Below are 57671 nucleotides of genomic sequence, written 5' to 3'. Positions count from 1 at the left end.
GTCTGCAGGTCCGGGTCCTCCTTGATCCGGTCCAGGAGCGCGGAGCGGGCGGCACGCGCGGTGGACGGGTCGGCGAGGATCGCGGCGCGCAGCGCGGTCGGGTTCTCCGCGACCTCCAGGGCCTTCGTGGGCCGGATGCCCTCGGCCTCGGCGGCCTCGGCGATGGCGGCGCCGCGCTCGGAGGTGGCGCTGCTGCGGGAGACGTAGTAGCTCAACCACACCTCGGAGTCCGGGAGTTCGACCTCCTGGCCCGGGGTCAGTGCCTCGAAGTGCGGGACCAGACCGTCGTCGGCCGCCCGGTCCCAGGCCTTGTAGTAGCGCATGACCCGCTCCGGGGAGCAGCCGGCCAGCTCGGCGAACTCCTTCGCCGACACCTTCGGCGTCTCCTCCGCGCCCTGTCCGCCCGGCCGCACACTGCGGGCCACCATCAGACCGAACGTCCAGCTCCCGGTCCGCACATAGGCGCCGAACTCACGGGCGTCCCGCGCCACCAGGTCGGACAGAGGAGCCGGGGACTCGGTGGACGTCTCGGACGGGTCGATCGCTAGGGTCACGGAGGACACTCCTGAAGGCTGCCGGACTGCGTATGTACAGAACGGCAGCCTATATCGACCCATTGGCCGGGGTTTGCCACACCGTCGAAGATCGGCCGAGTGCGTCGCGCAGCGCCGGCGACACCGTCTGCCGGGACCGGCCCAGGCACTCCGGCCGGGACCCGCGCGGAAAACGGCTCGGCCCCACTACACCCGGAACGTGGCCAGGAACGTCTTCATCGCCAGCTGGTCGGCGGCGTCGTCCCAGGCGGCGGCGGGTGTCGTGATGCGCAGCGAGAAACTGCGGCCGCCGCCGAGCAGGAAGCCGCGGCCGAAGGTGTGCACCCGGTCGGCGCCGGTTCCGGACAGCCACTCCATGTCGGCCCCCTTGTAGCCCTGGTAGGTGGTGGCCTTGATCTGCCCGACCCGCTGGTAGCCGGGCAGCTTCTCCAGCTGCGGCTCCACGTCGTCCCGCCAGACGGCGACCGGATCGGGCCCCGCCTGGGTGCTGTAGGTGATCGCCAGGGTCCGCAGGTCGTCGCCGCCCGGACCGAACGTGATCCGGTAGGCGTCGCCCGCCCGCGAGGTGTCCAGCCGCTTCCAGCCCGTCGGGAGCGCCACGGAGAACCCCTCCGGGGCGGTGTACCGGTGGAAACCGGCGGGGAGGGCGCCGGCCGTGGCCGTGGCCGACGCGGAGGGCGACGAGCTGGGACCCGGCGATGCCGACGTCCCGGACGGGGACGGGGCCGCGCCCGACGTACCGCCCTTGCCGTCCGTGCTGTTGCCCGGGTCCGTGGCCGGTGCCGAGGCGGCCGGCGCCGACCCCGCCGTGTCGCCGCCCGGCAGCCCCTGGGTCGCGGCCAGCACCGCGACCGACACGGTCACCACGGCCAGCGCCGTCCCGCCGATCATGGTCGTCCGGCTCCACCCCGACGACCGGGCCGCCACATAGGCACCGCGCAGCCGGGACACGGGGGCCGGCTGCACCGTGGCGTCCGGGTCGTCCTCCAGGACACGTGTCAGCGCATCGCGCACCAACGGCCGGCTCAGCCGTTCCCGGGAGTTCTTCCGCAGCAGCCCCTGCACCACCTGGGTCAGCGGCCCGGCGCGCAGCGGGGTGCGCAACGGCAGCCGGTCCACGCCCTTCAGCGTGGCGTCGGCCTTGCCCCGGTCCCGGAACGGCGGCCGGCCCTCGACCATCGTGTAGAGAATCGCGCCGAGCGCCCACAGATCGGCCGACGGCCCGATGCGCTCGTCCCGGGCCTGCTCCGGGGACGCGTACGACGGCGCGGTGACCCGGGGGGCCAGGGTGGCGCCCGCGAGACCGAACCCGGTGATCACGACCGGGCCCTTGTCCCGGACGAAGATCTGGCCGGGGCTGAGCTCGCCGTGCGTGTAACCGTCGCCGTGCGCGGCCTCCAGCACGTCGAGCACCTCAAGGCCGATCCGGGCGGCCCGGATGTAGTTGAACGTGCTCTGGTGGGCGAGGAGTTCACTGAGCGGGGTGCCGTCGATCAGCTCCGTGACCGTCCACAGCGCGCCCGCCTCCTCGAAGGCGTCGATCACCATCGCGACCCGGCCGGGGCGCAGCGCGCTCATGACCTCGGAGGAGCGCAGGATGCGCGCGGTGGTCCGGCGCACGATGTCGTCGGTGAGGGCGCCGGGCAGCACGATCTGGGTCACCAGGCGCGGTCGCTCGGCCTGTATGTCCTCCGCGTACCAGCTGATGCGGTTCGGCTCGCGGTCGGCGACTTCGAGGAGCCGATACCTTCCGGCGACCAACTCTTGTGCGGAGACATGCGCCTTGACCATCGTCATCCCTCGCTGAAACCCCTGCCTCGTCTTGACCAGAGGTACGCGGGGCGAACCCGGGTTTGTTCAAAGAATCTGCAACTCCGGGCCCCTTCTTGCCTTTTATTCAACCGGCGTCAGTCGCCGTGGACTTGAGGAAAACGGCGAATGACCGGGCTCCGACCTGTGGGTAACCGACGGTAAAAGCCCGGCCGCGGTCCGCTGCTCAGCCCAGCCCGAAGCGCTCCGTCCACTCGGCGATTTCCCGGTGTGTCACATTGCCCCCGCACACCACGAGCCCGATCCGCGCTCCGTCACCGACCCGCTCCAGCACCCGACGGGTGGCGGGCAGCAGACATCCGGCGGCCGGCTCGGTCCACACCTTGGCGTGCTCGGCGAACTCCAGACTGCCCCGCACGGCCTCCCGGTCGGGGACGACGAGGACCTCCTCCACCAGCGCCGACACATGGTCGTAGGTCAGCTGCGACACGGACGGCGCGCTGAGCGTCGTCACGATGGACGACACCGCGACCGGCAGCGGCCCGCCCGCCCCGAGCGCCTCGGACATGGCCTGCGCGCCCTCCGTCTCCACACCCCACACCCGCACGTCCGGGCGCCGGGCGTGCAGGGCCGCCGCGACGCCCGCGATCAGGCCCCCGCCGCCGATACTGACGATCACATCGGTGAGGTCGTCCGCGTCCTCGGCGAACTCCAGGCCCACCGTGCCCTGCCCGGCGATCACGACCGGGTCGTCGAACGGGTGTACCAGGGTGAGCCCTTCGTCCCGCAGCCGCGTCACCAGCTCGAACGCCGAACCCATCCCGTCGGTCAGCCGCACCGACGCCCCGGCCGCCTCGACCAGCCCGATCGACCGGGCGGGCGCCGTACGGGGCATGACCACCGTCGCCTTCACATGGAGGTCCGCGGCCATCACGGCGAGGGCGATGCCGTGATTGCCGCCGCTGACGGCCACCACGCCGGCCGCCCGCTCGGCCTCGCTCAGCGACAGCAGTTTCGCCGTGGCACCACGCGCCTTGAACGAGCCGGTGCGCTGGAGGAGTTCGAGCTTCGCCGTGACCGGGGCGCCGAGCAGCTCCGACAGACCGGGGCTGGGCACGGTGGGCGTGCGTACGACATGTCCGGCGATGAGCCGGGCCGCGGCTTCGATGTCCGAGATGCCGATCAAGGCGGTTCACCCTTCCGGCGCGGGGGCGGGAAGCCGCGCCGTTCGCACCCTCACCCGATACGACGGCCCAGGTCAACCCGGTTTCAGAGATCCCGGCGCACCAGGAAACCGAGCAGGTCACGCAACTCCGCCGATGCCGATGCCGATGCCGATGCCGATGCCGACGCCGGCGGCAGTCCGGCGAGCAGTGCCTCGGCCCGCGCCGTGTGCCGGCGCGCCTCGGCGAGCGCGGCCGTGCGCCCGCCCGCCTCCTCGATCAACGCGGCCGCCTCCGCCGTGCGCCCGGGCGTGTCGAGGAGCTCGGCGAGCCGCGGGCCTGCGGGGGAGCCGAGCGCGGCCAGCACGGGATACGTCTTCTTCCGCTCCCGCAGATCGCCGTGCACGGGCTTGCCGGTGACGGCAGGGTCGCCCCAGATCCCCAGCACGTCGTCGACCAGCTGGAACGCCACACCGAGCTGCCGCCCGGCCCGGTCCAGCGCGTCCACCGTGGTCTCGGACGCCCCGCCGAGCGCGGCCCCCAGCGCGACGGCACACCCCAGCAGCGCGCCCGTCTTGTGCTCGGCCATCACCCGGTACTCCCGAGCCGACACACCGGTCCAGGGCCGCTCCGCGAACAGCAGGTCGTCCGCCTGCCCGCGCACCAGATCCGCCAGCGCGGCCGACAGCAGCCGTACGGCACCCGGCCCGCCCGGGGCGTCGGCCAGGGTCTGGACGGCGAGCGCGAACAGGGCGTCGCCGGCCAGGACCGCCGGTCCGGTGCCGTACGCCCGCCACACCGCGGGGCGGCGGCGCCGGGTGGCGTCGCCGTCCATGATGTCGTCGTGCAGCAGCGAGAAGGCGTGCACCAGCTCCACCGCGACCGCCGCCGGAACCCCGCGTTCCGCGGGCGCGCCGGCCGCCTCGGCGCCGAGCACCGCGAGCGCCTGCCGTACCCCCTTGCCGCCCGGGACGTCGGCGGGGGAGCCGCCGACCTCGCACCAGCCGAAGGAGTACGCGGCCATCTCACCGACCCAGGGGTGCAGCCGCCCCACCGCGGTCTCCAGGGCGGGCCGCACCAGCTTCCGGCAGCGGGCGAGGACGTGCGGGGGAGCGGTGGCGGGCGCGAGCGCGGTCATCGGACGGCCTCCGCCCCGACGCCGAACTCCGCCTGGGCCCGGGTCACCATCTCCCGGGCGTGGCGCAGTCCGGAACGCTCCAGCACGCCCGCGAGGTCGGCCAGTTCGGCCGCCGTCTCGGCGCGGTCCCGGCCCAGGCGGGCCAGCGACTTGGCCAGCCCGAGCCGGGACAGGGCCTCGCCCCGCGGCTCGCTCATGGCCCGGAACTCCGAGAGTGCCGTGTCATACATCGCGCGCGCCTCGGCGTACCGCCCGGCCCGGTAGAGGACGTTGCCGCGCATCTTGTGGTTGTAGGCGAGCGCGCTGGACAGGTTCATCTCCCGGCAGGACGCCTCGGCTTCGGAGAGCAGAGAGAGGGCCCGTCCGGTGTCGCCGTCGCGCACCGACACGATGTCGGCGAGCCCGCGCAGCGCCCAGGCGTGCCCGCGCCGGTCCTCCGCCCGTGCCGCTATCCCCGCCGCCTCCTCGAACAGCGCGTACGCCGTGTCGTACGACCCGGTGTTGCGGTGCATCTGTGCGATGCCCTCCAGCGCCCACACCGTGTGCCGGGCCTCGCCGCGCCGCCGCGCCTCGGCGAGCAACTGCTCGTGCAGCCGCCCCACGGCCTCGTAGTCGCCCTGGATCCGGCCGGTCTCGGCGAGCCCGGCCAGCGAGTAGCCGCGGACGACGATGTCACCGCCCCGGTCGCCGAGTTCGGCCGCCAGCGCCAGCAGCCGCCTGGCGAGCGGGAACGCTCCGCGCTGCCGGGCCAGGGTGCCGCCGCTCCACAGCGCCCACGCCATCGCCCCGGTGTTCCCGGCCGCCCGGGCGGTGCGGTAGCTCGCCTTCCAGGCCCGGTCGGCGTCCTCCACCTGACCCAGCCGCCGGTGTGCCTCGGCGACGGCCAGCCCGCAGCGCGCCTGTTCGTCCCGGCTGCCGGACCGCTCGGCCTCCCGGAGCCGCTCGGTGCCCTCGGCCAGCACGTCGACGAGCGACGAGTTCACGGACAGGGAGGTCAACGCGCCCTGGTACTCCGGGGCGAATGCCTTGCCGTACATACGTGCCTCTCTACGCGCGGCGCGTATACACCTCGTCTATACATGGCATGTATACACGGTGCGTATAGTGCGCCCGAAATATGCCCTGGCCGCGAGGGCCAGGGCTTCGCTGTTGTGAATCAAGACGTGGGTGCGGTCGCCGGGGTTGCCTGCGTGGTGTGGATCACTGGACGGGGCGTCAGTGCTGCTGTGCCTTCTGCGGGGTCAGCTCGCTCGGCCGCACCACCACGAACCCCTCGCCCTGGAGCATCAGTTGGACCGCTTCGCCCGAACCGCCGCGCAGCATCGAGCCGATGGACTGCGAGCGGTGCAGCGAGGTCTGCAGCTGCGCGGTCCAGCCCACCACCGCGTCCGTGTCCACGTACAACGGGGTCTGCGGCGAGACCGGTATCACCAGCGGGTTGCCGTCACAGATCAGCCCGAGCTTGCCGTACCCGGTGAACACGCTGTTGAACAGACCGCCGCCGGCGATGCCGGAGCCCTTCACGGTCTTGATCTCGTACGACAGCGAGGCGTCGAAACACAGGACGTTGCGGCCGTTGACCGTGAACTGGTCGCCGGGCTCGACCTCGACGATGAAACAGTTCTGCGCCTCGTGCGCGAACCAGGCCTCGCCCTGGCCCTGTACGGACATCAGGGGCAGCCCCTCGCCGGTGACCGCGCGCTTGAGCATGCCGCCCACGCCCTGGCCCTTGCGCTCGAACTTCAGACTGCCGCGGTGCGCGATCATCGCGCCCTGACGGGCGTACATCTCGCCGTTCACCGCGTACTTGAGGCACTTCGCGTTCTCGACCGTCATGCCCTGCTCGGTGGACGGCAGCACTATGTGCTGGCTGGAAAAGAGATCACCCTTCATGCCGGGCATGGTGTCCCGGACCGACCCGTTCCGCCAAGATCACGGACGGTACCGGTTCAGGCACCGAACAGCTGGGTCCAGTAGGTACCCGCCCGGCCGCCGCCCGCGAAGCCGATTCCTATGTGGGTGAACTCCGGTTTGAGGATGTTGGCCCGGTGGCCGGGGCTGTTCATCCAGCCGTCCATCACCTCGGCGGCCGAGCGCTGGCCGCAGGCGATGTTCTCGCCGATGGTGCGCCGCCGGGAGCCCGCGGCGGCGGCCCGGTCCCAGGGCTGGGTGCCCTCGGGGGAGGTGTGCGAGTAGAAGTCGCGGGTCGCCATGTCCGTGCTGTACGCCTGCGCGGCCGTCGCCAGCTGCGGATCCACCGTGAGCGGCCGCAGCCCGGCCCGGGTGCGCTCCCCGTTGGTGAGGTCGACGACCTCGGAACGTGTGCGGGCCAGTTCGGCCGGGGTGAGAGGTCTGGCCCACAGCGCGGTCCAGTAGGTGTCCCCGTCCCCCGGCCCGCGGACATGGGCCAGGCCGGCGTGGGTGAAGGCCGGGTCGAGCAGGGTGCGCCGGGCGTCCTCGGTGCGCAGGCAGTAGTCGACGAACTCGGCCGGGGTCCGGGGGCCGGAGACGAGGTGTTCGCCGACCGTGACATACGCGAAACCGGTGGCGCCGATCCGCTGGTGGACGGAGACGCCGTCGAGGCTCTCGGTGGCCAGCCGGCCGGCGTCGGCCATCGCGCCGGCGTGGGCGAGGGCGGCGGAGGTGAGCCGGGCGTCGGGGGCCACCGGTGGACGGCCGGCCTCGGCGCGGGCGGAGTTGACCAGACCCAGCAGGCCGTCCGGATCGGGGAGGGCTGCGGCCGGGGGACGGGGCGGCGCGGTCGCCGAGGGCCGGGGCGGCCCGGCCGCCGTGCGCTGCGCGGGGATGGCCGCGCGGAAACCGGACGGCGGCTGCTGGTCCTCGACGACATCGACCCCGAAGTCCCGGACCAGCCCGGCCAGTCCGTCCGCGTACCCCTGCCCGATCGCGCGCAGCTTCCAGCCGGTGCCCCGGTGGTACAGCTCGGCGAGCAGCAAAAGCGTCTCGGTCTGCGGGCGCGACGGCGCGAAGCGGGCCACCGTACGGCCGAGGCGGTCGGCGACGTGCAGTGCGGCGGCGGGGAGCCGGCCGAGCGGGGTGCCGGGCTCGGCGGCGGTGACCGTGAGGGTGACGCGCTCGGCGCCGGTCCGCAGCAGGGCCGGTTCCACGGTCAGGGTGTCGCCGCGCAGCCGGACGCCGGGCGCGTCCGGCTGGTTGTAGAACACGAAGTCGGCGTCGCCGCCGACCTTGCCGCTCGCGTCGGTGATCAGTGCCGACAGGTCGAAGGGACCGGGCACCCGCAGCGTCAGCGCGCCGCCCGGAAGGGGCAGATTGCCCCCGGCGACCAGCTCGCTCATCGCGCCGCCTCCGCGAGGTCAGGGGCCGAACATCGCGCCCGGTGGGGGAGTCGCCGGTAGAACGTCCGGCCCGGGCCCGAGGTTCCCCCGGCGAGGCGAGCCGTCACTTCGAGGCGTCACTTCGAGGTGCCACTTCGTGGCGTCACCGCGCGGCGCTCCCCCCAGCGCTACTGCTCCCGCGGCGCGGCCGGCGCCACGTCCTCCCGCTCGACCGGCGTGGCCGGGCTCCGTGTCACCGCCCGCTTGCCGCAGAACGCCGACTCCAGCGTGCCCGCCAGCGTGTTGAGCACCGCCGAGTTGTTGGAGGTGTCGGCGAGCGCGGTGAGGCTGCGCCTGCCGTCCTTGGTGGTGAAGGCGTACGTGTAGTAGCCCTGGACGGCGCCGGTGTGGCCGTACACCGAGATTCCGCAGGACAGGTCGCGGCGGCGCAGGCCCAGGCCGTAGGAGGTGGTGGAGTTGACGCGGCTGAAGCGCTCCATGTCGGCCAGAGCCGCGGCGGAGGTCAGCTTTCCGCGGACCAGCGCCGAGTAGAAGGTGTCGAGGTCGCGGGCGGAGGAGATGATCGCGCCCGCGCTCTGCGCCCAGGACACCGTCTGGTCTGTCGCGTCGACCGGCTCGGCGCCCGCCTTGTCGGAGGTGAGGTAGCCGTTGGCGTGCTGCCCGGGGATCTTCGTGTCGGGGTGGACGTAGAAGGTGTCGCTCAGCCGCAGCGGCTGGAAGATGCGGTTCTCGTACTCGGTCTTCACGGTGTGCCCGGTCAGCTTCTCGATGAGCATGCCGGCGACCACGAAGTTGGTGTTGGAGTACGAGTAGGCGGCGCCCGGCGCGTTGGTGCGCGGCTTCGCCAGGGAGAGGTTCACCAGCCGGCGGTAGGTGAAGACCTTGTTCCGCACCGCCTCGAAGCCCGACACGCTGTTCGCGAACATGTCGTTGGTGTAGTCGTACAGACCGCTGCGGTGGCTCAGCACCTGCCGCACAGTGATGCGGTCGTCCGGCAGCAGCCCCGGGAGATAGTGGTCGACCGAGGTGTCCAGGGCGAGCTTGTGCTCGTCCGCCAGCTGCAGCAGGACGACGGCCGAGAAGGTCTTGGTGACACTGCCGACGCGGAACCGGTCGGCGGTCGTGAGGGCGCGTCCGGTGCTCCGGTCGGCGAGGCCGCGCGTGCTCCCGTAGACCTTCGTGCCGTCGTCGATCCGGGCCATCGCGCCGGGTGCGCCCTGCGCCACCACCGAGTCCAGCACCGCGGCCAGCCCCGCGGTGTCGGGAGCCGGCAGGGCAGCCGCCGGCTGCGGCTCCGCTCCCGCCCTCCCGGGCACCGCCTGGGCCGGGACCGCGAGCAGCGACAGCGCCACCGCCCCGAGTACCGCGCTTCTGCCCGCCATTGCCGAGACCACCATCCGGACCCTGCTCCTCTCTGCGCTGTTGCTGATGCGAGATGGGTCACATTCGGTTCAGGGAACCTTCTCGCATCCCGTCACATCTCCACAGTCGACGCACAGTTGGTCATCCCGCGATCACCATGCGGTGCGGTTTCGCAAAGTATTGCCACGAAAAGCAAGAAAAGCGACGAACCGCGCTTTACATGAACATGACTCGTCCGGAAGGGTTGCGGCCCGGGGCCCGACCAGCCCCCTTGGCGCCCGACAGCGCCATGCCGCACGGCGGTCGGTGACCTCGACCGCCGTCCGAACAAAGGAACCCTGATCAGTGCGTAGCGCGCACATACGCAGCGTGGCGGTCGCCGTCGCAGTGGTGGCGGTCGCCACGGGTCTGGCCGATACGGCCCTGGCCGGTCCCACCACGGGGGCACAGCAGACGGCCGCCGCCACAACAGCCGCGCAGGTGGTGCAGGCGGCGCGGGCCGCGGCCTTCGCCCACGCCACGGCCACCGGTGTCGGCGCGGGCGACGAGCTCCAGGCACAGGACGTGATGATCGACCCCGAAGGGGCGCGCCATGTCCGCTTCGTCCGCACCCACCGGGGCATGCCGGTGCTCGGCGGTGACCTCGTCGTCCATCTTTCCCGTCGGTTGGCCTACACCGGTGTCACCCGCGCGGCCGACCACACCGTGAAGCCCGCCGTCACCGAGGCGAAGCTGACGGCCGGGCAGGCCGAGGAGAAGGCCGCCTCGGCCGCCGGCGGCGAGGCCGGCACCGCACAGCTCGTGGTGGACGCCCGCGACGGCGCCGCCGCCCTCGCCTACCAGGTGCCGGTCGACGGCGACAGCGGCTCCAGCACGGTCGTCGTGGACGCGCTCACCGGCAAGGTGCGCAGCAACACGCCGGACAGCGACCAGTTCCTCTCGCCCAAGGTGCTGAAGACCCTCCGCCGACGCGGCGAGACCGTCGACCCGGCCACCGGCATCGGTGCACAGGCCGAAGCCTTCGCCGGCTCGTCCGTCGCCGCCGCCCCGCACTACCCGGTGACCGCGCACGGCTCCGGCAAGTCGCTCTTCGTCGGCAAGGTCGCGCTCACCACCACGCAGACCGCCCGTACGAGCTTCCTGCTCAAGGACCCCACCCGCTACGGCACCGAGACCCGGGACGCCAAGGGCAAGGAGACCGAGAGCTTCGCCCAGGGCACCAAGTTCACCAGCACCACCGACAGCTGGGGCAACGGTGCCACCACCAATCGGGGCAGCGCCGCCGCCGACGCCCAGTACGGCATCACCGAGACCCTGGACTTCTACAAGAAGACCTTCGGCCGCAAGGGCATCGCGAACAACTCCAAGCCCGCCCGCGCCATGGTCCACTGGGGCAACAAGGTCGGCAACGCCTTCTGGGACTCGACCTGCGGCTGCATGCTGTACGGCGACGGCGACGGGCAGGAGATCAAGAAGCCGCTGGTCGTCCTGGACGTCACCGGCCACGAGCTGACCCACGGCGTGGTGGACGCGACCGCCAAGCTCGAACCGACCCGGGTCGACAACGACGGCAACCAGTTCGGCGAGCCGGGCGCGCTCAACGAGTCGCTGGCCGACATCTTCGGCTCCGACGTCGAGTTCTTCGCCAACAACCCGAAGAACCCGCCGAACTACCTCCTCGGCGAGAAGCTGGGCCTCGCGCAGAAGTTCCTGCGCCGGCTCGACCACCCCTCGCTCGACGTCCTCGAAGGCACGGTCGACTACTGGTCGCCCGCGGTCGAGGACGCGGAGGTGCACGCCGGCTCGGGCGTCTCCTCGCACGCCTTCTATCTGCTCGCCGAGGGCAGCGGCCGCAAGACCATCGGCGCCACCACCTACGACTCGCCGACCTACGACGGGTCCACGGTCACGGGCATCGGCCGCGTCAAGGCCACGGCGATCTTCTACCGCGCCCTGACCCGGTACATGGTCTCCTCGACCGACTTCCACGACGCGCGCATCGCGACGCTGAAGGCGGCCACGGACCTCTACGGCGCGAGCAGCACCGAGTACCGGACGGTCGACCAGGCCTGGGCCGCGGTCGATGTCACCGTCGCCAACACGCCGGCCGCCCGCCGCTGACGGGCCCGCCGCACCGCTGATCCGGGTGCCCTGTCGGGGGGCCGGGCACCCGGATCAGACCCACTGTTCCGCCACCAGCTCGGCCACCGCGAACACCGTGTCGCAGGACGGGCAGCGGCCCTGCCCGAAGACATGGGTCAGTGCCTCGGCGACCGCCGGCTGTCCCGCCCGCACCGCCTCGCCGTACAGCCGTGCACCGACGCCTGTCAGCCGGTCCGGCCGGGCGGGTGTCAGCTCGCCCCGGCCCGCCGTGGCCGCGTCCGCCCCGGGCCCGGTCACATAGTCCCCGGCGGACACGAACGCCCCGTACCGGCCGAACGCGACGAACAGCCCCTCCGTGCACTGCGGGCACTCCACCTCGTACTCCTCGCTGTTCACCCCCTCCAGCGCCTCGGACCAGACCCCGGCCCCCTCGAAGGCCAGCACGGACTGGAGGAAGATCACGAACGAGGGCGCGGGGATCCCGGGATCTGCCAGCAACCCGCGCCCGGCGGCCAGGAGTTCGCCGATCTCCCGCTCGTACACCTCGCGGCGCGGGTCCTCGGCGTACGCCGTGATCGCCCCCGCCAGCATCAGCGCATCGGCCGGCCCGCCCGGCGCCCGTCCGCACGCGATCTCCGTCAGCGTCGGCAGCGCGGCCCAACTCGCGTCGTACACCGAGCCCTGATGGCACAGCGCCGACCACAACTCGCTCCACACCGAGTCGTCCTCGGTGCCGCCGAGCCGGGCGAAGAGGCCGGGGATGTCGTCCGCCCGGCCATAGGCGTGGGTCAGCCGGTGCCAGTCGATCGTCGTCATACGGCGATTGTGCGACCCGGCACCGACAACGACGTATCTCGTGGCAACCTCCCCTGCACACCCGCCATTTGAAGGCCACTGGAGCCTCACAGTCAACCTTCAGGTGATTCCTGTTTCTTTTATTGACAGCGGAAAATAAGCCACCTAGGTTCCCGACCATGCGCTCCACCACCCGTGCCGAAACGTTTCCGGCCCATACGCCGGCCGTCTCGCAGATCTTCACCACGGTCCTGTCCCACGGCCCCCTCACCCGGCTGGAGGTGGCCCGTCGGGCCGGCCTGTCACCGGCGGCCGTGACCAAGGCCGTCCGGCCGCTGCTGGCGGCCGGGTACCTGGCGGAGGACGCCGACGGCGAGGCCCGGCCCGCCCTCGGGCGCCCCGCCAACCTGGTACGGGTCGACGGCGGACGCGCACTGTTCATCGGGGTCAAGGTGACCGGCGACGAGGTGATAGCGGTACTCACCGACCTGTGCTGCCGGATCCGGCTGGCCCGCCGGCTGCCGGTCACGGACCGTGCCACCAGGGCCGTCCTGACCTCGATCGCCGAGCTGACCCACGAACTGCGCTCCGAGGCCGAGGATTTCGGTGCCCCCGTCCTCGGTCTCGGTATCGCGGTCTCCGGTGACGTGGACCGTGCGGAGGGCGCCGTCCGCTACTCGCCCTTCCTCGACTGGCGGGACGTCGCCCTCGCCGAACTCGCCGCCATGACCACGGGGTTGCCGGTCGTCGTCGACAACGACGTACGCGCCCTGACCGTCGCCGAGCAGTGGTTCGGCGCCGGGGTCGGGCTCTCCGACTTCGCGGTGGTCACCGTCGGCGCCGGCATCGGCTGCGGACTGGTGATCCACGGTCGGGTGGTGTCGGGCGCGCACGGGGTCGCGGGGGAGATCGGGCACGTGGCCATCGACCCGGCCGGGCCGCTCTGCCACTGCGGCAACCGCGGCTGTGTGGAGGCGATCGCCGGGGACGCCGCGATCGTCACCCGCATGCGGGAGGTGACGGGCCGTCAAGTCACCGACTCCGCCCAGGCCGTGGCCCTCGCCCACGAAGGCGTGCCCGGAGCGCGCGAGGTCTACGCCCGCGCGGGCGAGGCCATCGGCCGGGGCATCGCCACCGTCGCCAACCTTTTCGGCCCCGAACGCGTGATCATCTCCGGCGAGGGACTCGCCGCCTACGACCTGTTCGCCGAGCAGATCCTCGACTCGTTCACCGCGGCCGCCTTCGGCTCCGCCGCGCGGTGCGACGTACAGACCCGCCCACTCCCTTTCGAGGAGTGGGCGCGCGGGGCCGCGGCCGCCGCGATCCAGTCCTTCATCACCTCTTCTCCCACCCCAACGGGCAAGGGCTGAGCCGCCCAAGACCCTGAACCCAGGAGGGCCCATGCGGTCACCTTCACACTCCGTCCTGCCCGCGCGCGGGCTGAGAACCGTCCTCGTCATGGCACTCACCGCCGCCTTCGCGGCCGCCGTGCCCGCCGCCCAGGCCGACACGCCGGCTCCCATCGCCGCCAAGCCCTACATGGGCTGGTCGAGCTGGAGCATGCAGTCGTCGAAGTACCCGGGTCTGAACGACAAGGGCGACTACAGCTACCTCACCGAGGCGAACGTCCTCAAGCAGACCGACGCCATGGCGAGCAAGCTGAAGAAGTACGGCTACGACCACGTCAACATCGACGCCGGCTGGTGGATGGACTGGAACTGGAAGGAGGGCTACGACCAGTACGGCCGCCAGAAGGCCGACCCGGCCCGCTTCCCCAGCGGTATGAAGGCCGTCGCCGACCGCATCCACGCCAAGGGCCTCAAGGCCGGCATCTACCTCCCGGCCGGTCTGGAGAAGGGCGCTTACGGCGACGGGAAGACCCCGATCTGGAACGCGGACGGCTGCACCACCGCCGACATCGTCTACGGCGACCTGCGCACCACCAACGGCTGGGACAGCGCCTACAAGATCGACTTCGACAAGCCGTGCGCGCAGAAGTACATAGACTCCCAGGCCCAGATGCTCGCCGACTGGGGCTACGACTTCCTCAAGCTCGACGGCGTCGGCCCCGGCTCGGGCAAGAGCGGTGACCAGTACGACAACGTCGCCGACGTCGCCGCCTGGCACAAGGCGATCGCCGCCACCAACCGCCCGATCCACCTGGAAGCCTCCTGGTCGCTGGACTACGGGCACGCTGCCGACTGGCAGAAGTACACCAACGGCTGGCGTATCGACACCGACGTCGAGTGCTACTGCAACACCCTTGTCACCTGGGAGAACTCGGTCAACGACCGCTGGGACGACACCCCGGCGTGGACCGGCAAGGCGGGCCCCGGCGGCTGGAACGACCTCGACTCCCTCGACGTCGGCAACGGCGCGATGGACGGCCTCACCAAGGCCGAGCGACAGAGCTACGCCACGCTCTGGGCCGTCGCCAAGTCGCCCCTGTTCACCGGCGACGACATCACCAAGCTCGACGACTACGGCGTCTCCCTGCTGACCAACCGCGAGGTCATCGGCATCGACCAGAGCACCAACCCGCCGGCCCGCCCGATCACCCCGTCCGACCCGCAGCAGGTCTGGGCCGCGAAGAACGCCGACGGCACCTACACGGTCGCGCTGTTCAACCTCGCGGACTCGCCCTCGGCGGTCACCGCCGACTGGACGGCCCTCGGCTTCAGCGGCAAGGCCTCGGTCCGGGACCTGTGGAACCACGAGAACCTCGGCAGCTTCCAGAACAAGATCACCGAGGCGCTGCCGGCGCACGGCTCACGGCTGTTCACCGTGACGCCGAAGGGCGCCGCGCTGGCGTCCACCGGGTACGAGGCCGAGGCGAGCGGCAACACGCTCAGCGGCAACGCGTCCGTCGCCGGGTGCGACGCGTGCTCCGGGCAGAAGAAGGTCGGAAACCTGTACCAGGGCGGCAAGCTGACCATCAACAACGTGACGGTCGCCAAGGCCGGTACGTACCTGGTGAAGGTCGCCTACATCAGCGGTGACTCCCGGTCCGCCACCGTCTCCGCGAACTCCGGGGCCGGGACAAGCCACAAGTTCCCGTCGACCGGGGACTGGGGGACCGTCGCGTCGGTGAGTGTGCCGGTGGTCTTGAAGGCTGGTGCGAACACGATCAGCTTTGACAGTGGTTCCGGGTATGCCCCGGATGTCGATCGGATCGACGTTCCCAAGTCGCCGCGGTAGGTGCGTTGTTCGGGGACTGCGGGCCGGTGGGGGCCGGTCGCGCAGTTCCCCGCGCCCCTGAGGGGCGCTCTCCTTACGGACGTTGGATTGGAACCCCATGGACAACCACCCCAGCAGACGCAACTTCCTTGCCCTCGCTGCTGCCACCGGGGCCCTTGCCGGGCTTCCCGCCTTCAGTGCTTCCGCCGCCCCGCAGCGCTCCGGTGAGGCGCTCACCACTCCTCGTCACCAGCTCTGGTGGCAGGCGCCCGCCGACGACGGGTCGATGATCGAGCAGGGACTGCCCGTCGGCAACGGCCGGCTCGGCGCCCTCGCGAGCAACGACTCCGGCCGTGAACTCCTCCTGGTCACCGACGCCACCCTGTGGACCGGCGGTCTCAACGACACCCTCGACTCCGACGGCCAGTTCCCCTACGGCCGCGCCGACTTCGGCTCCCTCACCCTGCTCGCCCGGCTCACCGTCGAGATCCCCGACCACGACCTGGGCGCCGTCTCCGGCTACCGGCGCACCCTCGACCTCGACAACGGCGTGGTGACGGCGTCGTACGTCCGCTCCGGAGTGACCTACCGGCGGCAGATCTTCGCCAGCCGCCCCGACGACGTGATCGTGCTGCACTTCGGCCAGGACGGCGGCGGGCGCTACACCGGCACGATCACCTTCGAGGGCACCCACGGGGAGACCGGCGGCACCGCCGAGTCGTTCGCCGGGTCCTTCGCCAACGGGCTGAAGTACGGCGCCGCCGTCAAGGCGTACGGCAGCGGCGGCAGCGTGCGGGTGAGCGGCTCCCATATCAGCTTCACCGACTGCCGGGAGCTGACCGTCGTACTGAGCGGCGGCACCGACTACGCACCGGACGCCGCCGCCCACTACCGCAACCCCTCCCTCGACCCGCTGGCGCTGGCCCGCACCAAGGTCAAGGCGGCCGCCCGGAACTCGGCGGACACCCTGCTGCGCACCCACGCGGCCGACCACCGGGCGCTGTTCGGCCAGTTCGACCTCTCGCTCGGCACCTCGACCGCGGACCAGCGCGGGCTCGACACCTGGGCCCGCATCCAGGCCCGCGCCGACACCGGCGACCCGGACCCCGAACTCGAAGCCGCCTACGCCCAGTTCGGCCGCTACCTGATGATCGCCGGCTCCCGCGACAGTCTGCCGATGGGCCTCCAGGGCATCTGGCTGGACGGCAACGACCCGGACTGGATGGGCGACTACCACACCGACATCAACATCCAGATGAACTACTGGATGGCCGACCGGCTGGGCCTCTCCCAGTGCTTCGACGCCTTCACCGACTACTGCGTCGACCAGCTCCCGTCCTGGACCGACACCACCCGGCGGCTCTTCCAGGACCCCCGCAACCGCTACCGCAACTCCCGCGGGAAGGTGGCCGGCTGGACCGTCGGAATCTCCACCAACCCCTTCGGCGGAGGCGGCTGGTGGTGGCACCCGGCCGGCAACGCCTGGCTGTGCCAGAGCCTGTGGGAGCACTACGAGTTCACCCGGTCCCGCGCGCACCTGGAGAAGATCTACCCGCTCCTCAAGGGCGCCTGCGAGTTCTGGGAGGCGCGGCTGCTCACCACCACCCTGGACAACGGCAAGGAGGTGCTGATCGCGGACAGCGACTGGTCACCGGAGCAGGGGCCGCTGGACGCCAAGGGCATCACCTACGCCCAGGAACAGGTCTGGATCCTGTTCGGGAACTTCCGTACTGCAGCGGCCGAGCTGAAGAGAGATGCTGGATATGCCGCCACCATCGGCGGCCTGCGCGAACGCCTCTACCTGCCGGTGGTGAGCCCCAAGACCGGCTGGCTGGAGGAGTGGATGTCCCCGGACAACCTCGGCGAGACCACCCACCGCCACCTCTCGCCGCTGTTCAACCTCTTCCCCGGCGACCGGATCCGCCCCGACGGCTCGACCCCGGCCGACATCGTCAAGGGCGCCACCGCCCTGCTCACCGCCCGCGGCATGGACAGCTTCGGCTGGGCCAACGCCTGGCGCTCCCTGTGCTGGGCCCGGCTGAAGGACGCCGACAAGGCCTACCAACTCGTCGTCCGCAACCTGCGCCCGTCCAGCAACGGCAGCAACGGCACCTCGCCCAACCTCTTCGACATCTACGAGGTCGAGCAGGGCCGGGGCATCTTCCAGATCGAGGCCAACTTCGGCACCCCGGCCGCGATCCTGGAGATGCTGCTGTACTCCCGCCCCGGCCATCTGGAACTCCTGCCCGCCCTCCCGGACGCCTGGGCCGCCTCCGGCTCGGTCACCGGGGCCGGCGCGCGCGGCGGCTTCGTCGTCGACCTGCGCTGGCGCGACGGCAAGCCGACCGAGGCCCGGATCCGCAGCGTCGGCGGCCGTACGACCACGGTCGCGTACGGCGGAAAGGCACGGACGGTCACGCTGAAGCCCGGCCAGTCCGTCACGCTGAAGGACTTCGCGCGGTGACCGGCCGGTTCTCGCGGGTACTGAGCCTCGCCGCCGTCCTACTGGCGACTGTCGCCTGCCAGACCGGGCCCGCCCGGGCGGCCCTCATGTGGGAGCCCGGCTCCCAGGCCGCCGCGCCCGCCCGGCACGACGTCGTCACCTGGGGGGCCAGCGCCGACCAGATGGGAGAGGGATCCGCGGACCGCGGCTACCGGCTGGTGGTGCACACCAGTGCCGCCGGCAGCGGCCTGCGGGTGCGGCTCTCCAACGCGTTCGGTGACCGCCCGCTGACCCTGGACAGCGTCTACGCCGGCCTCCAGAGCCAGGGCGCCGCCCTCAAGCCGGGCAGCAACAAGCGGCTCACCTTCGGCGGCGCCCGCACGGTCACCGTGCCGGCGGGCACCACCGCGTGGAGCGACCCGCTGCCCGGCAAACTGCCCGCCGGCAGCAATCTGGTCGTCAGCCTGCACAGCCCGGACGCGGCAGGCCCGGGCACCGGCCACTGGATGGCCATGCAGACCTCGTACACCGACCAGGGCGACCACACCGCCGAGGAGAGCGCCGCCAACTGGACGGACACCACCGGCTCCTGGTGGTACCTGGACGCCGTCTCGGTACGGCCGTCCGACCCGGCCACCGGAGCCGTGGTGGCGCTCGGCGACTCCATCACCGACGGCTGGGCGTCCACCACCGACCAGAACCGCCGCTGGCCCGACTACCTCGCCCGCCGGCTCCAGAAGGCGCACACCGAGGTCAAGGGCGTCGCCGACGAGGGCATCTCCGGCAACAAGGTCCTCGCGAACGGCGCCGGGCAGGCCGCCCTCAACCGGCTGGACCGGGACGTCCTGAGCCAGCCGGGCGTCCGTACCGTCTTCCTCTTCGAGGGGGTCAACGACATCAAGGCCCACACCGGGGTCACCGCGGCCGACCTGATCGCCGGGTACCGCGAGATCGTCCGGCGGGCGCACGCGGCCGGCAAGTGCGTGGTCGCCTCGACCGTCGGGCCGTTCGAGGGCTGGTCGGAATGGGACCCGGCGGGCGAGGCCGTCCGGCAGGAAGTGAACCGGTACATCCGCACCAGCGGGGAGTTCGACGGGACCGCCGACTTCGACCGGATCCTGCGCAGCCCCTACGACCAGGCCCGGATGCTGCCGTTCCTCGACGGCGGCGACCACATCCACCCCAACGACAAGGGGATGGCGGCCATGGCCGACTCGGTCGACCTGGCCGGCCTGAACTGCGACAACCGCTGAAGCACCGTCCCGATCACCCCTGGGCCGTCGGCTCCGGGGTGATCAGGCCTTCGCGATAGGCGATCGCCACCGCCTCCGTACGGCTCGCCGCACCCAGCTTGGCGAGGATGTTGGAGACATGCACACTCGCCGTCTTGCCGGTGATGAACAGCGCCTCGCCGATCTGCCGGTTGCTGCGGCCGAGCGCCAGCAGCCGCAGCACCTCCTGCTCGCGGGCGGTGAGCGGTGAGACCCGGTCGGCCCGCGCGGGCCGGCGCACCAGGGAGTCAAGCCGCTCCAGCAGGGGCACCGCGCCCAGCGCCACCGCGGTCTCCCGTGCCGCGCCCGCCTGCTCCTCCGCCTCCGCCCGCCGGCCCTCGGCCAGCAGGGCCTCGGCGTACCGCAGCCGGACACGGGCCCGCTCGTACACATCGCCGTACGCGAACGCGGCCACCGTCTTCTCCCAGGCCGCCGCGTCCGGCCCGGACACGGCCAGGGTCCGATCCGCCTCGGCGCGCGCCAGCCAGGCCTGCCCCTCCGGACCCTGCCGCGCGGCCGTGGTACGGGCCAGTTCCACCAACTCGTCGGCGACGGCCGTCCAACGGCTCCCGCCCTCGCTGCCGCGCAGTTCCACGGCCCGGTCCGCGACCGCCGCCAGCGCGAGCGCCGCCAGCCGCACCGTCACGTACGGCGCCCGGCCCGACTCGTCGGACAGCGCCGTGACCGCCGCCCGCATCCGCGCCACGGCCTCCTCCGCGTCACCCCGCCAGGCGGCCGCGTCGGTGAGCACGATGCCCCCGACGAGCCGGCCCATCCAGTCGAAGGGCTCCCCGAGCAGCGCCCCGGCCCGCTCGACCACAGCCGACTCACCCCGGGCCAACGCGACGTACAGCGCGGGCCCCTTCGCGAATCCGGGCATCGGGTCCGCGCCGGCCGCGCGCACGCATTCGTCCCACTGCCCCAGCGTGTACAGCACCAGCAGCCGCAGATACCGCATCTCCGAGGCATAGGGAGAGGACAACAGCCCCGAACGCCGGGCCAGGTCCAGGCCCTTGGTGATCCACGGCAGGCACTCCTGGAACCCACCGGTCTCGAAGCAGCCGATGGCGAGACTGTACAGAGCCCGCATCTCCACCGGCGCGTCCCCGGCCGACCGGGCCAACTCCGTCGCCTCCCGCAGCAGTTCACGCGCCTTCCCGGTGCCGCGGCCGCCGCCTTCGAGACGGGCCAGGGAGATCAGCAGGTCGGCCCGGGCCGCGGTGGCGCCGATCCGCTCGGCGACCTCCAGAGCCTGCCGGGCGACCCGCAGCGCGGTGGCGTCGTCCCCGACCTGCCGGGCTGCCATCACATGGGTGGACGCCGCCCACACCCAGGTCCGCGACGGCGGGTCGGCGGGGATCATCGCCAGTGCCTCGCTGCTGTAGGCGAACGCGGCCGCGAGGTTGTCGACGGTCATCAGGTTCCCGGCAAGCGTGTACCGCACCCGGGCGGCGAGTTCGGGATCCGCGTCCTGCCCGGTGCCGGCCAGCGCGGACCGGGTCAGGGACACCGCCCGGTGCACCTCACCGGCGTGCGCGGCCGCCGCCGAGGCCCGCAGCGTCAATGTCACCGGGTCGAGCCCCTCACCCGAGGGCCGCCCGTCGGACTCCACCGTCGGCCACAGGTCCAGGGCCGTCTCCAGGTGCCGCAGCTCCTCCGCGGGCGCGCCCATCCGCCGCGCGTGATCGGCGGCCTCCAGCGACGCGGCCAGCGCCTCGGGCAGCTCGTGGCTCTCCCGGTAGTGGTGCGCCCGCTCCGCCGCCGTCTCCGCCCCGCCGCCACGGGCGGCGAGCAGCCTCGCGAACGTCCCGTGCAGCCGCGACCGCTGCCCGGGCAGCAGATCGGCATAGACCGCCTCACGTGCGAGGGCATGCCGGAAGGCGTAGGTGTCCCCGTCGCCCGGGGCGAGCAGCTGCCGCCCGACGGCCTCCCGCAGCGCCGACTCCAGCTCCTCCTCCGGAATCCCGACCGCGTCCCGCAGCAGATCGTGACCGACCCGGCGCCCGGCCACCGCGGCCGTCCGCAGCACCTGCTGGGCCGTCTCCGACAACTGCTCGACCCGGATGAGCAGCAGATCGGCGAGCCCGGTGGGCATGCCGTCCGCGTCGGCGGCGGCCACCAGCTCCTCGGTGTAGAAGGCGTTCCCCTCGGCCCGCTCCACGATGTCCCGCACGGTCGCCTCCGGCAGCGGCCGCTCCTCCAGTGCCCGCACCAGCCGCGCCACCTCGGCATCCGCCAACGGCCGCAACTCCAGCCGCTCCACGGCGGGCAGCCGTACCAGCTCGGCGAGCAACGGCCGCAACGGATGCCGCCGGTGCAGATCGTCCGCACGGTACGAAGCCAGCACCGCGAGCCGCCGGGGCAGCACACCGCGACTCAGCAGAAAACGCAGCAGATCCCGGGAGGACTGGTCGGCCCAGTGCAGATCCTCCAGGACCAGCAGCAGGGGCACGGCCGCGGCGAGATCCGCGAACAGCCCGGCGACCCCCTCGAAGAGCCGCAGCCGGGCATCCGCGTCCCGCGAGGAGTCCGACGCGGCACCGAGCAGCCGGTCGACGACCGGATGCGCGGCGAGTACGTCCGCATACCGCCCGTCGGCGGCCAGCACCCCGAGGATCTCGGTGAAGGGCAGATACGGCAGCCCCACATCACCGAGATCGACACAGTGCCCGGCGACGACGGTGGCCCCGGCCGCGGCAGCCCGAACCACGACCTCGTCGAGCAGCCGCGTCTTGCCGACCCCCGCGTCCCCGGCGAGCAACAGGGCCTGCCCACTGCCGTTCCGGGCATGGCGAAGCACCCCGTCAAGGCGGGTGAGCTCGTCGTCCCGACCGATCAGCGGAGTGTTAAACGATCTCTGCGACACGCCCACATCCTGACAGGCGCCCACTCAAGAAACCCAGGGGCGCGGGGAACTGCGCAACCAGCCACATCGCACCCGCAGCCGCCACACTCACAGAACCCCACCCCCCTTAGGCACTCAACCCCGCAACACCCGAGCCCAGTCCTCCGGCACCCGCTCCGCAGGACCCGGCACGGACTGGTCCGCAGGATGACTCACCGGCGGCGCCAACTCCGGCCCGGCCTCGAACAATTCCTCCGTCTCGAAGTTCCAGAACCACCCCTCGCCCGGTTCGTAGCTACGGATGATCGGATGCCCGCTGGCATGGAAATGCGCCGTCGCATGCTTCGCGGGCGAGTCGTCGCAACACCCGATGTGCCCGCACTGCGCACACCGCCGCAGATGGAACCACCAGCCACCCGCCTCGTCGCACTCCACACACCCGTCGCCGCTCGGCGCAACGTTCGGGTCGATCGCGGCGTCGCCACTCATACCGTCTCCACAATTGTCTCGGATGCCTCGGGCGTCTCGGCGGTCAGCGGAAGCAGCACCTGGAACCGGGTGTCGCCCGGCACCGACTCCACCCGCATGGTGCCGTGATGCTTGTTCACGACGATCCGCCAGGAGATGTCGAGGCCCAGCCCCGTCCCCTGGCCCACCGGCTTGGTGGTGAAGAACGGATCGAAGATCCGGCCCTTGATCTCCGGCGCGATCCCGCTCCCGGTGTCCCGGAACTCGACCAGCAACTGGTCGTGGTCGAGCGCGGTCCGCACGGTCAGCGTGCCGCGTCCGCCGCCGTCCTCGCCCTTCATCGCGCAGACCGCGTTGTCGATGAGGTTGGTCCACACCTGGTTGAGCTCGGCGGGATAGGCGGGGACGGGCGGGACCGTACGGTCGTACTCCTTGACCACCTCGATGTTCTGTCCGGTCTTCGCGGACAGCATCAGCAGGGTGCTGTCGAGGAGTTCGTGCACGTCCACCACCCGGTAGGGTGCCCGGTCCAGCTGGCTGTACTGCTTGGCCGCGTCGACGAGGTTGGAGATCCGGGTCGTGGAGTCCTCGATCTCGTACATCAACAGCTCGGTCTCGATGGTGTAGTTGAGCCAGCCGACCGCGTTCGGCAGGATCTCCTCGTCCACGGCGGCGGCGACCTGCTCCAGCCAGTCGACGTCGAGCCCGGCCTGCACGAACGTCGGCGCGAGCTGCCAGCCGTTCTCCATGCCGTGGTCGTCGAGCCAGTCGGAGAGCGCGTCCTCGCGGTCCGAGGCCTCCAGCGGGCTGAGCGCCGGGGCCTTGGCGACCCGTTCGGCCGTGCGCTCCTGGATCTCGATCAGACCGGCCAACTGCTCCCGGGAGAACGGGCTTTCGGCGATGATCGCGAGCTTGTGCCGCATCTTCGCCACCCGCTCGCGCAGCGTGGACGTGGCCCGCACGGCCGCCGCGGCCGGGTTGTTGAGCTCGTGGGTGAGCCCGGCGGACAACGAGCCCAGCGCCAGCAGCCGTTCGCGCTGCCCGATCGCCGCCTGGGTGCTCTTCGAACCGAAGAACAGGCCCTCCAGCAGATGGACGGCCATCGGGAACCAGTCCTGCATGATCTCCGCGAAGGTGTCCGCCGGCAGCACGAAGAACCGCGTCGGCTCGGTCACCCGCATCGAGTTGTTGTAGACCTGCCGGACCCGGTCCCCGATGTACGCCTGCATGGCGCCCGCGTACACCCCGGGCTGCGAGGTCCGGGTGACCTCGACGTCGTCCCCGCCGACCCGGCGGGAGAGCACCACCGTGCCCTCGATCATCACGAAGAAACAGGTGGCCGGGTCACCCTCGGTGTACACCGGACCGGGCTGGAACAGCTCCACCCGGCCCGCGGCGCACAGGCGCCCCATCTGCGCCGGCTCCAGTTTCTCGAACAGGAACAGCGCGCCGATCTCATGGGGGCTGCACGGCATCAGCTGCCCGCTCATGACTGCTCCAGATACCGGTGGACGAGCATCACTGCCATGGCTCCTTCTCCGACGGCGGACGCGACACGCTTGGCGGACTCGGCGCGTGCGTCGCCCGCCACGAACACGCCGGGAATGCTGGTCTCCAGGTGGTACGGCGGCCGGTCCAGCTCCCAGCCGGCGGGCGGCCGTCCGTCCGCGGTCAGGTCGGGTCCGGCAAGGATGAACCCGCGTCCGTCGCGCAGCACGGTGTCGCCGAGCCAGTCGGTCAGCGGCGCCGCCCCGATGAACACGAACATCCACTGTGCCTCGACTTGTTCCCGGTCGCCGGTCTCCACATGGCGCAGGGTGAGGTTCTCCAGGCGCCCGGCGCCGTGCGCCGCGTCGACCACCGTCTGGCTGCGCACCGAGATGTTCGGGGCCTCGTTGATCTGCTGGATCAGGTAGTACGACATCGAGGCGGACAGGTCGGCGCCCCGTACCAGCAGCGTCACCGACTTGGCGAACCGGGACAGGTACATGGCGGCCTGGCCGGCCGAGTTGGCGCCGCCGACGATGTACACGTCCTGGCCCTGGCAGGCGGTCGCCTCGGTGAGCGCGGAGCCGTAGTAGACCCCGCACCCGGTCAGGTCGAGGCAGCCGTCCGCCTCCAGCTGCCGGTACTGCACACCGGTCGCCAGGATCACACTGTGCGCCGCGACCGCCGAGCCGTCACTGAAGCGCACCACCCGCGCGCCTCCGGTGACCTCGAGTCCCGTGACCTCGCGCGCGGTCAGGATCTCCGCGCCGAACTTGGCGGCCTGCCGCCGGGCCCGGTCGGTGAGCTGGGCCCCCGACACCCCGTCCGGGAAGCCGAGGTAGTTCTCGATGCGCGAGCTCTGCCCGGCCTGGCCGCCGGTCGCCGACCGCTCCACCAGCACGGTCCGCAGCCCCTCCGAGGCCCCGTACACCGCCGCGCCGAGCCCGGCCGGGCCGCCGCCGATCACCACCAGGTCGTAGAAGTCCGCCGTCGGTGTCGTCGCCAGCCCCACATGCGCGGCCAGCTCCGGAGCCTCCGGCTCGATCAGGGGTGTGCCGTCCGGCGTGATCACCAGCGGCAGCCGGTCCCCGTCGACCCCGGCCGCCGCCAGCAGCCGCTGTCCCTCGGGCTCCTCGACCGAGTACCAGCGGTACGGCACCTGGTTGCGGGCCAGGAACTCCCGCACGTCCGAGGACCGGGCCGACCAGCGGTGCCCGACGACCTTGGTGGCCGGCACCGACTTGTAGTCGCTGGCCCGCCAGGCGTCAAGGAGGTCGTCGAGCACGGGATACAGCTTCTCCTCGGGCGGATCCCAGGGCTTGAGCAGATAGTGGTCCAGATCCACGACGTTGATCGCGTCGATCGCCGCGTTGGTGTCCGCGTATGCGGTGAGCAGCACCCGCCGCGCACCCGGATACACGTCCAGGGCCTGTTCCAGGAACTCGATGCCGTTCATCTGCGGCATCCGGTAGTCGGCCAGGATCACCGCCACCAGGTCGCCGCGCAGCTTCAGCTCGCGCAGCGCGTCCAGCGCCGACTCCCCGGACTCCGCGCGCACGATCCGGTAGGACGCCCCGTAACGGCGTCGCAGGTCCCGGGCGACGGCACGGGAGACCCCCGGGTCGTCGTCCACGGTCATGATGACGGTCCGTGCTGCGTCGGCAGCCTGTGCCATACGTCTCCCACCCCGAGCCGTTGGTTCCACGGGACGGCGGGCCCTCCGGGAGGAGCGCGCCGACCGCACCGGTTCCCGCCCATCGTATGTTCGATCGCCCGCCTTCGCTCTTGTACGCCCGTGCCCACCTCGCACCCCGCAGTGCGGAAGACTGATCACGCACACACGGAACCGACGAGGAGGCCGGTGCATGACACGCCCGATCACGGCAGGGGTCGACGGTACGGAGGAGAGCCTCGCCGCTCTGGACTGGGCGGCCCGGGAGGCGGTCCGCCGGGGGCTGCCGCTGAGAGTGGTGCATGCCTGGCGGTACGAGGAGCACGAGGCGCTCGGCGGTGACCGGGAGGCCCAGCGCGGGTGGGTGTCCGAGGGCGTGGCCGAGTCGGTGCGGGCCGTCACCGGGCGGCATCCGGACCTCTCGGTGAGCGTCGACGTCGTGGAGGGCGGCCCGGTCGAGGTGCTCGTCGACGCGGCGGCCGGAGCCGAGCTGCTGGCGCTGGGCTCGCGCGGGCACGGGCGGGTCGTCGGGTTCCTGCTGGGCTCCGTCGGCCAGCAGGTGATCGCCGAGGCTGCCCGCCCGGTCGTGCTGGTGCGCGCCGGGGACCGGCCCACGGCGGAGGCCGCCGGCCGGGAGGTGGTCGTGGGCCAGCAGGGCGGGCCCGAGGACAGCGCGGCGGTGCTGGAGTTCGCGTTCCGGACGGCGGCGGTCCGCCGGGCCACGGTCCGGGTCGTCCGGGCCTGGACCCTGCCGCCGGTCTTCGCCTACAGCCCGGGCTCGATGAAGCTGCTGGACGAGGCCGGCGGTCTGGAACCGTACGAGAAGAAGGCACTGGCCGAGGCGGTACGACCGCTTCGGGAGCGGTTCCCGGACGTGCCGGTCGCCGAGCACGTGGAGATGGGCAGCGCCGGACAGGTGCTGCTGTCGGAGGCCGGGCGGGCCCAGCTGACGGTGGTCGGACGGCGCGCCCACCGTACGGCGGTCGGCGCGCGCATAGGCTCGGTCGCGCACGGGGTGCTGCACCACGCCGACTGCCCGGTGGCCGTGGTGCCGCACGACTGACCCGCTTCAGGGCTTACCCCGGGGCTCATTCCGGGGTGACCGGCTCCAGGGTCTCCCGTGCCTTCGGCAGCACGTTCTCGATGTAGTCCTCGACCGCCTTGTCCAGGCCTATGTCGTGCTGCGCCCGCTCGGACAGGTACCAGCGGTGTTCGAGCAGCTCGTGGTAGATCTCGGCCGGGTCCATGGAACCGCGCAGCTCCAGGGGTACGGCTCGCACGGTGGGGCGGAAGACGTCCCGCACCCACCGGTGGGCCAGCACCTCGGGGCGGGCGGCGAGGGGGTCGCCCGGGGCGTAGTCGTCCTGGGTGGCCATCCAGCTCTCCAGGTCGTTCAGCAGCCGCCGGGCCTGGTTCTCCTCGGCGTCCAGGCCGGTCAGCCGCAGCAGCTGGCGCTGGTGGTGGCCGGCGTCGACGACCTTCGGCACGAAGGTGACGGTGTCGCCGTTGGAGGAGTGCTCGATCTGCATCTCGGCCACGTCGAACCCGAGGTCGTTCAGCCGCCGGATCCGGCGCTCGATGTAGTGGTACTTGCCCGCCGGATACACCGAGGTGCGGGTCAGCTCCTCCCACAGCTCGCCGTACCGGGTGCAGATCTCGAACCCGAACTCGATCGGGTCCAGCGACGGGTGCAGCGCCCCCGACGCCTCCAGGTCGAGCAGCTCCCCGCTGATGTTCACCCGGGCCAGATCGAGGTCGTACTCCCGCTGCCCGTTGCTCAGCTGCGGATGCAGATCGCCGGTCTCGGCGTCCACCAGATACGCCGCGTAGGCGCCCGCGTCCCGCCGGAACAGGGTGTTGGACAGTGAGCAGTCGCCCCACGCGAACCCGGCCAGGTGCAGTCGTACGAGCAGCACCGCCAGGGCGTCCATCAGGCGGTGCATGGTGGCCGGGCGCATGGTCGTCTCGAACATCGAGCGGTACGGCATCGAGCCGCCCAGGTGCCGGGTGACCAGCACCGACTCCAGCGGGGCGCCCTCCGCGTCGGTACGGCCCGTGATCACCGCGAGCGGGTCGACCGCGGGGATCGTGAGCCGGTCCAGGTCGCGCAGCAGCTCGTACTCGCGCAGCGCCGGGCGCTCCGCGAGCTCCTTCACCGCGATGACCTCGTCGCCCGCGCGGGCGTAGCGCACCACGTGCCGGGAGATACCGCGGGGGAGCGGCACGAGGTAGTCCTCGGGCCACTCCTCCAGCGGGACGTCCCAGGGGAGTTCGAGCAGGAGCGCGGGGTGCTCCGGGTTGGTGGCGCTGATCTGCAAAGCCATGGCCCGAACCTTAGACGGCGCGTTCGCGGGCCTGCTGGGCGGCCGCCTTCACGGACCCCCGGTGCAGCGGCCCGTGCCCGGGCAGCAGCGCGTCGGCGTCGAGGGCCGCGATGAGGTCGAGCGAGGCCACCGCGCGGGCGCGCTCGTGGTGGAACATGTCGGGCAGCAGCTGCGGGCCCTCGATGCGCGAGGTGCGGTGGCCGCTGACCAGGGCGTCGCCGGAGATCACTACGCCGGCGTCGGGCAGGTGGTAGACGGTGTGCCCGTCGGTGTGGCCGGGGGTGTGCACCGGGACCGGCCGGCCCGGCAGGTCGAGGGCGCTGCCCTCGGAGACCGGGAACGCCTCGGGCGCGGTGACCGGGTGCTGCTCGGTGCCGCCGACCCGTATGACGTGCACCAGCCAGGGCACCACACCCGGCCGCCAGGCGTTCTTCAGCACGTCGCCGACCGCCACCTGCTGGAGGAAGTCCCGCCGCGCGTGCGGCACTTCGGCCTCGTGCAGATAGACCGGGGTGCCGTGCGCGTCGCGCAGGTACTCGGCCGAGCCGAGGTGGTCGTTGTGCGCGTGCGTGATCAGGACGGCCGTGACCGCCTCCGGTGAACTGCCCACCTCCGCGAGGGAGCCGAGCAGCCCCTCCCGGTCCCCGGGGTAGCCGGTGTCCACCAGTGTGACGGCGTCACCGTCCTTCAGGATCACCCAGTTGGTGTGGTGTCCGTGCACCAGATAGGTGCCCTTGCCGACTTCGTGGACCTCGGCCCGCATTGATCTCTCCGGCTCGCCCGTTGGTGCAGATCGAAACGGAGGACAGCCAACCACACGGAGCGGTGGACCCGTTGCCGGGGACCGGGGTCACCGCACCCCCTGCGGCCGGAACTGGACACTGATCCGCGGGCCGGCCGCGCGCGTCGTCTTCGGTACGCAGTGCTCCCAGGTCCGCTGGCAGGAGCCGCCCATCACGATCAGATCCCCGTGTCCCAGCGGGCGCCGGACCGAGGGGCCGCCGCGCAGCGGGCGCAGCAGCAGATCGCGGGGTGCGCCTACGGAGAGGATCGCGACCATGGTGTCCTCGCGGGCGCCCCGGCCGATCCGGTCGCCGTGCCAGGCGACGCTGTCGCGGCCGTCGCGGTAGTAGCAGAGCCCTGCCGTGGTGAACGGCTCGCCCAGCTCGTCGGCGTAGTGCCGGGTGAGCGCGGTCCGGGCCTCGGTGAGGACGGGATGCGGGAGCGGGTCGGCCGCACCGTAGAAGGCGAGCAGCCGCGGTACGTCCACGACGTTGTCGTACATCTGCCGGCGCTCGGCGTGCCAGGGGACGTCCGCCGCCAGCTCTTCGAAGAGCGTGTCGGCGCCGCTCAGCCAGCCGGGCAGCACGTCGATCCAGGCGCCGGAGCCCAGCTCGGTACGGCCGATGCCGTCGAGGGGGCCGAGCCGCAGCGCGTCGGTCTGGTCGAACAGGGAGCCCTGGAGGTGCGTGGCCATGAAGCCAGCTTACTCCTTAATCGAAAATCTGTTCTTATTCATTCACCGGAGGTGCGAGGCCCTTTCGATACGTTCATGTATCCGATACATTCCTGTATCGAACGGAGGTCAGGACATGGCGGTGGACGGTGGGCCCCAGCGTGTGACCCGGCGCCGGGGGCAGACCCGGGCCCGGCTGCTGGACGCCGCGTTCACCGTGTTCGCGGCCAAAGGCTTCGGGCGGGTCTCCATCGAGGAGGTCTGCGAGGCCGCAGGGTTCAGCCGGGGCGCCTTCTACTCCAACTTCGCCACCCTCGACGAGCTGTTCTTCGCCCTCTACCGGGACCGCGCCGACCTGATCGCCCGGCAGGTCGCCGACGCGCTCGCCGGCGACGCACCCGACCTGGACGTGCCGGCCTCCGTGGACCGGGTGACCGACGTACTGCTGCTGGACGTGGACTGGCTGCTGGTGAAGAGCGACTTCCTGGTGCACGCCGCCCGGGACCCGGCCGTCGCCGAGGCCCTCCTCGACCACCGCGCCCGGCTGCGGCAGGCCATCGCCGACCGGCTCGTCCGGGCCCGCGGCCACACCCCGATCCCCGCGGTGCTCGGGGACGTCGACGGCGCCGCCCACGCGGTGGTCGCCGCGTACGACGGGGTCACCGTCCAACTGCTGCTCGACAAGGACGTGGACCGGGCCCGCGCCTGGCTCAAACAACTGCTCACCGCGCTGCTGACCGACGGCAGCACCCGATTCGGATAAGAAAGGCGTCGCCATGGACGCGGACGTCATCGTCGTCGGAGCCGGCCTCGCCGGCCTGGTCGCGGCGCACGAACTCACCAGCAGGGGCAGGCGCGTCGCCCTGGTCGACCAGGAGAACGCCGCCAACCTCGGCGGCCAGGCGTTCTGGTCCTTCGGCGGGCTCTTCCTCGTCGACTCGCCCGAGCAGCGCCGCCTCGGCATCAAGGACTCCTTCGACCTCGCCTGGAGCGACTGGCAGGGCAGCGCGCAGTTCGACCGCAAGGACGACGAGGACTCCTGGGCGGTGCGCTGGGCCCGTGCCTATGTCGAGTTCGCGGCGGGGGAGAAGCGGCCCTGGCTGCAGAGCCACGGCATCAGCCTGCTGCCGACGGTCGGCTGGGCCGAGCGCGGCGACCTGCGGGCCGACGGGCACGGGAACTCCGTCCCCCGCTTCCATGTCACCTGGGGCACCGGCACCGGTGTGGTCGAGCCCTTCGCCCGGTACGCCAAGCAGGCCGCCCGCGACGGACTGCTCACCTTCTACCACCGCCACCAGGTGGACGAACTCGTCATCGAGGACGGCGCGGCACGCGGGGTGCGCGGCACGGTCCTGGCCGCCGACGACTCGGCGCGCGGTGTCGCCTCCAACCGCGACCGCATCGGCGACTTCGAACTCACCGCCCAGGCCGTCGTCGTCACCACCGGCGGCATCGGCGCCGACCACGGCATCGTCCGCCGCTACTGGCCGGAACGTCTCGGCACACCCCCCGCCGAGATGGTGACCGGCGTCCCCGCCTACGTGGACGGCCGGATGCTGGACATCAGCGCCGAGGCCGGCGTCCGCCTGGTCAACCGCGACCGGATGTGGCACTACACCGAGGGCATCCAGAACTGGAACCCCATCTGGCCCGGCCACGGCATCCGCATCCTGCCCGGCCCGTCCTCGATCTGGCTCGACGCCCTGGGCCGCCGCCTCCCGGATCCCTGCCTGCCGGGGTACGACACCCTCAGCACCCTCAAGTACCTGCGCACCACCGAGGACATCGCCGGGTACGACCACTCCTGGTTCGTCCTCACCCGGAAGATCATCGAGAAGGAGTTCGCGCTCTCCGGCTCCGAGCAGAACCCCGACATCACCGCCAAGGACCGCAAGGCCGTGCTCCGCGACCGGCTGCTCGGCAAGGGCGCGCCCGGCCCGGTCCAGGCCTTCCTCGACAAGGGCGCGGACTTCGTGACCGCGAACTCCCTGGACCAGCTCGTCGAGAAGATGAACGGGCTCACCGACAAGGCACTCCTCGACGCGGCCGAGGTACGCCGCCAGATCGTCGCCCGCGACCTCCAGATCGGCAACTCCTACAGCAAGGACTCCCAGGTCCAGGGCATCCACAACGCCCGCCGCTACATCGGCGACCGCCTCGGCCGGGTCGCCGCCCCGCACCGCATCCTCGACCCCGCGGCCGGACCGCTGATCGGCGTCAAGCTGCACGTCCTCACCCGCAAGACCCTCGGCGGCATCCAGACCGACCTGGACTCCCGCGCCCTCGGCGCCGACGGCAAGCCGATCGGCGGGCTGTACGCGGCCGGCGAGGTGGCCGGCTTCGGTGGCGGCGGTGTGCACGGCTACAACGCGCTGGAGGGCACGTTCCTCGGCGGCTGCCTGTTCTCGGGCCGGGCGGCGGGCCGGGCGGCGGCGAAGCAGACGGCCTAGCCCACGTCGTGGCTCATTCCGTGAGGAGTCGCGCCAGCACACTGGCGTGGCTCTCCTCGGGCGTCCTCGACGCGGTGAGCAGTGTCACCTTGTGGTTCCTGGCCGTCTTCCGCAGGCCGTCGAGGAGTTCGGCGGCCTCGGGAGCGTCCAGCTCCGCCTCGTAACGGCGGGTGAACTCCTCGTAGGACCCGCCCTCGTGGAACCAGCGGCGCAGCTCGTTCGACGGTGTCAGCCCCTTCGGCCACTCGTCGACGTGCGCGTCCTCCTTGGACATCCCGCGCGGCCACAGCCGGTCCACCAGGACCCGTACCCCGTCCGCCGGCTCGGGCGGTTCGTAGATCCTGCGGACGCGCACGCTCACGGTCGGGCACCCCTCGGCTCGGTGACGGTGCGGTGAGCGTACGCGGCGGGCCCGTGGCAGCGGCCGCCGACGCGGCGCGACTTGACCTGAATGAGGGGGGAGCCGCGTCGGCCCGCCGCCTAGTCTGTGGGCTTGCGATTGATCATCGGCCACCCCCTCAAGGAGCGAATGTGCAGGTTGCCAACCGCAGACGGACCGCGGTCCTCCGCCGCGAGGCCGTCCTCGCCACCGTCCCGGTCGCCGTGGCGGCCCTGCTCGCCGCCGCCGGACCGGCCTCGGCGAGCACGATCGGAGCCTCGGGCGCGGGCGACCCCTACTTCCCGCTCAGCGGCAACGGCGGATACCACGTCAGCCACTACGACCTGACGCTCCGCTACGACATCTCCTCCCGCCACCTCGACGGCAAGGCCGTCCTCACGGCCCGTGCCACCGAGAAGCTCACCCGCTTCGACCTCGACCTCAACGGCCTGAAGGTCACCCGGGTGACGGTCGACGGACGTACGGCGCACTTCAGCCGCAGCGGACAGGAACTCGTCGTCACACCGTCGCGGGCGCCGGCGAAGGGCCGGGAGTTCCAGGTCGCCGTCAGCTACAACGGCACGCCCAAGCAGGTCACCGACCCGGACGGCTCGGCCGACGGCTGGATCGCCACCGACGACGGCGCGTTCGTCGCCGGGGAGCCGCAGGGCGCGATGACCTGGTTCCCGGCGAACAGCCACCCCAAGGACAAGTCGTCGTACGACTTCACCGTCACCGTCCCCAAGGGGAGCACGGCCGTCGCCAACGGCGTCCTCCTCGGGCAGCACACCGCACAGGGCCGGACGACCTTCCGCTGGCGGCAGAGCGAGCCGATGGCCGCGTATCTCGCCACCGCCACGGTCGGCAAGTTCAAGGTCGAGCAGTACACCACCCGGGACGGGATCAAGGTGTACAACGCGGTCGACCCGAGGGAGGCGAGCGGGTCGGCGGCCGTGCTGAAGAAACTGCCGTCGGTGCTGGAGTGGGAGAGCAAGCTGTTCGGGCCGTACCCGTTCCGGTCCGCCGGGGCGATCGTCGACCACGCGCCGAGCGTTGGCTACGCGCTGGAGACGCAGAGTCGGCCGCTCTACGACTCCGCGCCCGACCTCGACACCCTCGTGCACGAAAGCGCCCACCAGTGGTTCGGCGACTCCGTCTCGCTGACCGCCTGGAAGGACATCTGGCTCAACGAGGGTTTCGCGACGTACGCGGAGTGGCTGTACAACGAGCAGCACGGGGGCGACAGCGCGCAGAAGTCGTTCGACGCGTTGTACGCCAGGCCGGCGAGCGACGAGCTGTGGGCGTATCCGCCCGCGGATCCGGGGAGCGGCGCGAACATCTTCGGCACACCGGTGTACGCGCGGGGCGCGATGGCGCTGCACGAGCTGCGCAAGGCCGTGGGGGACCCGGTGTTCTTCCGGATCCTGCGTGCGTGGGCGAGCGAGCACCGGTACGGGCACGGGACGACTGCGGAGTTCGTGAAGCTGGCTGAGGGGAAGTCGGGGAGGGACCTCGGGTCCTTGTTCCAGACGTGGCTGTACGAGAAGGGCAAGCCGAACCAGGCCTGAATCCTGACCACTTCCTTACAAATCTCGGTCACCCTCGTTTCATGATCCAACGCAGAACCGCTGTCGCCCTCCTCGCCTCCCCCCTCCTGCTCTCGGGCTGCGGGGGAGGCGCCGAGGCCGCGCCGAGCCGGTCGGACGACGACCGGGCGGCGCGGACGACGGCCACCCCCACACCCGAGAGCAGCTCCAGCCCGCGGGCCCAGGGCATACCGGGGCTCGGGCCCAGGACCACGGCCGCGATACCCGAGCGGGCGGAACAGGTCGTCGTCGCCGGCGGGCGGGGCAAGGACTCCCCGCTCTCCACCGTCGTCCTGTACGAGCGGGACGACGACACCTGGCAGCCCGGCGCCAGTTGGCCCGCGCACAACGGCAGGGACGGCTGGAGTGAGCACCACCTCGCCGGAGACCTGCGCTCACCCGTCGGCGTCTACGGACTGACCGACGCCGGGGGCCTGCTCACCGACCCCGGGAGCAGGCTGCCCTACCACGAGTCCTACGGCTTCCGCTCGCCCGGCACCGGTTTCGAGGGCGAGCCGCTGGAGGGCTCCTTCGACTATGTCGTCGCCATCAACTACAACCGTCAGCCGGGCACTTCACCGCTCGACTGGACCCGGCCGATGGGCTCGAAGCGCGGCGGTGGGGTCTGGCTGCACGTCGACCACGGCGGGCCGACGCACGCGTGCGTCAGTGTCGCCAAGGCGCATATGAAGGAGCTGCTGCGCACGCTCGACCCGAACCGGCATCCGGTCGTCGTCATGGGATATGCCGACTGGCTCGCGCAGTAGGCGCTTAGGATCCGAACCCGTGTGCGCACATGTGCTGGTCGCCGAGGACGACGAGATGCAGGCCGAGCTGATCCGGCGGTCCCTGCTGGCCGAGGGCCATACCGCGACCGTGGTCCACGACGGGGCCGCGGCGCTGGACGCGGCCCGACGGCTGGGGCCCGACCTCGTCGTCCTCGACCTGATGCTCCCGGTGATCGACGGCTTCGGCGTGTGCCGGGTGCTGCGCGGCGGCGACCCGGAGATCCCGGTGCTGATGCTCACCGCCCGCTCCGACGAGGACGACGTGCTGCTCGGCCTGGAGCTGGGTGCCGACGACTACATGACCAAGCCGTACAGCCCTCGGGAGCTGATGGCCCGGATCCGGACGGTCCTGCGGCGCAGCGGGCGGGCCGCGGAGGTGCGGGAGGAACCCGCCGTGACCGCCGCCGGGATCAGCGTCGATCCCGTGCGGCACGAGGTGCGCTGCGACGGGGTGCCGGTGGAGGTGACCCCGGCCGAGTTCCAGATCCTGCTCGCCATGGCCGGGGAGCCGGACCGGGTGTTCACCCGGCGGCAGTTGCTGCAGTGCACCAGCGGATTCGACCGGGCCTCCACCGAACGGGCCGTCGACGTCCACGTCATGAACCTGCGCCGGAAGATCGAGGCCGATCCGCGGCGGCCGGTGCGGTTGGTGACCGTGTTCGGGGTCGGCTACAAGCTGAGCGGCGGCCGGCCGTGAAGCCCCGGATACCGTGGCGCAAACGGCTGCTCGTGCGGCTGCTGTTCACCTCGGTGCTGATCGCCGTGTGCTCGGTGGCCGCCACCGCCTGGCTCGCGGTGACCACCACCACCAGCGCGCTGGAGGAGGAGCAGGGGCAGGACCTCGCCGCCGACAACAGGATCCTCGCGCAGCTGAGCGGCTACGCGGCCGTCCATCCCGACTGGACCGGGGTCCGGCGCACGGTCCGGACGCTGGCCGCGAAGACCGGCCGCAGGATCGCGCTGACCACCGCCGACCGCACGCTGATCGCCGACTCGGCAGGCCAGGGCACCCCGTTGCCACCCCGGCCGGCCGCAGCCGTGGACCCCCTGCACACCGACACCTACACCGAACTCGGCGCCCAGCTCAGCGGCATCGACCCGCGTGCGGTGGGCCCGTTCCGGCTGACCGCGCCGGAGCGCGAGAAGCTGGACGCGGTCGCGAAGAAGGTGCAGGAGTGCTACGACCGCGTGGGCATCGGGGTCACCGTCCAGCACACCCCGAGCGGGCGGCCGCATGTCGTCGTCGACGACGAGAGGGACGCACCCCTCGAAATCAAGATCGGGTGCGGCAACTTCTACGGCGAGTCGACCGCAGAGACGAGAGACGCGCTCGACTCCCCGACCTCGACCGAGACCAGGGCGCTCACCGCGCTGACGGACCTGGCCCGCCCCTGCCTCCAGGCCAGGGACATGGACCTCGGAGGCCCGCTCTCCCTCACCTACGACACGACGGGACGCAACCCGGTCTCCGGCGGTTTCCTCGTAACCAAGAAGGGGGCCGAGCGGGGGACGGACCAGACCGCGAAGAACTGCGTCACCAACGCCCGGCGCATCCAGCTCGAACCGTATGTGGCCCCCGCCGCCGAACTCTTCCTCGGCATCGGCGACCAGGCCGCGCCCCGTTTCGACATGTCCCGGGCCAACAAGGCCAGGATCGTCGGCGCGGCCGGCCTGGTCCTCGCCGTCACGGTCGCCGTCACCGCGGTGGTCGCCACCCGTCTGGTACGACCGCTGCGCGCGCTGACCCTCGCCGCGCAGCAGCCGCCCGAACTGCACGTCCGGGCGCCGGTGCGGACCCGGGACGAGACCGGACTGCTGGCCGAGGCGTTCAACGACCTCACCGAGCGCCGGGAACGCCTGGAGGAGCAGCGCAAGGCGATGGTCAGCGACATCGCCCATGAACTGCGCAGCCCGCTCACCAACATCCGGGGCTGGCTGGAGGTCACCCGGGACGGTGTCGTCGACCCCGACCCGGCACTGCTGTCCTCGCTGCACGAGGAGGCGCTCGTCCTGCAGCGGATCATCGACGACCTCCAGGACCTGGCGGCCGCCGACGCCGGCACCCTGCGTGTGCACCGTGAGCCGGTCCGCGCCGCCGACCTGCTCGACCAGGTCGCAGCCGCCCACCGGGTCGCCGCCGACGCGGCCCGGGTCACCCTGCTGACCGATGCCGACGGCACCGCCTGGCTCGACGCCGATCCGGTGCGGATGCGGCAGGCGCTGGGCAACCTGGTCTCCAACGCGATCCGGCACACCCCCGCCGACGGCACCGTCACACTGGCCGCCCGCCGGGACGGCGACGACGTCGTCCTCACCGTCACCGACTCCGGGCAGGGCATCGCGCAGGAGGACCTGCCGCACGTCTTCGAGCGGTTCTGGCGCGCGGAGAAGTCCCGCAGCCGGCGCACCGGGGGCAGCGGCCTGGGCCTGCCGATCGTGCGGCACCTGATGGCTGCCCACGACGGCACCGCCGAGGTACGCAGCGAACCCGGCAAGGGCGCCGAGTTCACCCTGCGGCTGCCGGGGGCGGCCGAGCCGGCCGACGTCAGCTGAACCGGCGCGCGGCCGTCTGCCTCCGCAGGGCCAGCAGCCGGCGCTCCGCCTCGGTCGTACCGCCCCAGATGCCGACGGTCTGCTCGGTCTCCATCGCCCAGCGCAGGCACGGCTCCTGGGCCGGGCAGCGCTCGCAGACGGCCTTCGCCCGCCGCGTCTGGTGCAGTGACGGGCCGGTCGTGCCGATCGGGAAGAAGAGGTCGGGGTCCTCGGCGCGGCATGCGGCGTGCTCTCGCCAGTCATCCATCGAAGTCACCTGCGTTCCAAGTCGACTCTGCCGTTTCGGGTGCGCGTTGCTCGGATCCGGGTCACCGCAGCGGGCGTGGTCGAAACGGCCAAGTCCCTTGGAATGCGCGGGCGGTCACTGCTCGCGCAGGCCCCAGGGCGAGCCGTACTCGGTCAGCAGGTCGAGGAACGGGCGGGCCGGGAACGCCTCCGGGCCGAGGACGCCCGAGCCCGACCACGCGTCGGTGGCCAGGAGTTCGAGGGCGACGACCGGGTTGACGGCCGTCTGCCACACCACGGCCTGACAACCGTACTCCGTCATGGACCACTGGTTGTCGACCACGTGGTAGAGATACACCTCGCGCGGCCGCCCGTCCTTCGTCCCGCGCACCCAGGTGCCCGCGCAGGTCTTGCCGTGCATGCGCCCGCCCAGCGTCGCCGGGTCGGGGAGCGACGCGGCCACCACGTCCCGGGGCGAGACCGCGACCGGGCCGTCCGGGCCGGGCACGGCCACCGGGGCGGTGCTGTCCAGGCCCAGCAGGTGCAGCGTCTTCAGCGTCTCGATGAACTCCCGGCCCAGCCCGTACTTGAAGGTGACACGCCGCGCGTCCACCCAGCGCGGCACGAGCAGCACCTCCTCGTGCTCCACATTGACGCACTCGACCGGCCCGATCCCCTCCGGGAAGTCGAACACCTCCGGCTCGCTGAACGGCTCGGTCGTGAACCAGCCACGCCCCTTCTCGTACACCACGGGCGGGTTGAGGCACTCCTCGATGGTGGTCCAGATGCTGAAGGAGGGCGCGAAGTCGTAGCCGTCGACCGTCAGGTTCGCTCCGTCACGGATGCCGACCTCGTCGATCTCGTCGAAGAGCTCGTCGGCCGCGTACCGGGCGAACACGTCCGACAGACCGGGCTCCACCCCCATGCCCACCAGGGCGAGCGCACCCGCCTGCTCCCACTCCCCGGCCAGCGCGAACTGCTCGTCGCCCAGCTTGACCCCGCACTCCTCGTACGGCCGTCCGGGGTGCTGCCGGGACAGCGACATCGCCATGTCGAGATAGGCGGCCCCGGCTTTGCGCGCGGCCCGGAACAGGGGCATCACGAAACGCGGGTCGGTGGCGTTGAGCAGTACGTCGCAGTCGTGCCGGGCGAGCAGCGCGGCCACGGCCGCCTCGTCACCGGCGTCGACGCGCTCGGCGAGGAACCGGTCGTCACCGACGGCCGCCACGGCCGCCACGGCCGCCTCGGCCCGTGCCGGGTCGTAGTCGGCCACCACCATCGCCTCGAAGAACGGACGGCGGGCCGCGATCCGGGTGACGGCGGTGCCCACACCACCGGCTCCCACGAGCAGTACACGCATGGCGAATCTCCTTCTCGAACAGAGTGCGAGGTCGAGTACGGGGCGCCCTGGCCGGAATCAAACGCCGGGCCGTCGCATAAGGTCAATGGCGTTGGCATAAGGACGGGTGCAGGGGAGCGGGCGATGCCCAAACAGGTCGTACCGGAGGACAGGCGGCGCCGGCGCCGTCCGACGCGCAGCGGCACCGTGCTGTCCGAGGAGCTGATCGTCGGGACGGCGCTGCGTCTGCTGCGCGAACACGGCAGCGCCGGCCTCACCGCCCGCCGCCTGGGGCTGGCCCTCGACTGCGACCCCAGCACCCTGTACCGCTACTTCCGGGGCATGGACGACCTGACCCTGGCGATCGGCGACGTGCTCATCGGCCAGGCGCTGTCCGGCTGGGCGCCGACGGGGGAGTGGCGGACCGATCTGCGCACGATCGGCCTGCGTATCCACGCGGAGTACCTGGCCCACCCGCAGGCGGCCCTGCTGACGGCGAACCGGGTGACGGGACGGGCCCATGAACTGGCGGCGGACGAGGCGGTCCTGGAGGTCCTGAGATCGGCGGGCTTCCCCCTGGCCGCGACCGTGCGCGTCTATCACGCCTTCATCGACCAGACCCTGGCCTTCGCCGCCCTGGACGCGGCGTCCCTGGCCCTGCCGAAGGACTTCCAGCGCGCGGACGAGGCCAAGTGGAGCTCGACGTACGCCGGGCTGCCCTCCACCACCCACCCGCGTATCGCGGAGGCGGCGCCTCTGCTGGCGAAACGCATGGTGACCAGCGCCTATCCGACGGCGTTGCAGATGCTCCTGGACAGCGCGGAACGCGACTTGTGCAACCCCCCTGCGGCCGCATCCTGAGACAACCGGTTCGGCAGGGGCAGAAGTTGCTGGGATAGTGAACCTGCCATCGAAAGATGTAGCCACCACCAAGAAGACCAGGACACCAGGAACACCGTGGACACCAGCCAGAGCGGCACCCAGTCCGGCGCACAGCCCTCCGACGAGACCACGGCGGCCCCACCCCGGCGCGGCTGGCGGCGCTGGGCGATGGACACCCGTCCGCTGGCAGTCCCGGCCTACCGCCGGCTGTGGTCCTCGACGATCGTCACCTCGGTCGGCAGCCAGCTCACCGCGGTGGCCGTGCCCAAGCAGATCTACGACATCACCGGATCCTCGGCCTGGGTCGGCGCCGCGAGCCTGGCCGGGCTGCTGCCGCTGATCGTGTTCGCGCTGTGGGGCGGCGCGGTCGCCGACGCCATGGACCGCCGCAAGCTGCTGCTGATCACCAACTGCGGCATAGCCCTCACCTCGCTGCTGTTCTGGCTCCAGGCCGTCACCGGCCTGGAGTCCGTGGCCGCGCTGATGGTGCTGCTCGCCATGCAGCAGGCGTTCTGGGGGCTGAACGCCCCGGCCCGTACCGCCTCCATCGCCCGGCTCGTCCCGGAGGCGCAACTGCCCGCCGCCAACGCCCTCGGCTCGACGGTCATGCAGACCGGCCAGGTGGTCGGGCCGCTGCTCGCCGGTGCCCTGATCCCGGTCATCGGCCTGCCCGAGCTGTATCTGATCGACGCGCTGGCGCTGTGCGTGACGGTGTGGGCGGTCTACCGGCTGCCCGCCCTGCCGCCGCTGGCGGGTGCCACGGGCCGCCGGGCCGGGGTGCGGGAGATCGTGGAGGGGTTCCGCTACATCTCCATGCACAAGGTGCTGCTGCTGTCGTTCCTGGCCGACATCATCGCGATGGTCTTCGGCATGCCCCGCGCCCTGTTCCCGCAGCTGGCCGCCCAGACCTACGGCTCCTACGGCGAGGGACTCGCGCTCGGCCTGCTGTTCGCGGCGATCCCCGTCGGCGCGGTGCTCGGCGGACTCTTCTCGGGCACCTTCTCGCGGGCGCGCCGGCACGGCTGGATGGTGATCGGCGCGGTCGTCGGCTGGGGAGCCGCCATCGCCGGGTCCGGGCTGAGCCGCAACCTCTGGATCGCCGTGGCCTTCCTGGCCGCCGCCGGGGTCGCCGACATGGTCTCGATGGTCTTCCGGGGCGCGATCCTGCTGTCCGCGGCCACCGACGAGATGCGCGGCCGGATGCAGGGGGTGTTCACGGTGGTGGTCGCGGGCGGTCCGCGCCTCGCCGACGTCCTGCACGGCACCACGGGGTCCGTGTTCGGGCCGCGCGCGGCCGTCGCGGGCGGCGGGCTGCTGGTCGTCGCCGTCATGCTGGCGCTGGCCGCCGCCGTCCCGGCCCTGCGCCGTTACCGCGTCTGACCCCTGCACCTCTGAACGGGCCGTCTACACGGGCCGTCGTCCGACGTACGCGTCGAGGAGTTTGCCCCGGGTGACCTCCAGCCGGCTGGCCAGGATCTCGGCGACCGTCCGCACCAGCGACAGCCCGAGCAGCGGGTCCTCCACGCTCAGCGCGAGCACGGCGGCGGCGTCGTACTCGTAGGCCCGCACCCGGCTGAAAGCCACCGCCCCGAAGTCCCAGGTGTAGGGCGGGAACAGCCACGACCAGCCGAGCAGGTCGCCGGCGCCCAGGCTGGCGACGGTGACCCGCTTGTGGGACGTCACCTCCTGGTCCAGGTTGACCGCCCCGGAGCGGATCACCCAGAAGCGGTCCGCCGTACCGCCCGCCTCGAAGATCCTTCCGTCCTCGGGGAAGGAGACCTCCTGGGCCAGTTCCATGAGGCGCTCGCGCTGCGCCTGGGGAAGGGCGGTCAGCAGTTTGATGGCTTTGGTCATGGCGCGGGGCTCCTCGCCGGCGAGGGTACGGGGCTTTCCCTATGCCCATTTCAGCCTCTGCCGTCGCGCCGGGCACCTCGAAGGACCTGAGATTGGCCGTAGGAGGCGCGTCCGGGCGTTAAAAAGCCCTGGCTGGACGGGGGAGGCCAGCCAGGGCCGTCAAGAGGTGGCGGGGGAGGACCTTCCGTCGACTCCTCGACCACTTATGAGTGAACGGTAAACCATCCAGAGCTATTTCGCGTAGCAGGGAACAGGCTACGTGACCCGTTTCACTTTGGGGAAGCCCTTGCGGGCCACCGGCGTGTTTGACCGCGCTCTCACCGGTGAGCCGAACAAGGAGAGACCCGTACGGACGGGACTCACGAAACCGAGCGGTCCACCAGCCAGGGGGCGAAAGGATGCGCGAGAAGCAGCTGACCCGATCCACCATGGTACGACCCGAGTCCCACCTGCCGCCGCCGCTGCGGCCGGCCGACGCCCGCAGAGCCGTACGCGGTGCGGTCGCCCGGCAGTTGCCCTGTGCCTCGGCGGACCTGGCGGACGCCCTGCTCGTCACCTCGGAACTGGCCACCAACGCGATTCTGCACGGCGGAGGCATCACCGGCTTCGACGTCGACGTCGAGGGCTGTGCGGTGCGCGTCTCCGTCAGCGACCGCAGTGACCAGGTACCGGTGGCCGAGCCCGCCGCGGACGAGGGCGGCCGCTGTCGCCCCGGTGGCCGGGGCTGGCCCATCGTCTGCCGGCTGGCCCGTGACGTGGAGGTCGCCGGACTGCCCCGCGGTGGCAAGCGGATCACCGCGGTCGTGCCCCTGAGGCCGTGCCCCTGACCCGAGGCGCGGGCCGAAGTTCCCGCGGCGGTGTTTGCGCCGGGAGCGCAGGGGCAGGCGGACTGTCGTGCTTCGGACCGGAGGCGCGCGCCAGCGGGAACGGTCGCCGACCGGCCCCCGGGCCGGCAGAGCGGCCCGGGTGGTGCTCCCGCGGCGACCCTGACACCGCAGTTCGGGTCGAGTCCCGGAACCACGTTCCGGTGACGCCCTGAAACCCACAGTTCAGGAGCGATTCCGCATGCCCACCGACCTGTCGACCAGCCGTCCCCGCACGCCCGACCACACGACCCCGGCCGCGTCCCGGCGCAGCCACGACGACGCACCGGACACGGCAGCCCTCTTCGCCCGTCTGGCCGCCCTCGACGACGGCGCCGAGCGGCACGCCCTGCGCGACGAACTGGTCGCCGCCTGGCTGCCCATGGCCCACCGCATAGCCGGCCGCTTCCGGGACCGCGGCGAGTCCGTCGAGGACCTCCGCCAGGTCGCCGCGCTCGGCCTGGTCAAGGCCGTCGACCGCTACGACCCCGCACGGGGTGCCTTCGAGAGTTACGCGGTGCCCACCATCACCGGCGAGGTCAAGCGCCACTTCCGGGACCGGATGTGGGCGCTGCGCGTGCCGCGCCGGGTGCAGGAACTGCGCAACCGGGTGCGGGTGGCCCGCCGGGACCTCACTCAGATCCCGGGCGCCCCCGAACCGGGCGTCGCCGATCTCGCCGCCCGCACCGGTCTGACCGAGGAGGAGGTCACCGCCGGCCTGGAGGCCCTGGAGAGCTTCAGCACCCTCTCCCTGGACGCCGAACTCTCCGCGGGCGAGGACGGTTACAGCCTCGCCGACACGCTCGGCGAGAGCGACACCTCCTACGACGTCGTCATCGACCGGGAGGCGGCCAAGGAAGGGCTGCGCAGGCTGCCCGAGAGGGAGCGGGCCATCCTCTACATGCGCTTCTTCGAGGACATGACGCAGAGCACGATCGCCGACCGCCTGGGCATCTCCCAGATGCACGTCTCCCGGCTCATCAGCCGCAGCTGCGCCCGGGTCCGGGCCGAGGCCATGAGCCGGTGACACACCGTCAGCCGGCCCGGGACCGGACCGGCACCTCCAGCGGCCGGGCCAGGCCCGCCACCGCCTCGTCCAGGCGCTGCAGATGCCGCAGCACCCGGTCGGTCACCCGGCCGTAGCGCGGGGCGCCCAGGGTGCCCGGCTTGAGCATCGCCGCGATGCTCGGGCCGGTCTCGATCCCGGGGGCGGGCTCCCGCCCGGCGACCTGCGCGGCGATCGCCTCGATGTTGTGCACGATCCGCTCGCCCGCCCCGCGCAGCCGGGGGTCCGCCGCGATCGCCGGATGGGTGGGCAGCAGCTCCGCCGTCGCCGCGAGGGACCGCGCGTGATAGGCGCACGTCTCCAGGAGCGCCACCACATAGCGCGCGGTGTCCCGGCGGGAGCGCAGCGGGGTGATCGGATGGGTCAGCGGCTGGACCGCCGCCGCCAGATCGGCCAGCGCCTGGTCCAGGTCACGGGCCTTCTCCACCAGGTCCGTCGGCGGCGCCCCGCTCAACTGGTCGGCCGAGGCCCGGGTGACATCGGCCAGCCGGTCCAGTGTCGTGACGAGCAGTTCGTCGGTACGGCGGTCGGTGTGCACCGGCAGCACCACCGCGGCAGCGATCACCCCGCACACCGCGCCCAGCGCCGTCTCCTCGATCCGCAGCACCAGCACGTCCAGGCTGTAGGTGTTGAGCAGCGTGTACAGCAGGCCCAGCATCGCCGTCACGAAGAACGACATCAGGGTGTACGACAGCGGCGCCGAGTAGAACATCGCGAAGATGAACAGCAGCACCAGCCCGAACGCCGTCCAGGTGTGGTGCCCGACAAGGCCTGCGAGCCCGATACCCGCTACGACGCCGAGGACCGTGCCCAGCAGCCGCCGGTAGCCCTTCACCAGGATCTCGCCGGTGGACGCGGTGTTGATGAACACGATCCAGCAGGTGAGCACCGCCCAGTACCAGCGCTGGGCGGACAGGAACTCGCCGCCGACGATGGCCAGCGACGAGCCCACCGCCACCTGCACCGCCGCCCGGGTGGTCGGCCTACGCAGCCCGGTCGGCTCCGCCGCCTCCCGCTCGTCCTCCTCGGCGCCCTCGATGGCCGCGTCCTCGGCGTCCAGCTCCTCCCGGGACCGGGAGGTCGCCGGGGTGTCGTCGGACTCGTCCTGCGGCCCGTCCATCGCGATCCGCAGCCCCAGCACCGCCCGCGCGGTCTCGCCGACGCCCCGGAAGACGTCCTGGACGGCGGAGGAGGCGTCCGGCAGGTTCTCCTCCTCGCGGTAGCCGAGAAGCCGGTTGCGCAGCTGGGCGAGCGCCGTCCCCGACCGCGGGCCGGCCGGCCGCAGCACCAGCAGCCGCAGCGCCTCCAGGTCCAGGCGCAGCCGCTCCGACGACTCGTCCCGCACCGGCGCCGGCGCCGGCGACGGCAGGTGGGCCCCGGGCAGATGCAGGGTGAGGGTGTCCGCGCGCTGCTCACCACGCGCGGTGAGCAGCAGCAGTCCGAGCCGCTCGGCGGCGATCTCGGCGTCCGCGATCCGGCGCTGCACCAGCCTGGCCACCGCCTCGTCGGAGGTGCCGTCCGTGAGCCGCCCCTGGATCAGCAGCGCCGTCTCGTGCAGCCGGGCGGTCCTGACCCGGACCTCCTGCACCACCTTGTCCAGTTCGTCCGGTCCGGCGTCGAGCAACTCGGCCTGAGCGGCCACCAGTTGCGCGAAGCGGGCCCGGAAGGCCCCTCGCAGCGCGCCGAGGATGCCCGCCGGGGTCTGCCGTACGAGCGCGAACCGGGCCAGCGCCGCGCAGCCGAACGCCACCGTGATCGCGAGGTACAGCCCCGGCAGCGCGGGCACGGTCGCGTGCACGAACAGCGAGACGAAATAGATCTGGAAGCCGATCAGACCCAGCGCCGTGCCCCGGTCGCCGAAGCGGCGGCCGTACACGGCGCAGAAGATGAGCGCCACGAAGAACAGGTCACCGATCACCACCCGGGAGCTGAGCAGTGCGCCCAGCGACATCGAGGCCAGCGCCGTCGGCAGACCCAGCGCGAGCGTGACGGCCTGCTGGGTACGCTGCTTCTCGCGGATCGCGAAGGTGGCGACCATCGCGGTGATGGCCCCGGCCACCAGATGGGTCACGTCGGCCCGGAGGGCGGCCAGGACGGCGAGGGTGAGCGCGATCGACGTGACCGTGCGCAGGCCGGCGGTGAAGCGGAGCAGCCCGGGATCGGACGCGGCGAGCCGCCCCCACAGCTCCGCCCGCACCGACCCCCCGGCCGCTCTCACTCCGGCGCGCCCTGTGTCACGCAGGGGCGCTGCCCGTTCCCTCTACCCGCGCCCGGACCTGCTCCGGGGCCAGATACGTGTCCGTGTACTCGAAGTCCTTCAGCCGGGCGGGCTTGCGGGACTGGAAGCCCGTACGGACGAAATCGTCGCCGGCCAGGGCGTTCAGCACCCAGTTGGTCGCCACCCTGACCTTGGCCACATTGGTGCGCAGCGCCGACCAGTGGTAGCCGCGGGCCACCGCCTGGGCGGGCAGTCCGCGCAGTTCGATGCCGAGCGGCTTGGAGACCGCGTCCTTGCCGCCGAGATCCACCACGAGCCCCAGGTCCTTGTGCTCGTACGGGTGCAGCGGCTGGTTGCGCAGGGTCGCGATCACGTTGTCGGCGACGGCCCTGCCCTGCCGCATGGCGTGCTGCGCGGTCGGCGGGCAGACCGCGCCCTCCTCGTCCTTCGCCCTGTCCGGTACGGCGGCCGCGTCGCCCAGCGCGAACACCCCGTCGTGGCCCGGCAGGGTCATCTCGGCGTTCACCGCGAGGCGCCCGCGGACCGTCTCGGCGCCCAGGGTCGCGATCAGCGGGCTGGCGACCACGCCGGCCGTCCAGATCAGGGTGTGGGTGGGCACCACGCGGCCGTCGGTGAAGGTGACCTCCTCGGGTCCCGCCTTCTCTATCGACACCCCCAGGGAGACGTCGATACCGCGCCGGCGCAGGATCTCCTGGGCGCTGCGGCCGAGTTTGTCACCGAGCTCCGGCATCAGCTTCGGCGCGATGTCGATCAGATGCCACTTGATCAGCTTCGGGTCCAGGTTCGGATAGCGGTGCAGGGCCGCGTGGGTGAGCTTCTGCAGACAGGCCGCGGTCTCGGTGCCCGCGTAGCCGCCGCCGACCACCACGAACTGCAGCCGCGCGGCCCGTTCGGCCGGGTCGGTGCTGGCGTCGGCCAGGTCGAGCTGGGAGATCACGTGGTCGCGGATGTAGGCGGCCTCGGCCAGCGTCTTCATCCCGAAGGCGTGCTCGGTCAGCCCCGGGATGTCGAAGGTGCGGGTCACACTGCCGGGGGCCAGCACGATGTAGTCGTACCGCTCGTTGATCAGCTGTTCGGTGATGGTACGGACCACGCACACCTTGGACTTGAGGTCCACGCCGATCGCACCGCCCGGGATGATCCGGGTGCGGTACTTCTTGCTGCGGCGCAGCGAGACGGCGATCGACTGGGGGGTCAGCACACCGGAGGCGACCTGGGGCAGCAGGGGCAGATAGAGCTGGTAGGAAGTCGGCGACACCAGGGTGAGGTCGGCCTCGTCGGGGGCGAGTTTCCGCTCCAGGCGGCGCACACATCCCACTCCGGCGAAGCCGGCGCCCACCACCAGGATCCTGGGTCGTGTCACGGTGTCCATCCCTTTCCGCTGCTCCGGGCCGTCCGGCTCGACGCCGTTCGGATGCCCCGGAACGCTTGCTTCGCACCACATCGATCCCACCGTGCCCGACGCCGTTCCGCCAGCCGGGCGGAGCAGGCAGCCGAACGCGTGGGCTCCAGCATGCCCCTGGAGCCACGGGGGAAACCGGCGGTCGCACATATATGCGCCGGATTTCCGTCCGCTACGAGCGCGCCCCACGGCGATCACGTACGCCAGTAGAGTGCCCGCCATGGCGCAGACCCAGCCCGGGACGGGCTTCCAGAAGCGGCACATCGACCCCGACCGCGTGGCCCCGCTGGTGGGCGCCCTCGACTCCCAGGACGCCAACCCGGGGGTACGGCGGCTGCGCGCCTGGGCCGAGGAGGCGCTGGCGGTGCGGCCCGGCGAGCGACTCCTCGACGTCGGCTCCGGAACCGGCTCGCAGACCCGGGTCCTGGCCGCCGCGGTCGGCCCGGACGGTGTCGCGATCGGCGTCGAACCCAACGCCGGGCTGCGCGCGGTCGCCGAGGAACGCTCCGCGGACAGCCGGGCCCGCTTCACCGACGGCGACGCGCTCGCTCTGCCGCTGTCCGACGGCTCGATGGACGTCGTCTGGTGCGAACGGGTCCTCCAGCACCTCCCCGAACCCGACCGGGCGGTCGCCGAGATGGCCAGGGTGCTGCGCCCCGGCGGCCGCGTGGCGCTCCTGGACACCGACTGGGCGACCACGATCCTGCACCCCGGCGACCCGGAGGTGGTGCGCGCCCTCACCTCGGGCGTCCTGAACGGCGCCAACCCCAGCTCGGGGCGCCGCCTGGTGGGCCAGCTCAGCGCGGCCGGGTTCGTGGTCGACGACCGCGGCTCGCAGGCCCTGCTCCAGGACCACCGCTCGGTCGCCTGGCCGGTGATCCGCATGCTCGGCGAGTCCGCGGTACGCTCCGGAGCCCTCACCGAGGACCAGCGCGACGCCCTGTACGCCGAGCTCTCCGAGGCCGCCGAGCAGAGCGCGCTGCACATGTCGGTGACGATGTTCGGGGTGGTCGCGCACCGGCCCGGCTGAGCGCACCCGGCTCTCACCAGGGCAGGAACGCGTGCACGTCCTTGCCGTCCTCGGTGACGACCACGCTGACCTGGTCGCACAGGGTGTGCAGCAGATGCCAGCCGATACCGCCCCCGCCCCGGTGCGGACGGAAGGGCCGGGGCTCGGGCCGGACCCGGCTGGTGTCGTGCATCGTGATGTGCACACCGTCGTAGGTGCGGCGCATCCGCAGCTCGAAGGGCCCCGGCGCGTACTGGACGACGTTGGCCGCCAGCTCCGTCACGACCAGCAGGATGTCGTCCCAGCTCTCGGGGGTGGCGGGCGGCGAGGTGCGGGCGAGGTCGGCGAGGTAGCCGTCCGCAGCGAGCCGGGCACCGGTCACGTTGCGCAGTTCGCCCGGGAAGGCGGCCGTGCGCTCACACGTCTCCGCCCTCGGTCCGCTCTCCCGCCGTGGCCCGGTCGCCATCTCTTCTCCCGGCCCCGGGAAGGGGCTGTCACCGCCGTCCTGGTCTTCCCGGCGAGTTCCCACGACGGGACACGATACGCGCGATCAGCTCACCGGAACACGTCGTCCGAGTCGTCCCAGTCGGCCGGCTCCGCTGGACCCTGCCGCCGCACCGCGTGCGTACGGGCCTGGTACATGGCGTCGATCTCGGCCGCGTAGTGGCGCTGTATGGCGTCCCGGCGCAGTTTCATCGACGGCGTCAGCATCCCGTTGCCCGGGGCGAACGGTTCCTGGATCACCCGGTAGACCCGGATCGACTCGGAGCGGGACACCACGCTGTTGGCGGACGCGATGGCCCGGGCGATCTCCTCGCGCAGCGCGTTCTCCTCACGCGCCTCACGCCCGGGCGAGTCCCCCGACGTCGTCAGCCCGATCCGCCAGTGCGCCAGGAAGTCCGGGTCCAGGGTGATCAGTGCGCCCACACAGGGCCGGTCGTCGCCGACGACCACCGCCTGGTGCACCAGCGGGTGCATCCGCAGCCGTTGCTCCAGCGGGGCAGGGGCCACGCTCTTGCCGCTGCTGGTGATGATGATGTCCTTCTTGCGGCCCGTGATGGTCAGATAGCCCGCGGAGTCGAGCCGCCCGATGTCCCCGGTGGCCAGCCAGCCGCCGCGCAGCGCGGCCCGGGTCGCGTAGTCGTCACCGACGTACCCCTGGAACACGGACGGCCCGCGCACCAGGATCTCGCCGTCGTCGGCCACCTGGATCTGGGTGCCCGGCAGGGCCTGGCCGACGGTGCCCGACTTCTCGCGGCCCAGCGGCTGCATGGTGATCCCGCCGCTGGACTCGGTCAGGCCGTAGCCGTCGTGCACATAGATGCCGATGCCCTCGTAGAACAGGGTGAGTTCACGGCTGAGCGAGGAACCGCCGGACGTGGCCCGCTGCACCCGGCCGCCGAGCACGGACCGCAGCCTGCGGTACACCGTCCGTTCGTACAGGGCGTGTTGCAGCCGCAGGTCGAAGCCCGGGCCCGCGCCGGTGCCGAGCCGCTGCCGTTCCTCGGCGGCGGCGAAGTCCCGGGCGGTCTCCGCGGCCCGGTCGAACAGGGCTCCCCGGCCCGACTGCTGGGCGGTGCGCAGGAACGTCTTGTACAGCTTCTCCAGCACCGACGGCACGGCGTACAGATAGGTCGGCCGGAAAGTGGCGAGCGCCGAGGCCAGCGCGGCCTCGGACATCTCCGGCTCGTGGCCCATCAGGACCCCGCCGCGCAGACACAGCACCATCACCATCAGGCCGTACACATGTGAGAACGGCAGGTAGGCCAGCACGGACGGCTGTTCGCCCGGCCGCGCGGCGGTGTGCCCCCAGCCCGCCAGCAGGGTGTCGCACGGGTACGCCAGCCCACGGTGGCTCAGCGCGCAGCCCAGCGGGCGGCCCGAGGTGCCGGAGGTGTAGGTGATGGCCGCCGTGGAGTCCGGCATCACGATCCGGCGCAGCGACTCCACCGTGGTCAGCGGGACGTACAGGCCCTTCTGCACCAGATCGGCGACGGCCCCCGAATCCAGCTGCCACACGTGCTTGAGCCCGGGGAGGCTCTCGCACACGGTCCCGACGGTCATCACCGCCAGCTCGTCCTCGACCACCACGGCCACGCAGCGGGCGTCCCGCAGGATCCACTCGACCTGATCCCGGGAGGACGTCGGGTGGATCGGGACGACCTCGGCCCCCACCGACCACAGCGCGAGGCAGAACACCGTCCACTCGTAGCGCGTGCGCGCCATCATGGCCACCCGGTGCCCCGGCGATATCCCCGACGCGACCAACCCCTTGGCCAGGTCGACCACTTCGTCCCGCACCTCGACCGCCGTGACCACCTCCCAGCCCGCGGCGGCGGCATCGGGCCGGCGCGCCAGCACCGGCAGGGTCGGGTTCCGGTCCGCCGTCTCGAAGATGCTGTCGGCGAGCCCGCCGGCCAGGGTCGAAGCGGTCGTCGGAGCGAGGGCGTAGTCGCGCATGCGCTGCTCCTGGATGTACGGAGGGTGACCCTCCCGATCGGTACTGTTGTCGACGCGGGTCGAATGTAGCCCAGGGGAGGGCGGCCCGTGTCAGGAACGGTCAACTCGTGTCCCACCGATGACATGAGATCAGCCCTGCGTACGGCGCACGCACTCGACCACGACGTCCCGCAGGCTGCCCGTGCGCTCCAGGAAAGATCGCTGCTCACGGGCGCCGCCGCCGCTGTGCAGCAGCTGTGCGAGGGCCTCCTCGACGCCGACCGCGTCACCGCTGGCGGCAAGCGCGTCCGCCGTGTGCGCCAGCAGCGAACGCACCACGTCGACGGCGGGCCGGGGCCGCATGGTCACCGGATCGAGGAGATCCTGGTCCAGGCCGGAGCGGGCGGCCTGCCAGGACGCCAGCCGGAGCATGCTCACGCTGTGGTCCAGCGGCGGCCGTCCCGCCCGCCAGTCCCGGGCGGCCGTCTCCACCAGGGCCCGGGCCAGCGTGGCGACCAGCACGGTGGTCTCCGCCCGCAGACAGACGTCGGCCACCCGGATCTCCACCGTCGGATAGTGCACGGCCAGCCGGGCGTCGAAGTACACCATCCCCATGTCCAGGATGACCCCGCTGGCCACCATGTCCGCGACCCGCCGCCGGTACCGCTCGGCCGACCCGAACAGCTCGGTCGGCCCCGCCGACGGGCCGCGCGACCACAGCCGGCTGCGGAAGCTGGCGTAACCGGTGTCCCGGCCCTGCCAGAACGGCGAGTTGGCGCTGAGCGCGCGCAGCACCGGGAGCCACGGCCGGAGGCGGTCGAGGACGGCGACGCCCTCCTCGTCGGAGTCCACCGACACATGCACATGGCAGCCGCACACGAACTTGTCGAGCGTCGCGCTCCCGAACCGGCCCGCCATCCACCGGTACCGCTCGTGTGCGCTGAGCGCGGGAGTGACCGGCAGCGGGCAGGTGGCGAGCGCCGCCACCGCGCAGCCGATCTCCCCGGCGAGCCGGGCCGCCTCCTTGCGGCAGCGGACGATCTCGGCGCCGAGGTCCGCCATGTCCCACTGCGGACTGGTGGCGAGCTCCAGCATCTGCCCGAACAGCTCCTTCTGGAACACGGCCTGCCCGGGATCGTCCCGGGCGGCACGGTCGAGGAGGTCGGCCGCCCTGGACATCGGCTCCCCGCTGTCCGGGTGGACCAGCAGGAGTTCTTCCTCCACTCCGACGGTACGCAGCACCGGGGACCGCCCTCCGTCCGGGCCGCGACCGGGCGCGGCGGGGTCTCTGAGAGCCTGTGTCACATCCCCGGCCGGGGATGTGACACAGGCTCTCACCCCGTGCTGCCCGGACCGGGCCGTGGGAACACGTGACGGTGCCGTCGGCGGGCTACGGGGCGACGGGCTCCAGCCACACGGTGCCGAGCGGCGGCAGTGTGAGGCGCAGAGTGCCGTCGTCGGCCAGCAGCGGACCCCGCCCGACGACGTCCCCGCCGCCGTAGCGAGCGCTGTCGGTGTTGAGGATCTCCTGCCAGACGGGCGTCCCCTTGGGCACGTTCAGACGGTAGCCGGGACGGACGACGGGGGAGAGGTTGGAGACCGCCAGCAACGGCCGGGCCTCGGCATCGAACCTCAGGAAGGCGAAGACGTTGTCCTCCGCCGCGTCCCCCAGGACCCACTGGAAACCCGCCGGATCGGTGTCGCGCTGCCACAGGGCGGGGCGTGTGCGGTACACGGAGTTGAGATCACGGACAAGATCCCGCACGCCCCGGTGATCGGCCTCGGCGTCGTACTCCGGGTCGAGCAGCCACCAGTCGGGGCCGTCGGCCTCCGACCACTCGCCGCCCTGGGCGAACTCCTGCCCCATGAAGAGCAGCTGCTTGCCCGGATGGGCCCACATGAAGGCCAGATACGCGCGGTGGTCGGCACGCTGCTGCCACCAGTCGCCCGGCATCTTCGACACCAGGGACCGCTTCCCGTGCACCACTTCGTCGTGGGAGATGGGCAGCACGTAGTTCTCGCTGTACGCGTAGACCATCGAGAAGGTCATCTCGTCGTGGTGGTACTTGCGGTGGACCGGCTCGTGCCGGATGTACTCCAGCGAGTCGTGCATCCAGCCCATGTTCCACTTCAGCCCAAACCCCAGACCGCCGCTGTCGGTCGGGCGGGTCACCCCGTCCCACGCGGTGGACTCCTCGGCGATGGTCACCACACCCGGCGCCCGCCGGTACACGGTCGCGTTCATCTCCTGCAGGAAAGCCACCGCGTCCAGGTCCTCGCGCCCGCCGAACACATTGGGCGTCCACTGCCCGGAGTCCCGCGAGTAGTCGAGGTAGAGCATCGAGGCGACCGCGTCCACCCGCAGGCCGTCGATGTGGAACTCCTCGCACCAGTACACGGCGTTGGCGACGAGGAAGTTGCGCACCTCCACCCGGCCCAGGTCGAACTCGTAGGTCCCCCAGTCCGGATGCTCGGCCCGCCGCTCGTCCCCGGGCTCGTACAGCGGATCCCCGTCGAAACGGGCCAGCGCCCAGTCGTCCTTGGGGAAGTGCGCCGGCACCCAGTCCATGATCACGCCGATGCCGGCCCGGTGGAGCGCGTCGATCAGGTACCTGAAGTCGTCGGGGGTGCCGAGCCGGGAGGTCGGCGCGTAGAAGCCGGTGACCTGGTAGCCCCAGGAACCGCCGAAGGGATGCTCCGCGACCGGCATGAACTCGACGTGGGTGAAGCCCAGGTCGTTGACGTACGCGGGGAGTTCCCCGGCAAGCTGACGATAGGTCAGGCCCGGCCGCCAGGACGGCAGATGGATCTCGTACACCGAGAACGGCGCCTCGTGCACAGGGGTGTCGCCCCGGTGCGCCATCCACTCCCCGTCGTGCCACTCATGACGCGAGACCGTCACGATCGAGGCGGTCGCGGGCGGTACCTCCGTCCCCCGGGCCATCGGGTCGGCCTTGAGGAACCGGCCGCCGTGCCGGGACGTGATCTCGAACTTGTACCGGGCACCCTCGCCCACGCCCGGCAGGAACAGCTCCCACACCCCAGCGGCGCCCAGCGAGCGCATCGGGTACTGCGTGCCGTCCCAGCACGTGAAGTCCCCCGCCACCCGCACCCCCCGGGCGTTGGGCGCCCACACCGTGAACCGGGTCCCCGTCACCCCGTCATGGGTCATCGGCTCGGCACCGAGCGCCTTCCAGAGCTGCTCGTGCCGCCCCTCACGGATCAGATGCAGGTCGAACTCGTCGAGCGCGGGCAGGAAGCGGTACGGGTCGTGGACCTCGTGCTCGCCGTCCTCGTACTCGACGAGGAGGGTGTACGACGGGACCTCGGCGTACGGCAGCACGGCCGCGAAGAGTCCGTCGCCCTCCGACACCAGGGGGCTGCGCGACCCGTCGACGAGCACGCTCACGGCGCGGGCCTGCGGGCGCAGCGCGCGGACGAGGGTGCCGCCGTCCACCGGGTGGGCGCCCAGCAGGGCGTGCGGATCGTGGTGGGCGCCCGCGAGGAGGCGCTCACGGTCGGCGGGGTCCAGGGGCGGGGCCGTGGGCCGGGAGGGGCCGGAGGGCTCGGGGAGTGCGGAGTCACGCAGTGCCATCAGGTCAGCCTCCCCAGCGGGCGAGCCGCTCGATCGCGGCCATCGGAACCGGAAGCCAGGCCGGCCGGTGCCGGGCCTCGTACACCACCTCGTACACCGCGCGGTCCGTCTCATGGGCCCGCAGCAGCGCGTGTTTCTTGCGCGGGTCCCAGCCCGCCCGGTCCGCGTAGCCCGCACAGTACGCCTCCCGGCAACGGCGCGCCCACTCCGGACGCCAGGGGCGGCGCTGCCGGGCCGCGTAGTCGAAGGACCGCAGCATGCCGGCCACATCGCGGACCGGCGACTGGTTGCCGCGCCGCTCGGCGAGCGGCCGGGACGGCTCGCCCTCGAAGTCGATGACGAACCACTCGCGGTCCGCCCACAGCACCTGCCCCAGATGGAGATCGCCGTGGATCCGCTGGACGGGCGGCCCGGAGTCGCAGGTGGCGAGCGCGTCGAAGGCACCGCGCAGCCCGGGTACGAACGGTCGCAGCGCCGGGACCGCGAGGGCGGCCGCGTCCAGCCGCGCGGTCATCGCCTCCGCGGTACGGCCGTGCTCCTCGTGGACGGCGGACGGGAAGGCGGTGGCGAGCGCGAGATGCACGTCCGCGGTGGCCCGCCCCAACTCGTGGGCCTCGGTGGCGAAGTCGTCCCCGGCCGCGAGCGCGCGCAGGGCGAGGGTCCAGCCGTCGGCCGCGTCGGGCAGGAAGGGCTGCAGCACCCCGAGGGTCGCGGGACGCGGCTCGGTGGTGCGGAACCAGGCCACCGGCGCCGGCACCCGCGCGCAGCCCTGCGCGGCCAGCGCGCCGGGCACCTCCAGATCCGGGTTGATGCCGGGCTGGATCCGGCGGAACACCTTCAGGATGTAGGAGTCGCCGTACACCAGCGAGGAGTTGGACTGCTCGGCGTCCAGCAACCGCGGCGCGAGTCCGCCGGGTATCCGCGCGTCCGGGGCCGCCTCGAAGCACAGCGGACCCACCGTGCCGGGGATCCGCAGCCGCTCCAGCAGCAGTTCGGCGGCGTGCGGGTCGTACAGGGCGTCGTACACCGCGAGCCCGGCCAGCGGGCCCTCCTCGGCCCGGCCGATGTACGCCCGCTCCAGCCGGGGGGCGCGGTGTTGGCGTACGCCGAGCAGGAGTTGGTAGCAGTCGCCGGACGGGGAGGCGTCCCCGCCCTGGGAGTGGTCGGCGTGGACGAGCAGATGCAGACAGCCGGGGAAGAGCTCGGTCACGGACAGCACGGACAGATCAGTGACAGGCCGGTCCTTGCCCGCGAACCAGCGCTGCCGGGGCAGCCAGTCGCGCAGCAGCCCGCCCAGCGAGGCCAACGGCCGGTCGAGACCTGCCGTCGTGCTCCGGGGCAGGTCAACGGTCTTCACCATGGTGACGCGTCCTTTCCTCGGCTCCGCACGCTCAGCGCCGCCGGCCGATGTGGGAGGCGACCCGGGAGAGCCGGAACCAGTAGAAGCCGTGACCCGCGAGGGTGAGCAGATAAGGGAGTTCACCGATGGCGGGGAACCGCACCCCGCCGATCAGCTCCACCGGATGCCGGCCGTCGTAGACCCGCAGATCGAGCTCGGTGGGCTGGGCGAAGCGGGAGAAGTTGTGCACGCAGAGGACCAGGTCGTCCTCGTACTCCCGCAGGAACGCGATCACCGCCGGGTTGGAGGACTGCAGTTCGGTGTAGGACCCCAGTCCGAAGGCGGGATTCTGCTTGCGGATCTCGATCATCCGCCGGGTCCAGTGGAGCAGGGAGGACGGGGAGGACATCGACGCCTCGACGTTGGTGACCTGGTAGCCGTAGACCGGGTCCATGATGGTCGGCAGGTAGAGGCGCCCCGGGTCGCAGGAGGAGAAGCCCGCGTTGCGGTCCGGCGTCCACTGCATCGGCGTGCGGACGGCGTCCCTGTCACCGAGCCAGATGTTGTCGCCCATGCCGATCTCGTCGCCGTAGTAGAGGATCGGCGAGCCGGGCAGGGACAGCAGCAGCGCGGTGAACAGCTCGATCTGGTTGCGGTCGTTGTCCAGGAGGGGCGCGAGGCGGCGACGGATGCCGATGTTGGCGCGCATCCGCGGGTCCTTCGCGTACTCGGCCCACATGTAGTCGCGTTCCTCGTCGGTGACCATCTCCAGGGTCAGCTCGTCGTGGTTGCGCAGGAAGATGCCCCACTGGCAGCCGGACGGGATGGCGGGGGTCTTCGCGAGGATTTCGGAGACGGGGTAGCGGGACTCCCGGCGCACGGCCATGAAGATCCGCGGCATCACGGGGAAGTGGAACGCCATGTGGCACTCGTCCCCGCCCTTCTCGTAGTCGCCGAAGTAGTCGACGACGTCCTCCGGCCACTGGTTCGCCTCCGCCAGTAGCACGGTGTCCGGATACATCGCGTCGATCTCGCGGCGGACCCGCCTCAGGAACTCATGGGTGGGCGGCAGGTTCTCGCAGTTGGTGCCCTCTTCCGCGTACAGGTAGGGCACCGCGTCCAGCCGGAAGCCGTCGATACCCAGGTCCAGCCAGAACCGGAGAGCCGCCAGGACCTCCTCCTGCACCGCCGGGTTCTCGTAGTTGAGGTCGGGCTGGTGGGAGAAGAAACGGTGGAAGTAGTACTGGCCGCGCACGGGGTCGAAGGTCCAGTTGGAGACCTCGGTGTCCACGAAGATGATCCGCGCGTCCTGGTACTGCTTGTCGTCGTCGGCCCACATGTAGTAGTCGCCGTACGGCCCGTCGGGGTTCTTGCGGGACTCCTGGAACCACGGGTGCTGGTCGCTGGTGTGGTTGACGACGAAGTCGATGATGACGCGCATGCCGCGCTGGTGGGCGGCGTCGACGAACTCCACGAAGTCGGCGAGGTCGCCGAACTCGGGGAGTACGGAGGTGTAGTCGGCGACGTCGTAACCGCCGTCCCGCAGCGGGGACTTGAAGAACGGGGGGAGCCAGAGACAGTCGACGCCCAGCCACTGCAGATAATCGAGCTTGGCTGTCAGGCCCTTGAGGTCGCCGATTCCGTCGCCGTCGCTGTCCTGGAAGGAACGGACCAGGACCTCGTAGAAGACGGCGCGTTTGAACCAGTCCGGGTCCCGGTCCTTGGCAGGGGTGTCCTCGAAGGAGTCCGGGACGGGGTCGTTGACAGTCATGGCGCGCTGGGTCCTCCGTTCGCTGGGGTCGGTCGCCCTACCTGGAGCACATGCGCCGGCGTCCGGCCGGGCGTGAGGCGCACATAGTTGGTCCTGCCCCATGAGTAGGTCTCACCCGTCAGTTCGTCCCGCACGGACAGGGCGGAGTTCCAGTCCAGGCCGAGTCGCGGCATGTCCAACGAGACCGTCGCCTCCTGGGTGTGGTGCGGATCGAGGTTGACGACCATCAGAACCGTGTCCGTCCCGGAGCGCTTGCTGTACGCGATCACGGAGTCGTTGTCCGTGTGGTGGAAGGTCAGGTCGCGCAGCTGCCGGAGCGCGGGGTGGGCGCGGCGGACGGTGTTGAGGCGGGTGACGAGGGGCGCGATGCCGTCCGTTTCGGCGAGTGCCCAGTCGCGGGGCTTGAGTTGGTACTTCTCGGAGTCGAGGTACTCCTCGCTGCCTTCCCTGAGCGGGGTGTTCTCGCAGAGTTCGTAGCCGCTGTAGATGCCCCAGGTGGGGGAGAGGGTGGCGGCGAGCACGGCGCGGGCCTCGAAGGCGGGGCGG

Annotated in this window: 46 protein-coding genes (1 of these 46 running past the window's edge); 17 read left to right on the top strand and 29 right to left on the bottom strand. The window is 71.8% G+C overall.

Annotated elements, in window-relative coordinates:
* From ACIRR9_RS27915 to ACIRR9_RS27880, 8 genes are all read right to left on the bottom strand, one after another.
* Positions 1 to 554, bottom strand: partial view of a hypothetical protein gene (locus ACIRR9_RS27915; protein WP_403757083.1) — the 5' portion only. The gene continues 484 nt to the left of window position 1, outside the view; the window shows 554 of its 1038 coding nt (coding positions 1-554); it begins with the start codon at positions 552 to 554; the stop codon falls past the left edge of the window.
* A gap of 186 nt (positions 555 to 740) precedes the next feature.
* Entirely contained in the window at positions 741 to 2351 is a 1611-nt protein-coding gene (locus tag ACIRR9_RS27910; protein ID WP_403757081.1) for a serine/threonine protein kinase, read from the bottom strand.
* Between the two features lie 199 nt (positions 2352 to 2550).
* Positions 2551 to 3510: a threonine/serine dehydratase gene (locus ACIRR9_RS27905; protein WP_403757078.1), complete on the bottom strand. Its 960-nt coding sequence runs from the start codon at positions 3508 to 3510 to the stop codon at positions 2551 to 2553.
* Between the two features lie 83 nt (positions 3511 to 3593).
* Entirely contained in the window at positions 3594 to 4625 is a 1032-nt protein-coding gene (locus ACIRR9_RS27900; protein ID WP_403757076.1) for a polyprenyl synthetase family protein, read from the bottom strand.
* On the bottom strand, positions 4622 to 5662 hold the full coding sequence (locus ACIRR9_RS27895; protein WP_365338901.1) for a tetratricopeptide repeat protein: 1041 nt from the start codon (positions 5660 to 5662) through the stop codon (positions 4622 to 4624). Before ACIRR9_RS27895 ends, ACIRR9_RS27900 begins: the two co-directional genes overlap by 4 nt.
* Positions 5663 to 5840: 178 nt before the next feature.
* Positions 5841 to 6518, bottom strand: coding sequence for an AIM24 family protein (locus ACIRR9_RS27890; RefSeq protein WP_403757073.1), 678 nt, complete (start codon positions 6516 to 6518; stop codon positions 5841 to 5843).
* A 56-nt stretch (positions 6519 to 6574) separates the two neighbouring features.
* Complete coding sequence (locus tag ACIRR9_RS27885; RefSeq protein ID WP_403757070.1) at positions 6575 to 7942, bottom strand: CAP domain-containing protein; 1368 nt, start codon at positions 7940 to 7942, stop codon at positions 6575 to 6577.
* Positions 7943 to 8109: 167 nt separating this feature from the next.
* A complete protein-coding gene (locus tag ACIRR9_RS27880) occupies positions 8110 to 9339 on the bottom strand; it encodes a serine hydrolase domain-containing protein (RefSeq protein WP_403757068.1) in 1230 nt (409 codons plus the stop codon).
* 310 nt (positions 9340 to 9649) lie between these two features.
* Here ACIRR9_RS27880 and ACIRR9_RS27875 point away from each other — a divergent pair, with 310 nt between their 5' ends.
* Entirely contained in the window at positions 9650 to 11425 is a 1776-nt protein-coding gene (locus ACIRR9_RS27875) for a M4 family metallopeptidase (protein ID WP_403757065.1), read from the top strand.
* 54 nt (positions 11426 to 11479) lie between these two features.
* Here the strand turns inward: ACIRR9_RS27875 and ACIRR9_RS27870 are convergent, their stop codons facing one another.
* Entirely contained in the window at positions 11480 to 12223 is a 744-nt protein-coding gene (locus tag ACIRR9_RS27870; protein WP_403757062.1) for a hypothetical protein, read from the bottom strand.
* A 158-nt stretch (positions 12224 to 12381) separates the two neighbouring features.
* On the opposite strand from ACIRR9_RS27870, the gene ACIRR9_RS27865 reads away from it, so the two are divergent.
* The 4 genes from ACIRR9_RS27865 to ACIRR9_RS27850 all read left to right on the top strand — a co-directional run bounded on the left by ACIRR9_RS27865 (position 12382) and on the right by ACIRR9_RS27850 (position 19075).
* Positions 12382 to 13572, top strand: a complete 1191-nt coding sequence (locus tag ACIRR9_RS27865; protein ID WP_403757059.1) for an ROK family protein — start codon at positions 12382 to 12384, stop codon at positions 13570 to 13572.
* 31 nt (positions 13573 to 13603) lie between these two features.
* Entirely contained in the window at positions 13604 to 15400 is a 1797-nt protein-coding gene (locus tag ACIRR9_RS27860; protein ID WP_403757057.1) for an alpha-galactosidase D, read from the top strand.
* A gap of 97 nt (positions 15401 to 15497) precedes the next feature.
* Complete coding sequence (locus ACIRR9_RS27855; RefSeq protein WP_403757054.1) at positions 15498 to 17843, top strand: glycosyl hydrolase family 95 catalytic domain-containing protein; 2346 nt, start codon at positions 15498 to 15500, stop codon at positions 17841 to 17843.
* 86 nt (positions 17844 to 17929) lie between these two features.
* Entirely contained in the window at positions 17930 to 19075 is a 1146-nt protein-coding gene (locus ACIRR9_RS27850) for an SGNH/GDSL hydrolase family protein (protein WP_403757477.1), read from the top strand.
* 13 nt (positions 19076 to 19088) lie between these two features.
* Here ACIRR9_RS27850 and ACIRR9_RS27845 read toward each other — a convergent pair whose 3' ends face one another.
* The 4 genes from ACIRR9_RS27845 to ACIRR9_RS27830 form a co-directional block, all read right to left on the bottom strand.
* Positions 19089 to 21959 (bottom strand): AAA family ATPase, encoded by a 2871-nt coding sequence (locus ACIRR9_RS27845; protein WP_403757051.1) that lies wholly within the window; start codon positions 21957 to 21959, stop codon positions 19089 to 19091.
* 114 nt (positions 21960 to 22073) lie between these two features.
* Positions 22074 to 22427, bottom strand: a complete 354-nt coding sequence (locus ACIRR9_RS27840) for a UBP-type zinc finger domain-containing protein (protein ID WP_365338879.1) — start codon at positions 22425 to 22427, stop codon at positions 22074 to 22076.
* Positions 22424 to 23896, bottom strand: coding sequence for an ATP-binding protein (locus tag ACIRR9_RS27835; RefSeq protein ID WP_403757048.1), 1473 nt, complete (start codon positions 23894 to 23896; stop codon positions 22424 to 22426). Before ACIRR9_RS27835 ends, ACIRR9_RS27840 begins: the two co-directional genes overlap by 4 nt.
* Complete coding sequence (locus ACIRR9_RS27830; protein WP_403757046.1) at positions 23893 to 25569, bottom strand: FAD-dependent oxidoreductase; 1677 nt, start codon at positions 25567 to 25569, stop codon at positions 23893 to 23895. Before ACIRR9_RS27830 ends, ACIRR9_RS27835 begins: the two co-directional genes overlap by 4 nt.
* A 190-nt stretch (positions 25570 to 25759) precedes the next feature.
* On the opposite strand from ACIRR9_RS27830, the gene ACIRR9_RS27825 reads away from it, so the two are divergent.
* Positions 25760 to 26629: a universal stress protein gene (locus ACIRR9_RS27825; protein ID WP_403757043.1), complete on the top strand. Its 870-nt coding sequence runs from the start codon at positions 25760 to 25762 to the stop codon at positions 26627 to 26629.
* 25 nt (positions 26630 to 26654) lie between these two features.
* Here ACIRR9_RS27825 and ACIRR9_RS27820 read toward each other — a convergent pair whose 3' ends face one another.
* From ACIRR9_RS27820 to ACIRR9_RS27810, 3 genes are all read right to left on the bottom strand, one after another.
* A complete protein-coding gene (locus ACIRR9_RS27820; protein ID WP_365338821.1) occupies positions 26655 to 27890 on the bottom strand; it encodes a DUF4032 domain-containing protein in 1236 nt (411 codons plus the stop codon).
* 10 nt (positions 27891 to 27900) lie between these two features.
* Positions 27901 to 28653 (bottom strand): MBL fold metallo-hydrolase, encoded by a 753-nt coding sequence (locus ACIRR9_RS27815; RefSeq protein ID WP_403757040.1) that lies wholly within the window; start codon positions 28651 to 28653, stop codon positions 27901 to 27903.
* Positions 28654 to 28740: 87 nt separating this feature from the next.
* Positions 28741 to 29367, bottom strand: coding sequence for an alpha-ketoglutarate-dependent dioxygenase AlkB (locus ACIRR9_RS27810; RefSeq protein ID WP_403757037.1), 627 nt, complete (start codon positions 29365 to 29367; stop codon positions 28741 to 28743).
* Positions 29368 to 29482: 115 nt separating this feature from the next.
* Here ACIRR9_RS27810 and ACIRR9_RS27805 point away from each other — a divergent pair, with 115 nt between their 5' ends.
* Complete coding sequence (locus ACIRR9_RS27805; RefSeq protein ID WP_403757034.1) at positions 29483 to 30109, top strand: TetR/AcrR family transcriptional regulator; 627 nt, start codon at positions 29483 to 29485, stop codon at positions 30107 to 30109.
* Between the two features lie 13 nt (positions 30110 to 30122).
* A complete protein-coding gene (locus ACIRR9_RS27800; protein WP_403757031.1) occupies positions 30123 to 31796 on the top strand; it encodes an FAD-binding dehydrogenase in 1674 nt (557 codons plus the stop codon).
* Between the two features lie 13 nt (positions 31797 to 31809).
* Here ACIRR9_RS27800 and ACIRR9_RS27795 read toward each other — a convergent pair whose 3' ends face one another.
* Positions 31810 to 32157, bottom strand: a complete 348-nt coding sequence (locus ACIRR9_RS27795; RefSeq protein WP_403757028.1) for a DUF488 domain-containing protein — start codon at positions 32155 to 32157, stop codon at positions 31810 to 31812.
* A gap of 170 nt (positions 32158 to 32327) precedes the next feature.
* On the opposite strand from ACIRR9_RS27795, the gene ACIRR9_RS27790 reads away from it, so the two are divergent.
* Genes ACIRR9_RS27790 through ACIRR9_RS27775 form a run of 4 tightly spaced genes read left to right on the top strand, consistent with a single transcriptional unit; the run spans position 32328 to position 37102 of the window.
* The gene (locus tag ACIRR9_RS27790; RefSeq protein ID WP_403757025.1) at positions 32328 to 33743 is read left to right on the top strand and encodes a M1 family metallopeptidase; all 1416 of its coding nucleotides are present in this window, start codon (positions 32328 to 32330) and stop codon (positions 33741 to 33743) included.
* Between the two features lie 41 nt (positions 33744 to 33784).
* Complete coding sequence (locus ACIRR9_RS27785) at positions 33785 to 34528, top strand: L,D-transpeptidase family protein (protein WP_403757023.1); 744 nt, start codon at positions 33785 to 33787, stop codon at positions 34526 to 34528.
* 19 nt (positions 34529 to 34547) lie between these two features.
* Entirely contained in the window at positions 34548 to 35246 is a 699-nt protein-coding gene (locus ACIRR9_RS27780; RefSeq protein ID WP_123971429.1) for a response regulator transcription factor, read from the top strand.
* Positions 35243 to 37102: a sensor histidine kinase gene (locus ACIRR9_RS27775; RefSeq protein WP_403757019.1), complete on the top strand. Its 1860-nt coding sequence runs from the start codon at positions 35243 to 35245 to the stop codon at positions 37100 to 37102. Before ACIRR9_RS27780 ends, ACIRR9_RS27775 begins: the two co-directional genes overlap by 4 nt.
* Here ACIRR9_RS27775 and ACIRR9_RS27770 read toward each other — a convergent pair.
* Positions 37095 to 37349, bottom strand: a complete 255-nt coding sequence (locus tag ACIRR9_RS27770; RefSeq protein WP_384555758.1) for a WhiB family transcriptional regulator — start codon at positions 37347 to 37349, stop codon at positions 37095 to 37097. The two genes, ACIRR9_RS27775 and ACIRR9_RS27770, sit on opposite strands and share 8 nt — an antisense overlap.
* A 114-nt stretch (positions 37350 to 37463) precedes the next feature.
* On the bottom strand, positions 37464 to 38687 hold the full coding sequence (locus tag ACIRR9_RS27765) for a saccharopine dehydrogenase family protein (protein ID WP_403757015.1): 1224 nt from the start codon (positions 38685 to 38687) through the stop codon (positions 37464 to 37466).
* A gap of 123 nt (positions 38688 to 38810) precedes the next feature.
* On the opposite strand from ACIRR9_RS27765, the gene ACIRR9_RS27760 reads away from it, so the two are divergent.
* A complete protein-coding gene (locus ACIRR9_RS27760; protein WP_403757012.1) occupies positions 38811 to 39527 on the top strand; it encodes a TetR/AcrR family transcriptional regulator in 717 nt (238 codons plus the stop codon).
* A 96-nt stretch (positions 39528 to 39623) separates the two neighbouring features.
* Positions 39624 to 40928: an MFS transporter gene (locus ACIRR9_RS27755; RefSeq protein ID WP_403757009.1), complete on the top strand. Its 1305-nt coding sequence runs from the start codon at positions 39624 to 39626 to the stop codon at positions 40926 to 40928.
* Between the two features lie 24 nt (positions 40929 to 40952).
* Here ACIRR9_RS27755 and ACIRR9_RS27750 read toward each other — a convergent pair whose 3' ends face one another.
* The gene (locus ACIRR9_RS27750; protein WP_365338795.1) at positions 40953 to 41402 is read right to left on the bottom strand and encodes a cyclic nucleotide-binding domain-containing protein; all 450 of its coding nucleotides are present in this window, start codon (positions 41400 to 41402) and stop codon (positions 40953 to 40955) included.
* Between the two features lie 398 nt (positions 41403 to 41800).
* Between ACIRR9_RS27750 and ACIRR9_RS27745 the strand changes: the two genes are divergently transcribed.
* Together ACIRR9_RS27745 and ACIRR9_RS27740 are read left to right on the top strand one after the other, a co-directional pair.
* Positions 41801 to 42229 (top strand): ATP-binding protein, encoded by a 429-nt coding sequence (locus ACIRR9_RS27745; RefSeq protein ID WP_403757006.1) that lies wholly within the window; start codon positions 41801 to 41803, stop codon positions 42227 to 42229.
* A gap of 238 nt (positions 42230 to 42467) precedes the next feature.
* Positions 42468 to 43292 carry a SigB/SigF/SigG family RNA polymerase sigma factor gene (locus ACIRR9_RS27740; RefSeq protein ID WP_403757003.1) on the top strand — a complete coding sequence of 275 codons (825 nt, stop codon included), beginning with the start codon at positions 42468 to 42470 and terminating at the stop codon, positions 43290 to 43292.
* A gap of 7 nt (positions 43293 to 43299) precedes the next feature.
* Here the strand turns inward: ACIRR9_RS27740 and ACIRR9_RS27735 are convergent, their stop codons facing one another.
* Positions 43300 to 45549: an FUSC family protein gene (locus ACIRR9_RS27735; protein WP_403757000.1), complete on the bottom strand. Its 2250-nt coding sequence runs from the start codon at positions 45547 to 45549 to the stop codon at positions 43300 to 43302.
* A gap of 16 nt (positions 45550 to 45565) precedes the next feature.
* Positions 45566 to 46942, bottom strand: coding sequence for an NAD(P)/FAD-dependent oxidoreductase (locus ACIRR9_RS27730; RefSeq protein WP_365338787.1), 1377 nt, complete (start codon positions 46940 to 46942; stop codon positions 45566 to 45568).
* Positions 46943 to 47192: 250 nt separating this feature from the next.
* On the opposite strand from ACIRR9_RS27730, the gene ACIRR9_RS27725 reads away from it, so the two are divergent.
* Entirely contained in the window at positions 47193 to 48002 is an 810-nt protein-coding gene (locus tag ACIRR9_RS27725) for a methyltransferase domain-containing protein (RefSeq protein WP_384555767.1), read from the top strand.
* A 13-nt stretch (positions 48003 to 48015) separates the two neighbouring features.
* On the opposite strand, the gene ACIRR9_RS27720 is transcribed toward ACIRR9_RS27725, so the two are convergent.
* The 7 genes from ACIRR9_RS27720 to ACIRR9_RS27690 form a co-directional block, all read right to left on the bottom strand.
* On the bottom strand, positions 48016 to 48447 hold the full coding sequence (locus ACIRR9_RS27720) for an ATP-binding protein (protein ID WP_365339041.1): 432 nt from the start codon (positions 48445 to 48447) through the stop codon (positions 48016 to 48018).
* A gap of 89 nt (positions 48448 to 48536) precedes the next feature.
* Positions 48537 to 50441, bottom strand: coding sequence for an AMP-dependent synthetase/ligase (locus ACIRR9_RS27715; protein ID WP_365338783.1), 1905 nt, complete (start codon positions 50439 to 50441; stop codon positions 48537 to 48539).
* Positions 50442 to 50570: 129 nt separating this feature from the next.
* Positions 50571 to 51659: a glutamate--cysteine ligase gene (locus tag ACIRR9_RS27710; protein WP_403757474.1), complete on the bottom strand. Its 1089-nt coding sequence runs from the start codon at positions 51657 to 51659 to the stop codon at positions 50571 to 50573.
* Positions 51660 to 51810: 151 nt separating this feature from the next.
* Positions 51811 to 54015, bottom strand: a complete 2205-nt coding sequence (gene glgB, locus ACIRR9_RS27705; protein WP_403756995.1) for a 1,4-alpha-glucan branching enzyme — start codon at positions 54013 to 54015, stop codon at positions 51811 to 51813.
* Between the two features lie 4 nt (positions 54016 to 54019).
* Positions 54020 to 55375, bottom strand: coding sequence for a maltokinase (locus ACIRR9_RS27700; protein ID WP_403756992.1), 1356 nt, complete (start codon positions 55373 to 55375; stop codon positions 54020 to 54022).
* 31 nt (positions 55376 to 55406) lie between these two features.
* Positions 55407 to 57125: a maltose alpha-D-glucosyltransferase gene (treS, locus tag ACIRR9_RS27695; protein WP_403756989.1), complete on the bottom strand. Its 1719-nt coding sequence runs from the start codon at positions 57123 to 57125 to the stop codon at positions 55407 to 55409.
* On the bottom strand, positions 57122 to 57671 hold a 550-nt coding region (locus ACIRR9_RS27690; protein ID WP_403756986.1), incomplete at its 5' end, for an alpha-glucosidase C-terminal domain-containing protein. The genes treS and ACIRR9_RS27690, both read right to left, overlap by 4 nt.

Origin of the sequence: Streptomyces sp. NPDC101234 (assembly GCF_044767525.1) — a bacterium.
In the GTDB taxonomy this organism is placed as follows: domain Bacteria; phylum Actinomycetota; class Actinomycetes; order Streptomycetales; family Streptomycetaceae; genus Streptomyces; species Streptomyces sasae.
This window is presented reverse-complemented; position numbering and strand designations above follow the sequence as displayed.

Bases quoted from the DNA above. Each gene is read 5' to 3' on its own strand.
- ACIRR9_RS27910 (WP_403757081.1), bottom strand. From the start codon at position 2,351: ATGACGATGGTCAAGGCGCATGTCTCCGCACAAGAGTTGGTCGCCGGA.
- ACIRR9_RS27900 (WP_403757076.1), bottom strand. From the start codon at position 4,625: ATGACCGCGCTCGCGCCCGCCACCGCTCCCCCGCACGTCCTCGCCCGC.
- ACIRR9_RS27895 (WP_365338901.1), bottom strand. From the start codon at position 5,662: ATGTACGGCAAGGCATTCGCCCCGGAGTACCAGGGCGCGTTGACCTCC.
- ACIRR9_RS27890 (WP_403757073.1), bottom strand. From the start codon at position 6,518: ATGAAGGGTGATCTCTTTTCCAGCCAGCACATAGTGCTGCCGTCCACC.
- ACIRR9_RS27885 (WP_403757070.1), bottom strand. From the start codon at position 7,942: ATGAGCGAGCTGGTCGCCGGGGGCAATCTGCCCCTTCCGGGCGGCGCG.
- ACIRR9_RS27880 (WP_403757068.1), bottom strand. From the start codon at position 9,339: ATGGTGGTCTCGGCAATGGCGGGCAGAAGCGCGGTACTCGGGGCGGTG.
- ACIRR9_RS27870 (WP_403757062.1), bottom strand. From the start codon at position 12,223: ATGACGACGATCGACTGGCACCGGCTGACCCACGCCTATGGCCGGGCG.
- ACIRR9_RS27865 (WP_403757059.1), top strand. From the start codon at position 12,382: ATGCGCTCCACCACCCGTGCCGAAACGTTTCCGGCCCATACGCCGGCC.
- ACIRR9_RS27860 (WP_403757057.1), top strand. From the start codon at position 13,604: ATGCGGTCACCTTCACACTCCGTCCTGCCCGCGCGCGGGCTGAGAACC.
- ACIRR9_RS27855 (WP_403757054.1), top strand. From the start codon at position 15,498: ATGGACAACCACCCCAGCAGACGCAACTTCCTTGCCCTCGCTGCTGCC.
- ACIRR9_RS27850 (WP_403757477.1), top strand. From the start codon at position 17,930: ATGTGGGAGCCCGGCTCCCAGGCCGCCGCGCCCGCCCGGCACGACGTC.
- ACIRR9_RS27840 (WP_365338879.1), bottom strand. From the start codon at position 22,427: ATGAGTGGCGACGCCGCGATCGACCCGAACGTTGCGCCGAGCGGCGAC.
- ACIRR9_RS27835 (WP_403757048.1), bottom strand. From the start codon at position 23,896: ATGAGCGGGCAGCTGATGCCGTGCAGCCCCCATGAGATCGGCGCGCTG.
- ACIRR9_RS27830 (WP_403757046.1), bottom strand. From the start codon at position 25,569: ATGGCACAGGCTGCCGACGCAGCACGGACCGTCATCATGACCGTGGAC.
- ACIRR9_RS27825 (WP_403757043.1), top strand. From the start codon at position 25,760: ATGACACGCCCGATCACGGCAGGGGTCGACGGTACGGAGGAGAGCCTC.
- ACIRR9_RS27820 (WP_365338821.1), bottom strand. From the start codon at position 27,890: ATGGCTTTGCAGATCAGCGCCACCAACCCGGAGCACCCCGCGCTCCTG.
- ACIRR9_RS27815 (WP_403757040.1), bottom strand. From the start codon at position 28,653: ATGCGGGCCGAGGTCCACGAAGTCGGCAAGGGCACCTATCTGGTGCAC.
- ACIRR9_RS27810 (WP_403757037.1), bottom strand. From the start codon at position 29,367: ATGGCCACGCACCTCCAGGGCTCCCTGTTCGACCAGACCGACGCGCTG.
- ACIRR9_RS27805 (WP_403757034.1), top strand. From the start codon at position 29,483: ATGGCGGTGGACGGTGGGCCCCAGCGTGTGACCCGGCGCCGGGGGCAG.
- ACIRR9_RS27800 (WP_403757031.1), top strand. From the start codon at position 30,123: ATGGACGCGGACGTCATCGTCGTCGGAGCCGGCCTCGCCGGCCTGGTC.
- ACIRR9_RS27785 (WP_403757023.1), top strand. From the start codon at position 33,785: ATGATCCAACGCAGAACCGCTGTCGCCCTCCTCGCCTCCCCCCTCCTG.
- ACIRR9_RS27770 (WP_384555758.1), bottom strand. From the start codon at position 37,349: ATGGATGACTGGCGAGAGCACGCCGCATGCCGCGCCGAGGACCCCGAC.
- ACIRR9_RS27765 (WP_403757015.1), bottom strand. From the start codon at position 38,687: ATGCGTGTACTGCTCGTGGGAGCCGGTGGTGTGGGCACCGCCGTCACC.
- ACIRR9_RS27760 (WP_403757012.1), top strand. From the start codon at position 38,811: ATGCCCAAACAGGTCGTACCGGAGGACAGGCGGCGCCGGCGCCGTCCG.
- ACIRR9_RS27750 (WP_365338795.1), bottom strand. From the start codon at position 41,402: ATGACCAAAGCCATCAAACTGCTGACCGCCCTTCCCCAGGCGCAGCGC.
- ACIRR9_RS27745 (WP_403757006.1), top strand. From the start codon at position 41,801: ATGCGCGAGAAGCAGCTGACCCGATCCACCATGGTACGACCCGAGTCC.
- ACIRR9_RS27740 (WP_403757003.1), top strand. From the start codon at position 42,468: ATGCCCACCGACCTGTCGACCAGCCGTCCCCGCACGCCCGACCACACG.
- ACIRR9_RS27730 (WP_365338787.1), bottom strand. From the start codon at position 46,942: ATGGACACCGTGACACGACCCAGGATCCTGGTGGTGGGCGCCGGCTTC.
- ACIRR9_RS27725 (WP_384555767.1), top strand. From the start codon at position 47,193: ATGGCGCAGACCCAGCCCGGGACGGGCTTCCAGAAGCGGCACATCGAC.
- ACIRR9_RS27720 (WP_365339041.1), bottom strand. From the start codon at position 48,447: ATGGCGACCGGGCCACGGCGGGAGAGCGGACCGAGGGCGGAGACGTGT.
- ACIRR9_RS27715 (WP_365338783.1), bottom strand. From the start codon at position 50,441: ATGCGCGACTACGCCCTCGCTCCGACGACCGCTTCGACCCTGGCCGGC.
- glgB (WP_403756995.1), bottom strand. From the start codon at position 54,015: ATGGCACTGCGTGACTCCGCACTCCCCGAGCCCTCCGGCCCCTCCCGG.
- ACIRR9_RS27700 (WP_403756992.1), bottom strand. From the start codon at position 55,375: ATGGTGAAGACCGTTGACCTGCCCCGGAGCACGACGGCAGGTCTCGAC.
- treS (WP_403756989.1), bottom strand. From the start codon at position 57,125: ATGACTGTCAACGACCCCGTCCCGGACTCCTTCGAGGACACCCCTGCC.